At 49.2% G+C, this 57,671-nt stretch carries 53 protein-coding genes and 1 pseudogene (1 of these 54 running past the window's edge); 23 read left to right on the top strand and 31 right to left on the bottom strand.

The window, feature by feature from the left end; all coding sequences use genetic code 11:
• From TK45_RS00585 to narL, 3 genes are all read right to left on the bottom strand, one after another.
• Window positions 1–1,066, bottom strand: the 5' portion of a protein-coding gene (locus TK45_RS00585) for a thiamine pyrophosphate-binding protein (RefSeq protein WP_131256681.1). 551 nt of this gene lie to the left of the window's left edge; 1,066 of the gene's 1,617 nt are visible here — the first part of the coding sequence; its start codon is at window positions 1,064–1,066; its stop codon lies off the left edge, out of view.
• A 98-nt stretch (window positions 1,067–1,164) separates the two neighbouring features.
• Complete coding sequence (glp, locus tag TK45_RS00580) at window positions 1,165–2,400, bottom strand: gephyrin-like molybdotransferase Glp (RefSeq protein ID WP_217350791.1); 1,236 nt, start codon at window positions 2,398–2,400, stop codon at window positions 1,165–1,167.
• Between the two features lie 3 nt (window positions 2,401–2,403).
• Complete coding sequence (narL, locus tag TK45_RS00575; protein ID WP_131256680.1) at window positions 2,404–3,054, bottom strand: two-component system response regulator NarL; 651 nt, start codon at window positions 3,052–3,054, stop codon at window positions 2,404–2,406.
• Window positions 3,055–3,362: 308 nt separating this feature from the next.
• On the opposite strand from narL, the gene TK45_RS00570 reads away from it, so the two are divergent.
• Complete coding sequence (locus TK45_RS00570) at window positions 3,363–4,979, top strand: MFS transporter (protein ID WP_131256679.1); 1,617 nt, start codon at window positions 3,363–3,365, stop codon at window positions 4,977–4,979.
• Between the two features lie 66 nt (window positions 4,980–5,045).
• Here the strand turns inward: TK45_RS00570 and TK45_RS00565 are convergent, their stop codons facing one another.
• The gene (locus tag TK45_RS00565; protein WP_131256678.1) at window positions 5,046–6,827 is read right to left on the bottom strand and encodes a histidine kinase; all 1,782 of its coding nucleotides are present in this window, start codon (window positions 6,825–6,827) and stop codon (window positions 5,046–5,048) included.
• 334 nt (window positions 6,828–7,161) lie between these two features.
• On the opposite strand from TK45_RS00565, the gene TK45_RS00560 reads away from it, so the two are divergent.
• From TK45_RS00560 to TK45_RS00520, 9 genes are all read left to right on the top strand, one after another.
• The gene (locus TK45_RS00560) at window positions 7,162–10,878 is read left to right on the top strand and encodes a nitrate reductase subunit alpha (RefSeq protein ID WP_131256677.1); all 3,717 of its coding nucleotides are present in this window, start codon (window positions 7,162–7,164) and stop codon (window positions 10,876–10,878) included.
• Between the two features lie 16 nt (window positions 10,879–10,894).
• On the top strand, window positions 10,895–12,430 hold the full coding sequence (gene narH, locus TK45_RS00555; RefSeq protein WP_131256676.1) for a nitrate reductase subunit beta: 1,536 nt from the start codon (window positions 10,895–10,897) through the stop codon (window positions 12,428–12,430).
• Between the two features lie 5 nt (window positions 12,431–12,435).
• Complete coding sequence (narJ, locus tag TK45_RS00550; protein WP_131256675.1) at window positions 12,436–13,188, top strand: nitrate reductase molybdenum cofactor assembly chaperone; 753 nt, start codon at window positions 12,436–12,438, stop codon at window positions 13,186–13,188.
• A 12-nt stretch (window positions 13,189–13,200) separates the two neighbouring features.
• Window positions 13,201–13,890 (top strand): respiratory nitrate reductase subunit gamma, encoded by a 690-nt coding sequence (gene narI / locus TK45_RS00545; protein ID WP_131256674.1) that lies wholly within the window; start codon window positions 13,201–13,203, stop codon window positions 13,888–13,890.
• Between the two features lie 313 nt (window positions 13,891–14,203).
• Window positions 14,204–14,971: a peptidylprolyl isomerase gene (locus TK45_RS00540; protein WP_131256673.1), complete on the top strand. Its 768-nt coding sequence runs from the start codon at window positions 14,204–14,206 to the stop codon at window positions 14,969–14,971.
• Window positions 14,972–15,187: 216 nt separating this feature from the next.
• Window positions 15,188–16,378, top strand: a complete 1,191-nt coding sequence (locus tag TK45_RS00535) for a hypothetical protein (protein WP_131256672.1) — start codon at window positions 15,188–15,190, stop codon at window positions 16,376–16,378.
• Between the two features lie 279 nt (window positions 16,379–16,657).
• On the top strand, window positions 16,658–17,110 hold the full coding sequence (gene nrdG / locus TK45_RS00530; RefSeq protein WP_131256671.1) for an anaerobic ribonucleoside-triphosphate reductase activating protein: 453 nt from the start codon (window positions 16,658–16,660) through the stop codon (window positions 17,108–17,110).
• A 14-nt stretch (window positions 17,111–17,124) separates the two neighbouring features.
• Complete coding sequence (gene nrdD / locus TK45_RS00525) at window positions 17,125–18,945, top strand: anaerobic ribonucleoside-triphosphate reductase (protein WP_131256670.1); 1,821 nt, start codon at window positions 17,125–17,127, stop codon at window positions 18,943–18,945.
• A gap of 118 nt (window positions 18,946–19,063) precedes the next feature.
• Window positions 19,064–19,360, top strand: a complete 297-nt coding sequence (locus tag TK45_RS00520; protein ID WP_131256669.1) for a hypothetical protein — start codon at window positions 19,064–19,066, stop codon at window positions 19,358–19,360.
• A 1-nt stretch (window position 19,361) separates the two neighbouring features.
• On the opposite strand, the gene TK45_RS00515 is transcribed toward TK45_RS00520, so the two are convergent.
• Window positions 19,362–19,742 carry a SirB2 family protein gene (locus tag TK45_RS00515; RefSeq protein ID WP_131256668.1) on the bottom strand — a complete coding sequence of 127 codons (381 nt, stop codon included), beginning with the start codon at window positions 19,740–19,742 and terminating at the stop codon, window positions 19,362–19,364.
• A gap of 166 nt (window positions 19,743–19,908) precedes the next feature.
• Between TK45_RS00515 and TK45_RS00510 the strand changes: the two genes are divergently transcribed.
• Window positions 19,909–20,313, top strand: coding sequence for a ribonucleotide reductase subunit alpha (locus tag TK45_RS00510; RefSeq protein WP_131256667.1), 405 nt, complete (start codon window positions 19,909–19,911; stop codon window positions 20,311–20,313).
• Window positions 20,314–20,462: 149 nt separating this feature from the next.
• On the opposite strand, the gene TK45_RS00505 is transcribed toward TK45_RS00510, so the two are convergent.
• Both TK45_RS00505 and TK45_RS00500 read right to left on the bottom strand, forming a co-directional pair.
• Window positions 20,463–20,828, bottom strand: a complete 366-nt coding sequence (locus TK45_RS00505; RefSeq protein ID WP_131256666.1) for a hypothetical protein — start codon at window positions 20,826–20,828, stop codon at window positions 20,463–20,465.
• A gap of 239 nt (window positions 20,829–21,067) precedes the next feature.
• A complete protein-coding gene (locus TK45_RS00500) occupies window positions 21,068–21,565 on the bottom strand; it encodes an SCP2 domain-containing protein (protein WP_131256665.1) in 498 nt (165 codons plus the stop codon).
• Window positions 21,566–21,675: 110 nt separating this feature from the next.
• Between TK45_RS00500 and TK45_RS00495 the strand changes: the two genes are divergently transcribed.
• The 3 genes from TK45_RS00495 to mog are packed head-to-tail and all read left to right on the top strand — an operon-like array spanning window position 21,676 to window position 24,119.
• The gene (locus TK45_RS00495; protein WP_131256664.1) at window positions 21,676–22,668 is read left to right on the top strand and encodes a peptidase U32 family protein; all 993 of its coding nucleotides are present in this window, start codon (window positions 21,676–21,678) and stop codon (window positions 22,666–22,668) included.
• A gap of 4 nt (window positions 22,669–22,672) precedes the next feature.
• Window positions 22,673–23,545 (top strand): U32 family peptidase, encoded by an 873-nt coding sequence (locus TK45_RS00490; RefSeq protein ID WP_131256663.1) that lies wholly within the window; start codon window positions 22,673–22,675, stop codon window positions 23,543–23,545.
• A 34-nt stretch (window positions 23,546–23,579) separates the two neighbouring features.
• Window positions 23,580–24,119 (top strand): molybdopterin adenylyltransferase, encoded by a 540-nt coding sequence (gene mog / locus TK45_RS00485; RefSeq protein ID WP_131256662.1) that lies wholly within the window; start codon window positions 23,580–23,582, stop codon window positions 24,117–24,119.
• Between the two features lie 133 nt (window positions 24,120–24,252).
• Here mog and TK45_RS00480 read toward each other — a convergent pair whose 3' ends face one another.
• Both TK45_RS00480 and TK45_RS00475 read right to left on the bottom strand, forming a co-directional pair.
• Window positions 24,253–25,989, bottom strand: a complete 1,737-nt coding sequence (locus TK45_RS00480; RefSeq protein WP_131256661.1) for a bifunctional protein-serine/threonine kinase/phosphatase — start codon at window positions 25,987–25,989, stop codon at window positions 24,253–24,255.
• Between the two features lie 15 nt (window positions 25,990–26,004).
• A complete protein-coding gene (locus TK45_RS00475; protein ID WP_131256660.1) occupies window positions 26,005–27,501 on the bottom strand; it encodes an MFS transporter in 1,497 nt (498 codons plus the stop codon).
• A 301-nt stretch (window positions 27,502–27,802) separates the two neighbouring features.
• On the opposite strand from TK45_RS00475, the gene TK45_RS00470 reads away from it, so the two are divergent.
• The 3 genes from TK45_RS00470 (at window position 27,803) to TK45_RS00460 (ending at window position 30,824) form a co-directional block, all read left to right on the top strand.
• Complete coding sequence (locus TK45_RS00470; protein WP_131256659.1) at window positions 27,803–29,113, top strand: nitrate/nitrite transporter; 1,311 nt, start codon at window positions 27,803–27,805, stop codon at window positions 29,111–29,113.
• Window positions 29,114–29,124: 11 nt separating this feature from the next.
• On the top strand, window positions 29,125–30,327 hold the full coding sequence (locus TK45_RS00465) for an NnrS family protein (RefSeq protein WP_131256658.1): 1,203 nt from the start codon (window positions 29,125–29,127) through the stop codon (window positions 30,325–30,327).
• A gap of 113 nt (window positions 30,328–30,440) precedes the next feature.
• Entirely contained in the window at window positions 30,441–30,824 is a 384-nt protein-coding gene (locus tag TK45_RS00460) for a putative zinc-binding protein (RefSeq protein ID WP_131256657.1), read from the top strand.
• On the opposite strand, the gene TK45_RS00455 is transcribed toward TK45_RS00460, so the two are convergent.
• Together TK45_RS00455 and norR are read right to left on the bottom strand one after the other, a co-directional pair.
• Window positions 30,821–31,591, bottom strand: coding sequence for a molybdopterin-synthase adenylyltransferase MoeB (locus TK45_RS00455; protein ID WP_131256656.1), 771 nt, complete (start codon window positions 31,589–31,591; stop codon window positions 30,821–30,823). The genes TK45_RS00460 and TK45_RS00455 overlap by 4 nt on opposite strands.
• A gap of 10 nt (window positions 31,592–31,601) precedes the next feature.
• Complete coding sequence (gene norR, locus TK45_RS00450) at window positions 31,602–33,128, bottom strand: nitric oxide reductase transcriptional regulator NorR (RefSeq protein WP_131256655.1); 1,527 nt, start codon at window positions 33,126–33,128, stop codon at window positions 31,602–31,604.
• A gap of 170 nt (window positions 33,129–33,298) precedes the next feature.
• Between norR and ytfE the strand changes: the two genes are divergently transcribed.
• The 4 genes from ytfE (at window position 33,299) to TK45_RS00430 (ending at window position 36,283) form a co-directional block, all read left to right on the top strand.
• Window positions 33,299–34,015, top strand: coding sequence for an iron-sulfur cluster repair protein YtfE (gene ytfE / locus TK45_RS00445; RefSeq protein ID WP_131256654.1), 717 nt, complete (start codon window positions 33,299–33,301; stop codon window positions 34,013–34,015).
• Window positions 34,016–34,251: 236 nt separating this feature from the next.
• On the top strand, window positions 34,252–34,776 hold the full coding sequence (locus tag TK45_RS00440; protein WP_131256653.1) for a hypothetical protein: 525 nt from the start codon (window positions 34,252–34,254) through the stop codon (window positions 34,774–34,776).
• Window positions 34,777–35,260: 484 nt separating this feature from the next.
• Window positions 35,261–35,446, top strand: a complete 186-nt coding sequence (locus TK45_RS00435) for a hypothetical protein (RefSeq protein WP_131256652.1) — start codon at window positions 35,261–35,263, stop codon at window positions 35,444–35,446.
• Window positions 35,447–35,512: 66 nt separating this feature from the next.
• The gene (locus TK45_RS00430; protein WP_131256651.1) at window positions 35,513–36,283 is read left to right on the top strand and encodes a metallophosphoesterase; all 771 of its coding nucleotides are present in this window, start codon (window positions 35,513–35,515) and stop codon (window positions 36,281–36,283) included.
• Between the two features lie 39 nt (window positions 36,284–36,322).
• Here the strand turns inward: TK45_RS00430 and TK45_RS00425 are convergent, their stop codons facing one another.
• Both TK45_RS00425 and TK45_RS00420 read right to left on the bottom strand, forming a co-directional pair.
• The gene (locus TK45_RS00425; RefSeq protein WP_131256650.1) at window positions 36,323–36,874 is read right to left on the bottom strand and encodes a hypothetical protein; all 552 of its coding nucleotides are present in this window, start codon (window positions 36,872–36,874) and stop codon (window positions 36,323–36,325) included.
• Window positions 36,875–37,228: 354 nt separating this feature from the next.
• A complete protein-coding gene (locus tag TK45_RS00420) occupies window positions 37,229–38,755 on the bottom strand; it encodes a Fic family protein (protein ID WP_131256649.1) in 1,527 nt (508 codons plus the stop codon).
• A 478-nt stretch (window positions 38,756–39,233) separates the two neighbouring features.
• Between TK45_RS00420 and abiEi the strand changes: the two genes are divergently transcribed.
• Window positions 39,234–39,770, top strand: a complete 537-nt coding sequence (gene abiEi / locus TK45_RS00415) for a type IV toxin-antitoxin system AbiEi family antitoxin (protein WP_131256648.1) — start codon at window positions 39,234–39,236, stop codon at window positions 39,768–39,770.
• Window positions 39,760–40,680 (top strand): nucleotidyl transferase AbiEii/AbiGii toxin family protein, encoded by a 921-nt coding sequence (locus TK45_RS00410; protein ID WP_131256647.1) that lies wholly within the window; start codon window positions 39,760–39,762, stop codon window positions 40,678–40,680. Before abiEi ends, TK45_RS00410 begins: the two co-directional genes overlap by 11 nt.
• 634 nt (window positions 40,681–41,314) lie before the next feature.
• Here TK45_RS00410 and TK45_RS00405 read toward each other — a convergent pair.
• The 18 genes and pseudogenes from TK45_RS00405 to TK45_RS16175 form a co-directional block, all read right to left on the bottom strand.
• Entirely contained in the window at window positions 41,315–41,842 is a 528-nt protein-coding gene (locus TK45_RS00405) for a hypothetical protein (RefSeq protein WP_131256646.1), read from the bottom strand.
• 841 nt (window positions 41,843–42,683) lie between these two features.
• Window positions 42,684–43,556: a WYL domain-containing protein gene (locus TK45_RS00400; RefSeq protein ID WP_131256645.1), complete on the bottom strand. Its 873-nt coding sequence runs from the start codon at window positions 43,554–43,556 to the stop codon at window positions 42,684–42,686.
• A gap of 71 nt (window positions 43,557–43,627) precedes the next feature.
• Window positions 43,628–43,792 carry an HNH endonuclease gene (locus tag TK45_RS16445; RefSeq protein WP_371414241.1) on the bottom strand — a complete coding sequence of 55 codons (165 nt, stop codon included), beginning with the start codon at window positions 43,790–43,792 and terminating at the stop codon, window positions 43,628–43,630.
• A 716-nt stretch (window positions 43,793–44,508) separates the two neighbouring features.
• The gene (locus TK45_RS00385; RefSeq protein ID WP_131256642.1) at window positions 44,509–45,468 is read right to left on the bottom strand and encodes an AgmX/PglI C-terminal domain-containing protein; all 960 of its coding nucleotides are present in this window, start codon (window positions 45,466–45,468) and stop codon (window positions 44,509–44,511) included.
• Window positions 45,469–45,470: 2 nt separating this feature from the next.
• The gene (locus TK45_RS00380; RefSeq protein WP_131256641.1) at window positions 45,471–45,974 is read right to left on the bottom strand and encodes a biopolymer transporter ExbD; all 504 of its coding nucleotides are present in this window, start codon (window positions 45,972–45,974) and stop codon (window positions 45,471–45,473) included.
• Window positions 45,971–46,492 carry a biopolymer transporter ExbD gene (locus TK45_RS00375; RefSeq protein WP_131256640.1) on the bottom strand — a complete coding sequence of 174 codons (522 nt, stop codon included), beginning with the start codon at window positions 46,490–46,492 and terminating at the stop codon, window positions 45,971–45,973. Before TK45_RS00375 ends, TK45_RS00380 begins: the two co-directional genes overlap by 4 nt.
• A gap of 18 nt (window positions 46,493–46,510) precedes the next feature.
• Window positions 46,511–47,176 (bottom strand): MotA/TolQ/ExbB proton channel family protein, encoded by a 666-nt coding sequence (locus TK45_RS00370; RefSeq protein ID WP_131256639.1) that lies wholly within the window; start codon window positions 47,174–47,176, stop codon window positions 46,511–46,513.
• Between the two features lie 92 nt (window positions 47,177–47,268).
• Window positions 47,269–47,577 (bottom strand): hypothetical protein, encoded by a 309-nt coding sequence (locus tag TK45_RS00365; protein ID WP_131256638.1) that lies wholly within the window; start codon window positions 47,575–47,577, stop codon window positions 47,269–47,271.
• A gap of 1 nt (window position 47,578) precedes the next feature.
• The gene (locus TK45_RS00360; protein WP_131256637.1) at window positions 47,579–48,232 is read right to left on the bottom strand and encodes a tetratricopeptide repeat protein; all 654 of its coding nucleotides are present in this window, start codon (window positions 48,230–48,232) and stop codon (window positions 47,579–47,581) included.
• Window positions 48,219–51,071, bottom strand: a complete 2,853-nt coding sequence (locus tag TK45_RS00355) for a tetratricopeptide repeat protein (protein ID WP_131256636.1) — start codon at window positions 51,069–51,071, stop codon at window positions 48,219–48,221. Before TK45_RS00355 ends, TK45_RS00360 begins: the two co-directional genes overlap by 14 nt.
• Window positions 51,061–52,971: a lipopolysaccharide assembly protein LapB gene (locus TK45_RS00350; protein WP_254426508.1), complete on the bottom strand. Its 1,911-nt coding sequence runs from the start codon at window positions 52,969–52,971 to the stop codon at window positions 51,061–51,063. The genes TK45_RS00355 and TK45_RS00350 overlap by 11 nt, the downstream gene beginning before the upstream one ends.
• Before the next feature lie 11 nt (window positions 52,972–52,982).
• Complete coding sequence (locus tag TK45_RS00345) at window positions 52,983–53,486, bottom strand: hypothetical protein (RefSeq protein WP_131256634.1); 504 nt, start codon at window positions 53,484–53,486, stop codon at window positions 52,983–52,985.
• An 11-nt stretch (window positions 53,487–53,497) separates the two neighbouring features.
• On the bottom strand, window positions 53,498–54,658 hold the full coding sequence (locus tag TK45_RS00340) for a DUF3570 domain-containing protein (RefSeq protein ID WP_254426500.1): 1,161 nt from the start codon (window positions 54,656–54,658) through the stop codon (window positions 53,498–53,500).
• Window positions 54,645–54,875 carry a DUF4266 domain-containing protein gene (locus tag TK45_RS00335; protein ID WP_217350790.1) on the bottom strand — a complete coding sequence of 77 codons (231 nt, stop codon included), beginning with the start codon at window positions 54,873–54,875 and terminating at the stop codon, window positions 54,645–54,647. The genes TK45_RS00340 and TK45_RS00335 overlap by 14 nt, the downstream gene beginning before the upstream one ends.
• 7 nt (window positions 54,876–54,882) lie before the next feature.
• Window positions 54,883–55,365: a TlpA disulfide reductase family protein gene (locus tag TK45_RS00330; RefSeq protein WP_131256632.1), complete on the bottom strand. Its 483-nt coding sequence runs from the start codon at window positions 55,363–55,365 to the stop codon at window positions 54,883–54,885.
• A gap of 20 nt (window positions 55,366–55,385) precedes the next feature.
• Complete coding sequence (locus TK45_RS00325) at window positions 55,386–56,015, bottom strand: outer membrane beta-barrel domain-containing protein (RefSeq protein WP_131256631.1); 630 nt, start codon at window positions 56,013–56,015, stop codon at window positions 55,386–55,388.
• Window positions 55,985–56,728, bottom strand: coding sequence for an SH3 domain-containing protein (locus tag TK45_RS00320; protein ID WP_131256630.1), 744 nt, complete (start codon window positions 56,726–56,728; stop codon window positions 55,985–55,987). Before TK45_RS00320 ends, TK45_RS00325 begins: the two co-directional genes overlap by 31 nt.
• Window positions 56,729–56,736: 8 nt before the next feature.
• A pseudogene (locus TK45_RS16175) lies at window positions 56,737–57,671 on the bottom strand (hypothetical protein); the annotation flags it as partial.

Raw genomic sequence — 57,671 nt, 5'->3', positions numbered from 1 at the left:
GTTGTACCACAGCGCTGGCACTAAATTGCCTGGCCGGTACCTCTTCTTGCTGAGCAAGCGGTAATTGTCCGGCAAAAGGCGGCATATTTTGCGCATTAAGCGCGGCCAACAAGGCATTTAGCGGTAACTGATGATAGGTCACTAAATCCAGTTTCAGGTTATTTTGCTCAATTTCAATCACCTTATCTGGCGAAAATAATGCAGCATGAGCGGCAAAGTTGCTGTCAGTTTTTATCACGCCGATTTGTAAAATCAGATCCGCATCTTTTAGCAATTGCATCGGTCTGACATCAGACTTATCTAAAAAAATGCCCCGATACAAAGGGTGCTGCTGATCAAAGCTTGCCCTGCCCATTAAGGTACTACAAAACGGGATACTCATATTTTCGGCTAGTTGCTGTAGCTCTGACACCGTCTCGAATCGCCTGACATCAACCCCCGCTAGTATAACTGGCCGTTTGGCCGCTTTTAACTTGTCAGTAAGATGCGCCACTGCCAGAGCAAGCTCTAGCACCGGCACTTGCGGTGACTGGTATTGTCCTGCTAACGTCGTGCGAAAGTACACTGCATCACGCGGTATTTCAATTAACACTGGCCGGCTTTGCTCTGCTGCGGTTTTAAGTGCCAGACGAATATCTTCCCCTGCCCGCTCTGCCTTATCCAACCTCACCTGGCAGGCGGTGATTTCGCGGTAAATATCACGCTGTGAGTCAACCGTTTTTGCCTGGTGGTGAATTTGTAAGCCGCGCTGTATTTCCTGCTCACTGGGAAAACCGGCGATAACAACCAGAGGTACATGCTCAACATAAGCCTGAGCCACCGCATTCACCGCATTAAGTGCACCGGCACCATAGGTGAGTAATACCACTGCAGGCTTGTTACTTATGCGGGCGGCCGCATCAGCAGCAAATACAGCAGAGGGCTCGTGACTGAGATAATACAGGGGGAAACGATCGCGTTGCTGTAACTGCTCAAATAACGGCAATACAAAATCACCCGGTATACCAAATAACTGCTTAACGCCAAATAATTCTAACTCTGCAAGTAACGCATCGACCAATAACATAAGCACCCCGTTGTTTGCAGTGTGCTTGCATTGGTGCTCAGTTAACTTGACGCAGATCAACACAGCGCTGGCTAAAAGCCAGCGCAAAAGAGGTAGTGCTAACGGAGTAAGGCTGAAAAAGGCAGGATTGTTACGGTATCGCCACTTTGTACACCGGCATTGTCAGCGGCTAACACAATGTAGCAATTGGCGTTAGCAATAGAACTAAGCATACCTGAGCATTGCGCGCCCAACGTTTTCACTTTCAGGCCAGTATCGTCCTGCCAAAACCAGCCACGCTGAAAATCCTGCCGCCCCGACTGTTTCTTCAAATCTACCAGCGTTTGAGCTTGCAAGGTTGACGGAGCGCTTGCCGTCAATTCGCCCGCGAGCTTACGTAATACCGGTTGCACCAATTGCTCCAGCGTAACCACCGCCGCAACCGGATTCCCCGGCAAACCAAAAAAGTAACACTGTTTCAGCTTACCAAACGCAAACGGTTTACCCGGTTTTATTGCCACTTGCCAAAAATCAATCTGGCCAAGTTTATTGAGAATTTGCCGGGTATAGTCGGCATCGCCCACCGACACGCCAGCGCTGGTTATCAACACATCTGCTTCTGCCATCGCGTGCTGAAAAGCGTTTTCGAGCAGCTTTGGATCATCAGGTACTAAGCCTAAATCGATAATGTCTACATCCAGGCGTTGCAGCATGGCTTTTATAACATAGCGATTGCTGTCATAGATTTTACCCGCTGGCAACTCATCACCGGGCGCAATCAGCTCGTCACCACTGGATAACACTGCCACTTTCAGTCGTGGCTTTACCTTTACCGTGGCAAAACCAAGTGACGCTAATAAACCAATATCAGCCGGACGCAATTTGTGGCCCGCAGCAAACACCAACTGCCCGCTACAGATATCTTCGCCCGCCTTGCGTACATGCTCACCAACGTCAGGGATCAGCTGGCAGGTTATGGCTGGCAGGCTATTACGATCGGCTACCTGACTAACAAGTTCTTGCATCACAACCGTATCAAGATCTGCGGGTAACACAGCACCTGTAGTGATACGGACACAGGCCCCTGCAGGTACTTTTTCGCTAAACGCATGTCCGGCCAGCGCTGCGCCGACAATAGTTAAAGGCGCATCAGGTGACACCTCTGCGGCGCGCAGTGCATAACCATCCATGGCGGCGTTATCATAACCAGGCACATCAATGGCTGAGAAAACGGCTTCAGACAACACTCTGTCTAGTGCCTGCGCCAGTGCAACAGACTCAACGCCAGCTTTGGCATCAACCTGTTCTAACATCGTCTGAATCGCCTGCCCGGCGCTTAGCATCGGTTTTTTCATTGCTTAGCCATTCCCTTGCTGATTGACCATCCAAACGGCAGCTTCAACGCGGGAACGCAGGCCAAGCTTTTTCAGTAAATGCTTAACATGAACCTTAACAGTGCCATCAGAGATATTAAGCTCACGGGCAATCAGCTTATTGCTCAGCCCTTTGGCGATAAAGCTCAGAATTTCATATTCACGGTTGGTCAGACTGTTCAGCTCTGCCGGGCTCTTCACGGCCGGACGGCGTAACGCCGTTGCTAAAACCTGTGTAATAGCTTCACTGAGCACCATTTTGCCACTGATAGCGCGCTTAATGTACTCAAGTAACACTTCTGGATCGCTGTCTTTTAATAAGTAGCCATCGGCGCCGTTGCTGATGGCATTAACCACATCTTCATCTGCATCGGATACCGTTAGCATAATAATACGAGAGGTTACGCCCTCGTCACGCAGCCGTTTCAACGTAGCAATACCATCCATACCCTGCATATTTAAATCCAGAATAATCAGATCCGGATCTAATTCTACTGCCAGAGGGATCGCTTCAGCGCCACTGCTGGCCTCAGCAATCACTTCCAGATCATCTTCAAACGCCATCAACTGCTTTAAACCTTTTCGCAGTAGCGGGTGATCATCCACTAACATGATACTGGATTTGTGTTCTGACATTGTGCACTCCATACCGATTTCAATTCGCTTGTATTGCTATTAGCTTATATTACACAGGGCATAAGCTTGATTTAAATCATTAATTCGCAAAACACCAGATTTCCCTCAATTAGCACCATTGCAAAACTAAAATCTAAGCCATTGTTTTAACTGAAAATAAAAAGCGGAATCAACAGATATACCTCATTATGAGTACCCCAAGCTAACCTTCTGGCGTAACGAGCTAACTCCGAAGATGCATTGTGACAACCGCTTTCAGCCTGCATAGTTTCAACAGCTTAAAATGCTATTCCCAACAGGAGTAAATTATGTCCGATTTAAAAAAGTGGCAGCCTGAAGATGACAGTTTCTGGTTGCAAACCGGCAAATCGATTGCTAATCGCAACTTGTGGATCTCGATCCCCAGCTTGCTGTGTGGCTTTGCCGTTTGGATGATGTGGAGCATCATCAGTGTACAAATGCTCAATCTAGGTTTTCCCTACTCGGCATCCGAGCTGTTCACACTTGCCGCTATCGCTGGCTTAAGCGGTGCAACGCTGCGTATCCCTGCCAGCTTCTTTGTGCGCCTGTGCGGTGGCCGCTATACCATTTTCCTCACCACCAGCTTGCTGATATTGCCAGCGCTAGGTACCGGTATCGCCTTACAGGATCAGAATACGCCGTTCTGGGTGTTCCAACTGATGGCATTACTGTCAGGTATTGGCGGTGGTAACTTTGCAGCCTCGATGTCTAACATCAGTTTTTTCTTCCCGAAAAAGCAGCAAGGCCTGGCACTTGGGTTAAATGCGGGCTTGGGTAACTTTGGCGTTACCACGATGCAAATTCTCGTGCCCCTGTTTATGACATTTGGTGCGTTCACGGTATTTGGCGGTGGCGAGCCTATGGTATTGCAAAAAGCCAGCGGCACGTTAATTGGCAGTATACCGGCTGGCAGTGAAACCTGGATCCAAAATGCCGGTTTCTTATGGCTGGTGTTTTTAGTGCCGTTAGCTTTTGCTATCTGGTTTGGTATGAATAACATCAACACCGAAGAGGTCACGCCGAAGCTGCCAAGTGCAACAAAGTCGTTTGCTATTATGTTGGCGATGTACATTATCGGCTTTATCACCTCAGTTATCGGCCTGTGGCTCATATTACCGGAAGCCGCTAATGGTTCTGGTTTTAGTATTCCGAAAGAGCTTGTGTTGCTGCTGGTATTGTTCGCCACGGTGATGGCGTTAAAAGTATTACCCGGCGCGATTCGTACCAGCCTGGAGCGGCAGTACAAAATATTCAACAACAAACACACTTGGGTAATGAGTGTGCTTTACGTGATGACCTTTGGCTCTTTTATCGGTTTTGCTGCGGCCTTCCCACTATCAATCAAGGTGATCTTTGGCTACAGCCACGTACTGGTTGATGGTGTGATGACCCACACAACGCCTAACCCAAATGGCCCAAGCGCACTAACCTATGCCTGGATCGCACCTTTCATAGGAGCCTTGATCCGCCCGGTTGGTGGTTGGTTATCAGATAAATGGGGCGGTGCTTTTGTTACGCAAATTTGCTCGGTGGTGATGGTGAGCTGTGCACTGGGTGCAGCGTATTACATGCAGCTGGCCTATCAAAGCGCGACACCTGAGCAATACTTTGTGCCTTTCTTCTTAATATTCTTGGGATTATTTGCAGCCAGTGGTATTGGTAACGGCTCAACGTTCCGCACCATTGCTATTGTGTTTCCAAAAGAGCAAGCCGGTCCGGTGCTGGGCTGGACATCTGCGGTAGCAGCCTATGGCGCATTTTATATCCCTCAGGTATTTGGTGAGCAAATTAAAGCCGCCACCCCCGAGTATGCCATGGTTGGTTTTGCTGCCTTCTATGCCTTATGTTTGATTGTTAACTGGTTCTTTTACCTGCGTAAAAGCGGTGAGTTTTATAATCCATAACAATAGTAATAATAAAAAAGGGCGCTGTATGCGCCCCTTTTTATTGCCGCTATTTTATATCCGATGTTAAGCAGATTTACTTTGCAGCAAAAACTCTGGTGTAAAACTAAAATACACGCCAGTGCCGCCCGTTGTGCGCGGTTTAATGTCAATATTCCCTGCTAAATGCTTACTGCGCTCCTGCATAATGGCCAGGCCGTAGTGATTTAATTTTTCAGCCGCTTCCGGTATACCCACGCCGTTATCTTCCACCGCCAGCTCTATCTTATCTGCACTGTGTTTTAAACTGATCAGCAGCTCAGAGCCCTTGCTATGGTGCACCGCATTCTGACTGGCTTCACGAATGATCTGCAGCACATGAATTTCTTCATGCGGCGCCAGCGGAATATTAGTCAGCTGATAATCTAACCTGATTTGTAAATCAGATTGCTCTGTTAATTGTTTCACTGTGGTTTGTAACGCGCTTAGCAAGCCAGTACCGTCTACTTTTAACCGGAAAGTGGTCAGAAGTTCTCTGAGTTGGCGGTAAGCAGAATCAAGCCCTTGCTTTAACTCGTTCGACACATCGTCAATAACGGCTTTATTGTCTTTTTCAATCGCTTTGTTTAACCGTGTTACCTGGATCTTCAAATAGGATAAGGCTTGCGCTAATGAATCATGCAATTCGCGGGCAATGACGGTACGCTCCTGCATCAGCGCCAACCGCCGCACTTGTTGCTCTTCAGATTTTAAACTCAGCGCCAACGCAAGCTGATCAGCAACAGACGCCAATAGCTGTTGCTGCCAGGACGCTAATCCCGCCTTTGACACCACCCGCGCAACCAGTACGCCATACTGTTTCCGATCCCGTTTGAGTACATAGTTAAACTGACTGCTATTGCAGTCTGATTTAGTTGGCAATTCCAGACAATCGGCACAATTTTGTGTGCTGCAGGGATCATGCGCGGTGTCATCGCCTAACAACTGCATAAAGGGCTTGTCACCCTCATCGGTAAATAAACACAGCTCCAAATCGTCTAATTTCACCACTTGTTTAAGTTCAGTGATGATGCCGCTGAAGTCGCTATACTCTGGCACATGCTCACTGATCCGCTGCGCGGTGTTATATAGAAACCGCAGCGTGGTATTGGTATTTTTCAATGCTTCCGTTTGCTGCTCTACCCGCTGCTCCAGGTTGCCATACATATAGGCAATAGAATCATTCATTTTATTAAAGCTATGCGCCAGGGTACCCAACTCATCTTTATTATCCACCACCACCCGGTGGGTAAAATCGCCCATCGCCACCCGTTTTGCCCCCTGGGTCAGGGCTTCCAATGGTTGCTGCACTTTAACTTTTAACCAGTACATCACTACGGCCGATAACAATACTGTCAGCATCAGCGCCACTAACTGCAGGGTACGGAAACTACGCACCTTGGCTTCAGCATCTTGCTGAATATAGGTAACCAGTTGCTCCAGCAGCTGAATTTGTTGTTGCAATGCCTGTTCTAACAAACCGGCATCAGCCGCTGCAACTAATTGTGGTTGTAACTCTAACCAATGCTGGTTCGCCTTATCAAATTGCTCTGCTATCTCGTTGTTATGTAAAAAGCGGCTAAATACCGGGTGCCGCCAACTTTGTTCAAACTCAAGTCGGGCTTGCGCTATTTTTGCCGTATCACCCTGCTCAACCAGCCACGCCATACGATAGGTTTGCATCCTGAGCGAACCGGCAATATTCACCGCATGCGCATCATGCTCTGTCTTATCAGACAACCAATACGACCATAGCATCGTACTGACCGCCAGAATAACAATACAGGCCAAGGCAACATTTATTCGCGTAACAATAGAAAACTGACGCATAACTACTCCACTTAATAAGTATGACAAGCATACCCTTTTTTAACGCTGTTGCCCGACCGCACAAAACATCAGCGAAAAAATCGAGCTACCTCCATTTTCTCAGCGGGGTAGGCGCTTCCCGCACTAATGAACAATAAGAGGTATATAGCTGCGTATTTTCAGGCATTTCGCACTTACCCACACTACCACTTTGTGGGTATTTTCGTTTTTTATCAGCTATTTAGCGCTATGGCAGCTTTGATCCAAATCAATCATTATCCATGGGTACTTTCTATTATGTGCATACCAGAAAAGCAATAAGTCTGTTCATGCAGGACAAGACCAGGAGTAAATCATGAGTCACCTACTCGATAAGCTGCGGTTTTTCAAAGCCCGCAAAACACCGTTCGCCGATGGTCACGGTGTCACCACTAATGAAGACAGAACCTGGGAGCAAGGTTACCGTCAGCGCTGGCAACACGACAAAGTAGTCCGCTCTACCCATGGTGTGAACTGTACCGGCTCGTGCAGCTGGAAAATCTACGTGAAAGATGGATTGGTTACCTGGGAAACACAGCAAACTGATTATCCACGCACCCGGCCGGATCTGCCAAATCATGAACCCCGCGGCTGCCCACGTGGTGCCAGCTATTCCTGGTATATCTACAGCGCTAACCGCTTAAAGTATCCCAAAGTGCGCCAGCAATTAATGAAGCTGTGGCGTGAAGCCAAAGCCGCACATAAAGATCCGGTTAAAGCCTGGGAATCAATAGTTACCGATCCGGTAAAAGCAAAAAGCTATAAAGAGCGCCGCGGTTTAGGTGGCTTTATCCGCGCCAGCTGGGATGAAGTAAACGAGCTTATCGCCGCATCAAACGTCTATACCACCAAAACTTACGGTCCGGATCGGGTAACAGGCTTCTCCCCTATCCCGGCAATGTCGATGGTATCTTATGCCGCCGGTGCCCGTTACTTATCATTGATTGGTGGTAACTGCTTAAGTTTTTATGACTGGTACTGTGACTTACCGCCGGCATCACCACAAATATGGGGTGAACAAACTGACGTACCAGAGTCTGCAGACTGGTATAACTCAAATTACATCATTGTCTGGGGCTCAAACGTACCGCAAACCCGTACTCCAGATGCGCACTTCTTAACAGAAGTTCGCTATAAAGGCACAAAAACCTGTGTTATCACCTCAGATTACTCAGAAGCCTCTAAATTTGGTGACACCTGGCTGGCTCCACGTCAGGGTACTGACGCCGCACTGGCGATGGCCTTTGGCCACGTGATCTTAAAAGAATTCCACGTTGATAACCCAAGCGCGTATTTTACTGACTATGTAAAACGCACCACTGACATGCCAATGCTGGTTATGCTGGAGGAGCAAAACGGCAAACTGACTCAGGGCCGTTTCCTGCGCGCCGCCGATCTGGTTAATAACCTGGGTGAAGATAACAACCCGGATTGGAAAACCATTGCCATCAATAGCGACGGCCGTTTAACCAGCCCGAACGGAGCCATTGGTTACCGCTGGGGCCAGGCAGGCAAGTGGAACCTGGAGCAAAAAGACAAAGACGGCGACATCGATCTGCAGCTGACACTAAAAGACAGCTACGATGAACTGGCTGATGTGGCCTTCCCATACTTTGGTGGCGCACCACACGAGTACAAGTACTTTCAGCATACCGCACACGACGACGTACAGATGCGCAAGATCCCGGCGAAAAAAGTCGAGCTTGCCGATGGCAGCACCGCACTGGTTGCTACCGTGTTTGACTTGATGCTGGCGCATTACGGCGTAGATAACGGTATCAATGATGCCAACCGCGCCAAATCTTACGATGACAGTGTGCCGTACACGCCGGGTTGGCAGCAGCCTATTACCGGTGTTAACCCGGAAGATGTAATCCGTGTAGCCCGCGAGTTTGCCCGCAATGCGGATAAAACCCGTGGCCGCTCTATGGTTATCGTTGGTGCTGCGCTAAACCACTGGTACCACATGGATATGAACTACCGTGGCTTGATCAATATGTTGATGATGTGCGGCTGTATTGGTCAGAGCGGTGGTGGCTGGGCGCACTACGTTGGCCAGGAAAAACTGCGACCACAAACCGGCTGGACACCACTGGCGTTTGCCCTTGACTGGCAGCGTCCACCACGTCATATGAACGGCACCTCGTTCTTCTACAACCACTCTAGTCAGTGGCGCTATGAAAAACTCGACATGGCTGAAGTGGTCTCTCCGCTGGCCAATAAAGAGAAATGGACCGGCAGTATTGTCGACTTTAACAGCCGGGCCGAGCGTATGGGCTGGCTGCCATCAGCACCACAGCTGGGCACAAACCCGCTGCACTTGGCAGCACAGGCTAAAGCGGCAGGCCTGGATGTAAAAGACTACGTGGTGCAGCAGCTAAAAGATCGCAACATTAAGTTTGCCTGCGAGCAGCCGGAAGATCCGAAAAACTTCCCACGCAATATGTTCGTCTGGCGCTCTAACCTGCTGGGCTCAAGCGGTAAAGGTCATGAATATATGCTGCGCCATTTCCTGGGTACCAAGCATGGTTTATTAGGTAAAGATCTGGGCGAGTTTGGCGGTAAGAAACCAGAGGACGTGGAATGGACCGATACACCAGCTGAAGGCAAAGTAGACTTGTGGGTGACATTGGATTTCCGTATGTCTACCACCTGTTTGTATTCAGATATCGTGCTGCCTACCGCAACCTGGTATGAAAAAGACGACATGAATACCTCAGACATGCACCCGTTTATTCACCCGTTAACCGCGGCTATCGACCCGGTATGGGAAGCGCGCAGCGACTGGGAAATCTTTAAAGGTATCGCCAAAGCGTTCTCAAAAGCCGCCGTTGGCCATCTGGGTGTAGAAACCGATGTGGTAACCACGCCAATGCATCACGACACCCCTGCCGAACTGGCGCAGCCTTATGGTGTTAAAGCGTGGTGGAAAGGCGAATGTGATGCTATTCCGGGCGTTACCATGCCACACATCAACATTGTTGAGCGTGACTACCCCAATACTTATGCCCGCTTCACGTCAATTGGCCCCTTACTGGAGAAAATTGGTAACGGTGGTAAAGGCATCAGCTGGGATACCAAAGAGGAAGTTAACTTCCTGAAGAAACTAAACCGCGTTCACACCGAGGAAGGTGCGAATAAAGGCATGGCGAAAATCGACAGCGCCATCGATGCCGCAGAGATGATTCTATCTTTGGCACCAGAAACTAACGGCCATGTGGCAGTTAAAGCCTGGGATGCCCTGAGTAAAATAACCGGTCGCGACCATACCCATCTGGCACGGCCAAAAGAAGAGGAAAAAATCCGCTTTAACGACATCGTGGCGCAACCGCGCAAAATTATCAGTTCGCCAACCTGGTCAGGGCTGGAAGATGAACACGTGTCCTACAACGCCGGTTATACCAACGTACACGAGCTGATCCCATGGCGCACCATTACCGGCCGTCAGCAGTTCTATCAGGATCATGAGTGGATGCGCGATTTTGGTGAGCAGCAATGTAGCTACAAACCACCCATTAACCTGAAAACCGTACAGCCGGTGCTGAACAAAAAGCCTAATGGCAACAAAGAGGTGGTACTGAACTGGATCACGCCACACCAGAAATGGGGTATCCACAGTACTTACTCAGACAACCTGCTGATGCTGACACTGTCACGCGGTGGCCCAATTGTCTGGCTCAGTGAAACCGATGCCGCTGCCGCCGGTATTGAAGATAACGACTGGATTGAAATCTTCAACGTGAACGGTGCCATTGCCGCCCGAGCAGTAGTATCGCAGCGGGTACCTGAAGGTATGAGCATGATGTACCACGCTCAGGAGCGTATCGTGAACGTGCCTGGCAGTGAGCAAACCGGCACCCGCGGTGGTATTCACAACTCGGTAACCCGGGCTGTGATGAAGCCCACCCATATGATTGGTGGCTATGCCCAACAGGCATATGGTTTTAACTACTACGGTACCGTCGGCTGTAACCGCGATGAATTTGTTGTGGTACGCAAAATGAACAAAGTCGACTGGCTGGATACGGAATAAGGTTGGAGTAAGCGAAATGAAAGTAAGAGCCCAAATAGGCATGGTGCTGAATTTAGACAAGTGCATTGGCTGTCACACTTGCTCCATCACTTGTAAAAATGTCTGGACCTCACGCGAAGGCGTGGAATACGCCTGGTTTAACAACGTTGAAACCAAACCAGGTATCGGTTTTCCCAAAGAGTGGGAAAACCAGCAAAAATGGAACGGCGGCTGGGTTCGCAATAAAAGCGGCAAGCTGGAACTGAAGATCGGCGGTAAACGTCGCATTCTGGCTAATATTTTTGCCAACCCGGACTTACCGGAAATTGACGATTATTACGAGCCGTTCGATTTTGATTACCAGCACCTGCATACCGCAGGTGACAGTAAGCATCAACCGGTTGCCCGTCCGCGTTCGTTAATCAGCGGTCAGCGCATGGAGAAAATTGAATGGGGCCCGAACTGGGAAGAAATTCTCGGTACCGAATTTGCCAAACGGAAAAAAGACAAAAACTTTGATGACCTGGTGCAAAAGGACATTTACGGTCAGTTTGAAAAGACCTTCATGATGTATTTGCCACGCTTGTGCGAACACTGCCTTAACCCGGCGTGTGTTGCTTCATGCCCAAGCGGTGCCATTTACAAACGGGAAGAAGACGGCATTGTGCTTATCGATCAGGACAAATGCCGCGGCTGGCGTATGTGTGTGTCAGCCTGTCCGTACAAAAAAATCTATTACAACTGGAAAACCGGCAAATCAGAGAAATGTACTTTCTGCTTCCCGCGCATTGAAGCCGGGCAACCGACGGTATGTTCAGAAACCTGCGTTGGCCGTATTCGTTATTTAGGTGTGCTGTTGTACGACGCGGACAAAATCGCCATTGCCGCCAACACGCCAAACGAAAAAGATTTGTATCAGGCACAGCTGGATATTTTCCTCGATCCGAATGACCCTGTGGTGATTGCCGCCGCCCGTGCTGAAGGTATCGGTGAAAACTGGATTAAAGCCGCACAGCGCTCACCGGTGTACATGATGGCAATGGATTGGAAGGTAGCACTGCCACTGCACCCGGAATACCGCACCCTGCCTATGGTGTGGTACGTACCACCACTGTCACCTATTCAAAGTGCAGTCCAGGCCGGCCATGTTGGTATGAACGGTGAAATTCCGGATCTGAAATCACTGCGTATTCCGCTGCGTTATCTGGCGAATATGCTGACCGCCGGTGATGAAGCGCCGGTCGTCAGAGCCTTAGAGCGCATGATCGCGATGCGCGCCTTTAAACGCTCACAGCAGGTGGATGGTGTTGAAGATGCCGATGTGCTGAAACAAGTCGGCTTAACACCGGTACAGGTTGAAGAAATGTACCGCTATATGGCGCTGGCTAACTATGAAGATCGCTTCGTCATTCCAACCAGCCACCGTGCCTATGCAGAAAATGCCTACGATCTGAAATCAAGCTGTGGTTTCAGCTTTGGTAATGGCTGTGGCGATGGCAATAACAGCGTAAACCTGTTTGGTACTAAAGCCAAAGGCGTGCGTCAGGTTATTCCGGTGGACGTTCAGGAGTAAAAATTATGCCTATATTACAACTTTTATCTTTGCTGCTGGATTACCCGAAACAGCCGCTGCTTGAAGCAAAAGACGAGCTATTAACGATAGTGGCGCAAGCCACTATCGACGACTCGCTCAAACAAGCGATTAGCGCTTTCATAACCGAGCGTACTGGTGGTGAATTAATGGATTGGCAGTCAGACTATGACGGCTTATTTGAACGCGGCCGCTCACTATCACTGTTGATTTTTGAGCATATCCACGGTGAATCGCGCGATCGTGGTCAGGCCATGGTCAACCTGCTGGCGCAATACCGCGAAGCCGGTCTGGACATTGGTGTTAAAGAGCTGCCCGACTACCTGCCGCTGTACCTAGAGTTTTTATCCACCCAGGGCGAACACAATGCGAAGTTGGGGCTGGAAGAAATTGCCCCCGTGTTAGCGGTACTGCAATGCCGCCTGGAACAGCGCAGCAGCAATTACGCGGGTCTGTTTAGTACCTTACTGGCACTGTCTGAGGCAAACATCGATTTGTCAGATATTAAACAACAGATTAAATCGGAGAAACGCGACGATACGCCCAAGGCTTTGGACAAAGTATGGGAAGAGGAAATGGTCAGCTTTATCGGCAATGAGCAAACCAACCCGGCCTGTGGTACCGGTAATAAACCATCTGAAGGCCAACGTCGTGATCAGTATATTCCGCTTAGCACCGAGCTGTTAAGCAGCAGCGCAGCGGAAAGCACCTTATACCAAGCCGCCGAAACGCGCGCATAAAGGAGTTTTAACATGGCACAGTTAAATATGTTTGCCTTTGGCATTTACCCCTACATTGCCATCGCCATTATGGTTATTGGCAGCTGGATCCGCTATGACAGAGAACAATACACCTGGAAAAGCAGTTCAAGTCAGCTATTGGAGAAAAAACAACTGCGACTGGGCAGTATTCCATTTCACATTGGTATACTGGGTATCTTCCTGGGCCACTTTTTTGGTTTGTTAATGCCAAAAGAAATCTGGCACCTGTTTGGTATCACCGCAGAAATGAAACAGATGATCGCCGTTGGTGCTGGCGGCTTATTTGGCCTGATTTGCTTCTTTGGCTTAACTGTGCTGATCAAACGTCGTTTGGGCAATGCACGCATCCGAGCCACCAGCAACACCATGGATATCGTGATTTTATTCCTGTTGTACGCTCAGCTTATCCTTGGTTTGCTGAGTATCTTTGTATCGCTGGGCCATATGGATGGTACTGAGATGCTTAAACTGATGGCCTGGGCGCAAAATACCGTAACCTTTAACAGCGTGGCAGCGGCAGAAGCGATTAGCGGCGTACACTGGATTTTTAAAATGCACGTGTTTCTGGGCATGACGTTGTTTGTGGTATTCCCGTTCAGCCGTCTGGTACATATGTTAAGCGTACCGGTGCAATACATGCGCCGCCAGCACCAAATAGTACGCCAGCGCTTTGTACGTTAAACGACGAGGAAATAACAGATATAGCAAGCGAAAGGTTGGGGCCGCGGCAGGTCGGCACAGAGTGTCTGAGTGAGCGCGCAAGCAGCGAGCGAGTTGCTGTGACGACCTGACGGGGTTCCCAACCTGAAGCCAGCAGATACACTTTCTGGCTCCGGGAGGCTTTAAGCCGGTGTTGCACACAAAGACGCCGTAAATCCTTCCCTGGAGGCTCCTCTTTGGCATCCATGCCAAAGACGCTTTGTTTAGCAACAACGGCTCGCCTCCCTCAGTGGAACGGAGGCGAGCTAACAGGCTCCGATTACAGAGGTTTAAAATGATACAAGTCAATAACTCCAGTATCAGCGAAGCGGCAATTATGGCCGAAATGCAATACCACCCGGCGGGTACCAAGCGCACGGCCATGTTAAAGGCCGCCGAATCGCTGATTATCGGCGAACTGCTGCGGCAACGGGCGCGTGAGCTTGGTTTGGTGGTAAAAAGTGAAGCCAATACGGCCAGCGACGATAATTTTCTCGACGCGCTAATTCAGGCAGAAGTCGTTATTCCGCAAGCCAGCAAGCAAGAGTGCGAACAGTATTACACGCTAAACCCGCAGCGCTTTGCCAGTTCGCCACTGCTTGAAGTCAGCCATATTCTATTAGCGGCCGCACCAGAGGATGATCAGCAGCGCGTAGAAGCCAAAACGCTGGCGCAGCAGCTTATCGAAAAACTGCAGCAAGGCGAGATACTGGCAGAACTCGCCCGGAATTATTCAGCCTGCCCTTCTAAAGAAACCGCGGGTAGCCTTGGCCAAATTAGTCGCGGCCAAACGGTACCTGAGTTTGAGCGGCAAATTTTCAGCGCCGAACCAGGCCTGCTGCCGCAACCTGTAGAAAGTCGCTATGGCTACCATATCGTACATATTGCGCGCAAAGTACCAGGTAAGTTATTACCTTTTACTGCTGTTGAGCAAAAAATCGCTGAGTACCTGAATGAAAAAGTACGCCGCAAAGCGGTGGCTCAGTATATTCATCGTTTAATTGTCGCATCCGACATTTCCGGCTATGACTTTAACCTGTCCGACTCGCCGTTAATGCAATAACCCTCATTGTTGTAAACGTTGGCACGTCAGTGCGGTTAGCCACTTTGCTGGTTAACCGCACTGACTTTTGCTGTTTAAGCGCCGCTGTTTCACGCTAATACCCATACGGATACCACCCTACCAACTTATAGGTAACACTTTAATTTAATTATATAAATTTCAATTTAGCGCTAAGATCGCACTGCATTTAAGCTGAAATAAGCAAAGGAAAACCTCATGAAAGCTTTCTCTGTAGTTATGCTGGCTGCTGTACCTTTCTGTTTTACTTCATCGGTGCTTGCTAACGACGTAAGTACCGCCTTACAACAAAGCAAAGTATCGGCCAATTTCCGCTACCGTCTGGAGCACGTTGAACAGGATAACGCACTGGATGATGCCATTGCCTCAACGCTACGCAGCAGGCTTACAGTTACCACAGGTAAAGCTTATGGTTTTAGCGCTCTGGTGCAACTGGATAATGTCAGCCTGCTGGCCAACGACAATTACAACAGCACCTACAATGGTAAAACCGGTTACAGCGTGGTGGCCGACCCTAAAGGCACCGATATTAACCAGGCCTTACTTAGCTATCAGACTGAACAGGGCACCAGCTTCAGCGCCGGGCGTCAGCTGGTCAATCATGGCAACCAGCGCTTCTTAGGTGGTGTAGGCTGGCGGCAGAATGAGCAAACATTAGACGGTTACCGCCTGCAACACAGTTTTGCTGAAAAGGTTAATCTAGAGCTGGGCCACTACTACAACGTTAACCGTATTTTTGGCCCTAAAGGCGCAGCAGCGGATCAGCACGGCAATTTCAATACCCTGAGTGCACAGTGGCAAGCCAATGCAGAACACAAATTTATGGTCTTTGGCTACGACTTTGAATTTGACAACTGGGCCGCGCGTAGCAGCCGTACTCTGGGGCTGGACTATCAGGGTAAAGTTGCTGCACTACCCCAACTAAGCTGGCATTTAGCCGTGGCACAGCAAGATGATGCACACAATGCGACACAAGACTTTAGCCATAACTACCACCGTATTAGCCTGAACTGGGCGTTTAGCGGCGTGACGCTGCAGGTCGGCCAGGAACGTCTGGCAGGTGATGGTCAAAGTGCGTTTCAGACGCCACTGGCGACGTTACACGCCTTCTCTGGCTTTGCCGACATGTTCTTAAATACGCCAAACGGCGGTTTGCGCGATAACTGGCTAAAGCTGAATACCAAATTCAAAGATGTTGGTTTGATGCTGAGTTATCACCAGTTTGACAGTGACACCAGTAGCGTCAGCTACGGTGACGAATGGAACACCGTGGCCAGCTATAACCTCAATGCTCAGCTATCAGGCATGCTGAAACTGGCACGCTACAATGCTGATACCTTAGGTGTAGACACCACTAAGGTCTGGCTGATGCTGAGCTATCAATTGTAACCTTTCCTGGAAAATCCACGTTAGCCACTTTGTGTTGGCACCTCTGCACCGCCCCTGGTTTTCAGTGGGCGGTTTTTTATTTCTACATTGCCACATGCCGTTACTATGGCTTTACCTCTGAAGGGGTAACAGCTTCAGCATTGATGCACTCTGGCGCCCGGCACAGGATTATCACCGGATAAAACTTGATCCAGATCAAAGCCTGCCCTCCCCTCTGATTTAAGCTAAAACACAATATGTAGACGTAATAAGCAAAATCAACACTACATAAGGGATTTTATGCTGAAATTCACCGACGAGCAAATTGCCTTTCAGGAGGTGCCAAACGAGGTGTCGCTGGCCTTTACTATTGCCGGCTGCCCGCTCGGGTGTAAAGGCTGTCACAGCAGTTATAGCTGGCACAGTGAACAAGGCACCCGCTTAAGCCCGGATTATTTATTGCACCGTTTGGCCAGCTATGACGGCCTTATCAGCTGTGTACTGTTTTTAGGGGGTGAATGGCAACCTCAGGCGTTGTTGCCATTGCTACAGCTTTGCACAAGCCGAGGCTTAACTACCTGCCTGTATACCGGGCTGGACGACGTTGATGCTGAGCTTAAAGCCGAGCTGACTTACCTGAAAACCGGCCGCTGGCAAGCTGAACTGGGCGGTTTAACCAGCCGGCACACTAATCAAAGATTCTATGACTTACGCACAGGCCAATGCCTGAACCACTTATTTATCGAACAATAACAGAGGGATACCCTATGCAAGCGTTAAACTTTCATCAGCTGCAACAAAAACTCAGTTTTATTGATCGCTACCTGCATGCAGGCAACGCCGCTGACGGCTCGAAGCTCGATGCCAATGCTAACGTGACGCAAAAAAACATTGCGACGCTGGAAGCTGAACTGATGAAAGATCAGTTTATTCAGGTAAACCGCGCGTTAGTCAGCAATAAAATCAGCGAACTGTTTGGTGCTGAACTGGCGGCTGAATACCTGCGCCAAATTACCGATCACGAAATATACGTGCACGATGAAACCAGCTTAAAGCCCTACTGTGTCTCCGTTACCATGTACCCCTTTTTGCGTGATGGTTTAACCAGGCTCGGCGGTGAGTCACGCGCACCGAAGCATTTAGAATCCTTCTGTGGTTGCTTTGTTAACTTTGTCTTTGCCGTTTCAAGCCAGTTTGCCGGCGCAGTAGCCACGGTAGAGTTTTTAACCTATTTCGACTATTTTGCCCGCAAAGACTACGGCGATAACTACTTGCAAACCCACCGCAAGCAAATAGAAAACCACCTGCAGCATGTGGTGTATGCATTAAATCAGCCGGCCGCAGCGCGCGGCTATCAAAGCGTGTTCTGGAATATTTCAATCTACGATCAGCATTACTTCGACAGCATGTTTGGCAACTTCGTGTTTCCTGATTTCATCAAACCACAGTGGCAGTCGGTGTCTGCGCTGCAGCATTTTTTCTTAAACTGGTTTAACCAAGAGCGCGAGAAAACCGTACTTACCTTTCCGGTGGTTACCGTCGCTACGCTAACCGAGCAAGGTAAATGCAAAGATGAGGCGTTCGCCAGCGATATAGCCGGGCAAATGGCACAGGGCAATGCGTTTTTTATCTACCAGTCAGACAGTGCCGACTCATTAGCCAGCTGCTGTCGGCTGCGCAGCGAAATCAGTGACAATACCTTTTCCTACTCGTTAGGGGCAGGTGGTGTGGCAACTGGCTCAATCAATGTTATTACCATTAACATGAACCGGCTGGTGCAGGATGGCCGGGACCTGGCCGCTCAAGTAAGCAAAATCCATAAATATCAGGTGGCCTATCGTAAGCTAATGGAAGAGTACCAGGCGGCAGGCCTGCTTACCGTGTATGACGCAGGTTTTATCAGTCTGGATAAACAATTTCTAACCATTGGCATTAATGGCATGGTTGAAGCGGCTGAATCGCAGGGCTTAGTTGCCGGTAATAACGCGCCCTACATACAGTTTGTGCAGCAACAGTTAAAAACCATTTTTGACGCCAACAAAGCCGCTAAAGCAAAGTACGGCTATATGTTTAATACCGAATTTGTACCAGCAGAAAACCTGGGCGTTAAAAATGCCAAATGGGATCGTGAAGACGGCTATCAGGTGCCTCGCGATTGCTACAATTCATATTTCTACGTCGTTGAAGACGAGCACAGCAACACGCTGGATAAGTTTCAGCTGCATGGCAAAACCCTGCTGGAATACTTAGATGGTGGCTCGGCATTGCATTTGAATCTGGAAGAAAAGCTCGACAAGGCCGGTTATCTGAAGCTGCTTAACATTGCCGCCACGACAGGCTGCAACTACTTTTGTGTCAACGTTAAAATTACTATCTGCAACCAGTGTGAAACCATAGATAAGCGCACGCTTTGCGCCTGCCCGTCTTGCGGCAGTGAAGATATTGATTACGGCACCCGGGTAATTGGCTATTTAAAGCGCGTATCAGCGTTTAGCAGCGGCCGCCGCCTCGAGCATGGTTTGCGCCACTACCACCGTGAGCAACCGCTCCACAAAGCGCAAAGCAGTACGGCGCGCAAAGTAAGCTAGCGCAGCCGTGTAAATATTACGCGGTTAAAACATACCGGCTGCGATACCTATTCAGGGGCATAGCCCCCGAAGTGGTGCAGCCGGTAAACTTGTCTCTTAGCCGTTAAAAGGGTGATAGATGAGTAAAAAGCCGGATTTGAAAACCGCTATGCTGCAGTTAATTAGCGACGTGAAGCAGCAAATGCCGCTTTACGAGCCGTCAACTTTCGTTTGTGGCACGAATACCGATTGCATTGGTTGTCCGAAAAAAATGCTGGAGATGGTCGACTCTGAACTGAGCTTTTGGGAGCATGCGATTAAACAGGGGCGCACGCCTAAATTTGACGAGTTACGTCGGTTTGGCAAGTTATGTCAAAGTGTGCGTCGCATGCTGATACGCAATAAACTGATGCCTGACACTAACAGCAATATATAAACTAGCTAAACAAAAGCGGTTTGTTTATTGCCAGGTAGAGTATACCAGCGAGTTGCAACAACGCCAGCACCGCCCAAACTAGCCGACGCTTTACCGGCAAGGCTAATTTAAACGCTTTGCTTCCGGCCAGAATATAGCCCATTAACAACAGGATTTTTGTCCCCAGCCAGGAATGTGCAAGGGGCTGCCAAGGGCCTATTACCAGCAGCGTTAAAGCCAATGTCAGTAACACGCTATCGTTAATATGCGGCAAGTACCGTGCAGGGCTATGGCGCCAGCCAACTTTACCCAAACTGTCGAGTAACAGCCGGCTAATAAACAAGGTCACACTCACGTAAGCGCAAAACATGTGCAGTATTTTGACGTTTAAATAGTATTCCATCTGCTTACCTCAGGGTAAAAAACACCACAATACTAGGTACAATCCACCCAATTGCTAAGCAGGCAATGGTGGATACCCCTTGCGGGTTAGTTTCTACCCACCAAGGTTAATGTTTTCGAACGTTCAGCTTTGTTAGACTGACGAAAATTGTCTGCAGGCCTTAAGTATGAACATTGAAAGCTACACCGACCTGATTAAGGCTGCGGCTATGCAAGACGAGCCGCAGCGCTTGCTGTTTGTGTTTGCCAAAGCTGAGTTGCCAAACGGTTATACCGAAACACAAAAGCAGCATTTTGACCAAGGCATGGGCGGCGCTTTAGCACCGGTGCTATGTGTGGATAAACTGCCGGATGAGGTCAGCGATTTTGTCAGTTTGGTAGAGGAATCTAAAGCCACCGGTATCGACTGGGACATCGCCTTTGTCTCAACACTAGGTGGTCGTGGTGGCTTTGCCCCTAATAGCGACGAAGCCACGCAGCCGCTTAAAATGATGATGGAGAAAATCCAGGGTGGCATGATTGCCGATTTTCTCACCTTTAATAAAACCGGTGAGCTGGTGGCTTTATTTTAAAGCCATCGGCAAAAATCAGCTATTCAATCAGTGCATCGTGACGGGAAATGTCTGCCTTTAGCGAAAGCGGGCATTAACGCAAAGCTTTGGGGCGGCTGAAGCGCAGCGTAAGCCGTCCCAGCCACAATAGTGGCGACAATAGCGCCTTGTTAGCACTCAGCACGTTTGATTTCTCTTAAAGCCATAATACGCTCAGATTTTAAAGCCTTGTACTCAGGCCGCAATCCTTCGACTAATTCCCAACGCGACAACATGTCATCGAACTCTTCGATAGTTTTCTCTGCCATAAACACGGCAAAAGATTTAACCTCGAAGCTCAAGCCCTCGCTAGAGCAATCTGAACAGAACGGATAATAATGAGATATAGATCCGGATTCAAAACGTTCTAGACATAGAGGGCAGATAGTCTCTTCCACAATCGGGTTTTCTACTGGAACAGGTTCAGGAGGTACATAAGTTCGAAGGAACTCCTGAAAGGACTGCCCAAGCTGATTTTTCTTTTTCGAAATGGCCACATATGAGTGCTAACGCTTATTCGACGGGTCGACCCGTACTTGTAAATTTAATGTTTTGCAGATTACTGAGAATTTATAAAAAAACACAATGAGTTGGTGGATGTGCCGGTTTTGTAGCGGTAAAAAGTACGGGGTTACCCGCCTAACAAGGAACACCAGACACCGACGCATAAACTGTACTTTCACACCGTTATTTTTACGAAGCGCTTGCTTCCTTTGCTTAAAGCATTGCACTGAGTTTACTGCATTGCATCTTGCGCCATATTCTGCTGTGCCAACCAATTAAGGCCATGCGACAGCAATGCGGGTAAGCGCTCTGGCCCAATTCGATCTAACAGGTTTTTACATTCCAGCCCAAGTTCGGTATCACCCAGCAGCTGCAGGCGGCGGCGAAAGAATAACGTGTCCGGGTCGACCTGCTGACAAATCATGGCAACAAAATCGGCCATATTGGCCTGGATCAGCAGCTCCTGGCTTGCACTGCTTAGTGACACTTGTAATGCCTTGCCGTTAAGCTGGATACCAAATTGCAGATTAACGTCCTTTACCGATACCACCACGGTTTTGTGCCGTAAAAACGCCAGTTCACCAGCAGCCAGTTCGGTTAAAAAAAACCGATTTAATGCCAGCTGCAGCAGCTGCTGCTGCACCAGGTTGGGAGCACAGCGTGTTACCTGAGCCAATACACCGGGCAAAGCCACTACCACTTTATTGGTAACTCTTTTAATATCAAACATATACATGCATCCACTTTCACTAAACTTCTATAATAGGACCACAGTAGAACGCCGTTTGCTATTCCCTGTCGGAGGTAGCTGACGACATAACCCGATAACTGAAGGTACCTATGGAGCTACTTTGTCCTGCGGGCAGCATGCCGGCACTAAAAGCCGCCATCGAACATGGTGCTGACGCGGTATACATTGGCCTGAAAGACGATACCAATGCCCGCCATTTTGCCGGGCTGAATTTTGATGAAGCGACATTAAAAGACGCTGCGCGCTATGTACATCAACATGGCAAAAAACTGCATGTCGCCATTAACACCTTTGCGCATCCGGCTAACTTTCAGCGCTGGCAATATGCGGTAGATAGTGCCGTTCAAGCCGGTGCCGATGTGCTGATCCTGGCAGATATTGCGGTATTGGCCTACGCCGCAGAACGTTATCCCAAGGTAGAACTGCATTTATCCGTGCAGGCTTCAGCCACTAACGCCGCCGCCATTGATTTTTACCGCCAGTTTGGCATTAAACGGGTGGTCTTGCCGCGGGTGTTATCTATGCAGCAAGTGAGGGCGTTGGCACGCAGCTGTGATATTAATCTTGAAGTATTTGCCTTTGGCAGCTTATGTATTATGGCCGAAGGCCGCTGCTACTTAAGCTCCTATATGACCGGGCAGTCGCCGAACACGGCAGGTGCTTGCTCCCCTGCCGCCTTTGTAGAGTGGCAGGATAACCAGGGCATACTGGAATCGCGCTTAAACGGCATATTAATAGACCGCTTTGCTCCCGATGAAACCGCGGGTTACCCGACACTATGCAAAGGGCGTTTTAAGGTTGATGACGAGCTGTACCACGCACTGGAAGAGCCAACCAGCCTTAATACGCTGGATTTACTGCCGCAGCTGCATGCTGAAGGTATTTGTTCGCTGAAAATTGAAGGCCGCCAGCGCAGCCCGGCCTATGTTGCCCAGATCACCAAGGTGTGGCGCGCGGCAATAGATGCGGTGTTAGCAACGCCGGCGCAATTTGCGGTAAAACCGCAGTGGCAACACACATTGTCTGGTTTGGCTGAAGGTAGCCAAACCACCCTGGGTGCTTATCATCGGAAATGGAAATAACAGCATGCAATTTTCGCTAGGCCCGGTGCAATATTTCTGGCCAAAACCTCAAATGATGCAATTTTACCGCGACGCCGCCGACAGTAACGTCGACATTGTTTACTTAGGCGAAACAGTATGCAGCAAGCGGCGCGAGCTAAAATTTGACGATTATTTTACCCTGGCGCAGATGCTACGCGAGTCGGGTAAACAGGTGTGTTTATCATCCATGGTGCTGTACGAAGCCCCAAGTGAGCTGCGCGAGCTGCGTAAATACGTCGACAATGGCGAATTTTTAGTCGAAGCAAACGATGTCGGTGCTATTAGCATGTTGCAAGAGCGTAGCCTGCCATTTGTTGCCGGTGCCGCGATAAACTGCTACAACCAGCACACACTGCGCCGCCTGCAAAGTATGGGGATGACGCGCTGGGTAATGCCGGTTGAATTATCGGCCAGTTGGCTCGATGAGCTATTAGCGCAAAGCATCGTCGCCGATATTCGTGACTGTTTTACCACTGAAGTACTTGGCTTTGGCCATTTGCCGCTGGCCTGGAGTGGCCGCTGCTTTACCGCCCGCTCGGAAAACCGCAGCAAAGACCAGTGTGAGCTGTGTTGCATTAATTATCCGCACGGCCGCCAGGTTAAAAGCCAGGATGGCACCGACGTTTTTGTCATTAATGGTATTCAAACGCAGTCGGGCTACCGCTACAACCTGATTAACCAGCTTGGCAATATGGGCACAAATGTTGATATCGTACGGTTAAGCCCGCAAGCTGAAGGCACCTTTGACTGGTTGGCTAAGTTTCAGGCTAACATTAACGGTCAAGCGCCGCAGCCACTTGGTTCGACCGACAGTAATGGCTACTGGCTGAATTTAGCCGGTATGGCTACGGGTTGAGCGGTAACAACCTCAGTACACTACAGGAACAACTATGACCAAGCAAACCGCCAAAATCGGCATCGTTACGGTCAGCGACCGCGCCAGCGCCGGGATTTATGAAGACTTATCCGGTCAGGCCATTATTGATACGCTAAAAGCGTATTTAACCAGTGATTGGCACCCTGAGTACCGCTTGATCCCCGATGAGCAGCCGCTGATCGAACAAACGTTGCGCGAATTGGCCGATGACACTGGCTGCTGCCTTATCGTCACCACAGGCGGCACCGGACCAGCCAAACGGGATGTTACGCCTGAGGCTACCGAAGCAGTATGCGATCGCATGATGCCGGGCTTTGGTGAGTTGATGCGCGCAGAGTCACTAAAATATGTGCCAACCGCCATTTTATCGCGCCAGACCGCTGGCTTACGTGGCAGCAGCCTTATCATTAACCTGCCGGGCAAACCCAAGGCCATACGCGAATGTTTAGATGCGGTATTTCCGGCCGTACCTTACTGTATCGATTTAATGAACGGGCCTTATCTTGAGTGTAATGATGCGGTGATTAAAGCCTTTAGGCCGAAAAGCGGATAATGAGCACCTGTAAATGGCTGCAACCGGTTTGCTCACGACAACACGCCGTAAACCCATCCCTGGGGGCTCGTTTCCGCCCGTCCTGGGCTTCAACGGTTGTCTTAGAGCAAGCCGGTCTTCGCTGAAAGGCATGTTATCGCCTGAGTAAAAATAACCACACCACCAACAACAAGGTAATAAACCAAAAGCCGGATAATAACTGCCAGAATAGCAAGGGGTTGGTTTTATGCTCTAGCTTAACCTCTTCATGCAAAAACGCCGGGTTAGGCTGCTGCAAATCTGTCAGGAACTGCTGCAGACTGTTGTAACGCATTGATAAATCTAAGCTGACGCCTTTTTGTAGCGCCCGATCAAACCAGGTTGGGATCACCGCATTAAACTGGCTGGCACTACGATAACGCAACTTATCGTAATCTGCTGCAGTGCGACACTCCTCTACCGCATTGCCATAAGGCAAATGGCCGCCACTGAATAACTCATAGGCAATAGTGGCTAAGGCATAAATGTCACCTTGTACCCCGGAATTGTGCCCCAGCAGATAATGCGGATCAGAGTAAGCCGCGGTGCCCAATGCCGTTTCATGCTGCAGCGGGCTGTAAATTTCAGCCAGACCGGCAACATAAACCGAGCCAAAATCAACAATTTTCAGGCTGCCATCCGCCAGATAAACGATATTACCCGGCTTCAGATCCTGATGGATCGCGCCCATACGGTGAAACGCCTTAAGGCCGTCGGCAATTTGCTTTACCAGTTTAATCGCCAGTGCCGGTTTTATTGGTTTAGGCTGATTGCCAAACCAGGTTTCCAGGCTTTGGCCAGGCAGATATTCCATCAGATAATACAAAAACGTGCGCGGCCGGTGCTGACGAATCACCTTTACCACGTAATGCGAGTCGATTCGCAGCCCTATCCACTCCTCGCGGATAAAGCGATCAATGTATAGCGCATCGTCATCATAATTTAGCGACGGACACTTCAATACCCGTTGCTCGCCTGTATCTTCATCTTCTACCAGATATAAGTGGCTGCGGCTGCTGGCAAATAGCTCTGACAGCACTTTATAACCATCAAGTTTCATCCCGGCGCTTAATGCCGGGGGAAAGGGTAATCGCGTCAGATGCTGGTTTAAATCATCCAGGCTCTGCTCGGGTAGCTGCGTTACCTCTATCAGTATCAGGCTGATATTATCGTCGCAACCATTGTTCAGCGCTTGCTGTTTTAGACGCAGTGTAATGTCATCAAGCGGATCCGGGCCTGACAACTCGTGTTGGATCAGCACATCATTAACAAAATCTGAAATACCATCAGAGCATAATAAAAACCGATCGCCGACACCTAAACTCAGACTGCTTTGCTGCAGTTCAACCCGGGCATCCATCCCGAGCGCCCGCCCCAGAAATTGCCGTTGTTCGGATAATACCGTCGTGTGGTCTTGTGTCAGTTGTGACAGCACACCATCACGCCAATGATACAAGCGGCTATCGCCGATATGGGCAAAATGTGCCGTTTGAGATTTTAAAATCAGCGCCGTGAACGTGGTGAGATAGCCTTTTTGGTCGTGCACAAACTGATGGCTTAACTCGTATAATTCGTTGTTTATTGTTGCCAGTACCTGTGCTGCACTGTAAGCCACAGACCAGGTATCCGGCGTTTGCAGATACTCATGACAAAAGCGTGTTACCGCGCGCTGGCTGGCTTGCTGGCCGGCTTCAGCCGTACTGACCCCATCAGCCAGAGCAAAACAGGCGCCCTTATACGTAAGCAGGTGGGCGTCATCTGGCACGGCTGAGGCCACGGCATCCTCATTAACGGCTTTGCCGCCAACATCGGATAAACGGCTAAAGCTTAGTGCCAGTTTTACATCGCCCACGCTACTTATCCTTGGTTAACCAACACTGATACGGTGTACTGTGCCATCTTCACCGACTTCGGTAATATGGCCTTTAGGGTCATCTAAAAACATAACCGCTACCAGGCCCACCAACGCAGACGCTGCAATAACATAGAAAAACATGCTGTAACTGACATAGCTTAGTACGGTTAAGTACACTACAGCACCAACGTTACCATAAGCGCCAGCCATACCGGCAATTTGACCGGTCATACTACGTTTAATCAATGGCACTATGGCAAACACGGCACCTTCACCAGCCTGAACAAAGAAGCTACATGCCATAGTGGCTAATACCGCAACCGGGATCCACCAGTGGCTGTCCATCATACCCATTAAGAAATAACCTGCCGCCAGACCACCAATTAGAATAACCATACTTTTGCGACGGCCAAATTTGTCAGAAAACCAGCCACCCATTGGCCGTGATACCAGGTTCATAAAGGCAAAACCGGACGCCAGCAAGCCCGCTTTTACCGCACTTAACCCTTCAAAGGTTTCCAGGAAGTACAGTGGCAGCATTGACACCACCGCCAGCTCAGAGCCGAAAGTGGCAAAATAGGCAATGTTCAAAATACCCACCTGTTTAAAGCTGTATTTGTCAGCTTCTGGTACGCCTGCACGCAAATGTTCGGCGTTGATATGCCAGGTTTGCTGAGTTTGCACGATAAATAACAGCAACAACACCGCCCACAGCACATACATCAAGTCGGTAGAAAACAAATTAACGCCAGCAGGCGATAAGCGCCAGGCCAGCATACCCAATGCCAGATGCATAGGTATGTTCATCGCTATCAGGCCCCAAAGTGCGCCCCAGCTTGTCACTACCATAGCACCGGTTTTTTTCGGTTTAAAATACACAGAGCCTTTTGGTGTATTGCGGGCAAATTTATAGAACACTAAGGCATAGAAAGCACTGAATACGCCTACGCTACCAATCGCATAGCGCCAGCCATCTTCACCACCAAATGCCAAGGCTAGTGTAGGTAAGGTCATCGCCGCGGCCGCAGAGCCAAAGTTACCCCAGCCACCATAGATCCCCTCAGCTGTACCTACCTGATGATGCGGAAACCACTCGCCGACCAGACGAATACCGACCACAAAACCGGCGCCCACGAAACCAAGCAGAAAACGGAACATCGCCAGCGCCGAATAGGTATCTGCAAAGGCAAAGCCGATACACAGCAAAGCAGAAATAAACAGTAGCAGCGAATACATAATACGCGGCCCGTAACGGTCCACCATCATGCCAACAACGATGCGGGCCGGAATGGTGATGGCCACGTTTAGTATCAGCAACGCTTTAACCTGCGCATCAGTTAACGCCAGCGCCTGCTTAATATGAATAAGCAAGGGGGCATGCGCGAACCACATAACAAAGGTTAAAAAGAAGGCGAACCAGGTAAGGTGCAACATTTTTATTTTTTGTTCAGCAAAGTTCAGCAGGTTTAACCCACTGCCGCTTTGTTGTGCAAAAGCTGGGCTAGCCATAACATCCTCCAACGGATTATCAATAAACTCGGCCTAGTGTAGAGAGCTGCAAGACGAAAATCATTGATGTAAGACAAAGTTATAAAGTCACTTTTTCTATGGAAATCAGAGCGATACCAAATAGGTGGTAGCTATAAAACATGCGCTCGCCCGCACCATTTGCGCATCTTGTACTCCTTTTTGGGTATGCCAGATAAAACACACGTAGTGATAAGCGCGTCGGAGGTACGCCCTCTTTTCTGCCTGTTGCTGATTAACTGACGTTACACTAGAGACAGTTAGCATTTACGGATATGGTGTGATGGCCAATTCAGACCCAACTTCACTGACACAAGCGACATTACCTGCGGCCAACCGAGCCTTGTTGCTTGCAACCCTGGCGTTTGCGGCTTGCTTTTCGGTCTGGACCTTATACGCTGTTATGGGTATCACACTGCAAGTTCAGCTGAATTTGACTGCCACCGAATACGGCGTATTACTGGCCGCGCCGATTTTTACCGGTGCGATACTGCGACTGCCGCTTGGCATCTTGGCAGACAAGATCAGTGCCCGGCTCTTATGGTTAGTGCAAATGCTGGCTGTGGTGCCTGCACTGTTATTGTTGCCACTGGCTAACAGCTACAGCAGCTATTTGTTATTGGGTTTATGGTTCGGTATCAGTGGCGTTTCTTTTAGTCTGGGCGTGCGTTATGTCAGCCAGTGGTTTGCTTCCAGTAGTCAGGGACGGGCTTTGGGCCTGTTCGGCGTGGGTAACGCCGGTGTTGCCATTACCTTTGTCTTAGTGCCGTTAGCCATTGAATACGTGGGCTGGCACTGGGTTGGGCCGATATACGGCACAGGGCTACTTCTGATCACCGTGTTATTCGCCTTGCTGGCGCCAAAAGAGCCAACCCAAGATACTGCGGCACGCCCCGCCCTTAGCCTACGCCAATTATCAACCGATGCCCGTATTTGGCGCTTTTCGTTGTACTACTATTTTGTTTTTGGCAGTTTTCTCGCGTTGCTGCTGTGGCTACCACAATATTATATGCAGGCGTACCGCATGGACGTACAACAAGCGATGGCATTTACCCTGTTTTTTGCCGCAACCTCATCGATGGTGCGGGCTTTAGGTGGCTGGTTTGCCGATCGCTATGGTGGCCGTGCGGTTAACTGGAGCGTGTTCTGGGTCTGTATTGTCTGTCTGTTCTTTTTAAGTTATCCGCCCACCACGCTGGTGATCCATGGTCTGGAAAAAGATGTGCAGCTGGAGATCGCCATGAACGTATGGTGGTTCACCTTACTGATCTTCATCATAGGTGTCGCCCAGGGTTTTGGCCGGGCCAGTGTGTATAAAGTGCTCCATGATTATTACCCACATCATATGGGTAGTGCCGGTGGCTTCGTCGCTGCAATAGGCGCTTTAGGCGGCTGCACCCTGCCCATTATGTTTGGCGTCGCGCAAGATGTGCTGGGTATTGTTACCGGCTGTTTTATGATTTTGTACGGTGTGTTGGCACTTTGCATGATCACTATGTTTTTCGCCAATCAGGCCGCGCAATACCAACAAAAACTCATCGCGGCGCAAGCCAATAACTTTTTGCTGACTGACGATGACAGCACAGACGAGTAGAAGGAAATAGCATGCAAATAACCGATTTGGCAACGGAGCAAAAGTTGCTGCCGTTATTACGTCAGGCCTTTCGCCCGATGTTTTTATTCGGCGCAGCATTCAGTGCCATTGCGATGTTGCTATGGCTGTTGGCATTATCCGGCCACCTGCAATTAACGCCTTTTGCCAACGTGCTGTTTTGGCATAGCCACGAAATGCTATTTGGCTTTGTCTGCGCTATTATCATTGGCTTTCTGCTGACCGCGGTGCAAAACTGGACCGGGCTGCGGGCGCCTCATGGTAAGACGCTGCTGTTGATCAGCATGTTATGGCTCGCGGGGCGATTAGTGCTGTTGTTTGGTCAGACGTTGCCGCTGTATCTGGTTGCGGCAATCGATCTGAGCTTTTTACCAGTCTGCGCTTTTTTACTTGCCTTACCATTACTGCGGGTGGGACAAACACGTAATCTGTTTTTTGTACCGGTATTACTGCTTCTGACTGCTTGTAACCTGCTTATGTACATCGGTGTAGCATCGCAGCGCTACGAGCTGGTGCAGATGGGCAGCCAAAATGCAGTGTGGTTAATAACCCTACTGATGGCGATTGTCGGTGGCCGGGTGATGCCAATGTTTACCGCTAACGGCACACAAACGAAGAAGGTTGACGCCATAGTCTGGCTGGATCGCGCAGCTCTGGGCTCGCTCTGGCTTATATTTGTGCTGCATTTTTTTGCTCTGGCTGCGCAGCTGCCGCCATTGCTGATGAGCAGTTTATTTGGCTTTAGCGCCTTGCTTACCGCCCTGCGCTGCCTGCGTTGGAAGATTTGGCTCACCGTTAAAGTGCCGCTGCTGTGGTCACTGCATTTAGCCTACTGGTGTATACCGCTAGGCCTGGCACTATACAGCGCCCGCTACGCCGGAGTTAATATTAGCAACAGCATAGCGCTGCATGCTTTAACCGCTGGCGCTATGGGCAGCATGATTTTAAGCATGATGGCCCGGGTGTCACTGGGACACAGTGGCCGGGTTTTGCAGCCTCATGTGGTGATGTCATTGGCCTTTGTCCTCGTTCTGGCCTCAGCACTGTGTCGCACGCTGTTACTATGGCTGTTTCCTGCCGATACCATGCTATGGCTATGGTTAGCCGCCTCGGGTTGGGTGCTGGCTTACTTGCTGTATGTGCTGGTGTATTTCCCTGTTTTAACAACCCCCAGAGCGGACGGTAGACCCGGCTAACACTATTACCCATGAAAGGGTAATAGTGTTAGCCAGTCTTTGATTTATATCAAGCCGCACGGTAGTCAGACTTTTACACTGAGCTGAGTAATAACCAAGACAAGGCCGATAACATGACTACCGAACGCAACGAAAAGCCGCTAATTTATGCCTGCTCGGGCTGTTCCAACGTAGCCCAGCTGGCGAATGATCTGGCAGTAGTGCTTGATCGGGAAGGCTTAGCAGAAATGTCATGTATTGCTGGCGTCGGCGGAGACGTAAAACCACTGGTTAATGTTGCGCAGTCGGGCAGGCAAATTCTGGCAGTAGATGGCTGCCCGCTCAATTGTGTCAGGCACTGTCTGGCGAAAATAAACGTGACACCTACCTGGCACCTTGAGCTGACATCGTTAGGCTTTAAAAAGCGCAACCATCAAAATTGTGATTTGGTCGATACCTATAAACTGGTGCAAATGGTACACAGCGATATTTTAAAACCTGAAACAAGTCGCTGCTAAGCCTGTTGGCATACCGGACAAGCATCATTCTTAGTCAGATTAAACTGGCGCCACTGTCCCGTTAAGGCGTCAAATAATTGCAGTTTGCCAAATAATGCTGAGCCCACGCCGGCGAGAATTTTTACTGCTTCCAATGCCTGCATACTGCCAATCACGCCTACCACAGGACTTAAGATACCGGCCTCCATACAGGTTAGTTGCTGCTCACCAAACAACTGGCTCAAACACTGATAACAAGCATCATCACCCTGCATACTAAAACTGGCAACCTGTCCTTCAAAGCGAATAGCCGCACCGGATACCAGCGGCACTCTGGCTTGCACGCAAGCGGCATTTATCGCATTGCGACTTACCAGATTGTCAGTGCAGTCGAGCACCAACGAATACTCAGGTACTAATATGGCTAACTGTTCAGCCGTTAACCGCTGTTGCAGCACATTAATATCAATTTCGGAGTTTAACTGGCGCAAACTGACAGCAGCTTGCTGCGCCTTGCTTTGGCCGATATCAGCCTCGCGAAACAATATTTGCCGCTGTAAATTACTGCGGTCAATGCTATCGTCATCGACCAATGTCAGACTACCGACGCCACTTGCCACCAGATATGGCGCTGCGGCACAACCAAGCCCGCCAACCCCGATCAGCAAAACCTTACTCGCTAGCAAGGTTTCCTGACCGCGAAAGTCCATGGCCGGTAACATCAACTGGCGACTGTAGCGCAGCGCCTGCTGCGTATTTAGGTGCTGTGTATCAAGTTGTTTTGTCATAGAACCGACCTTATTTTAAACCCAGCCGCTGCGCTAACTTGTGCAGGTTACTAGGGTCAAGCTGTAACTGGCGGGCCGCATCTGACCAACTGCCGTTATGCCGTTGTAATGCCTGTTTAATCAGCTGCCGCTGTAACTGATTTACCGCAGGTTTTAATCCAATGATGTTATGTTCATTGCCCGTCTGTGGCTGATTGTCGGCAGCCGGCACTGCCACCGGGTCAATATCCAGCAACTCTGCTTCCAGGGTAACAATATCACTGCGCTTTGCCCCCTGACTTAATGCTTTAATTGCTGATCGACTGATCACATGCTCCAGTTCACGCACATTACCCGGCCAACTATAATTTTGCAGCGCCAGCTCTGCTGCCAATGATAAACGTAGTGCTCTTACACCAAGGCGTGTGCGGTTTAACTCCAGAAAATGCCCAACCAACAAAGGAATGTCATCACGGCGCTCGCGCAGCGGAGGAATAGGTAACGGATATACCGACAGCCGATGGTATAAATCGGCGCGAAACTCACCATTTTTTACCTGCTGTTTTAAATCACGATTGGTTGCTGCAACCAGCCGTACATTTACCTGACGGGTTTTATCTGCGCCCAGGCGCTGGATCTCACCATTTTGCAAAACCCGCAGCAATTTTGCCTGCACCGATAAGGGCAGCTCACCCACTTCATCTAAAAATAGCGTACCACCGTCAGCCGCCTCAAAGCGGCCAGCGCGTTCGCTTTGCGCGCCCGAAAATGCCCCCTTGTTATGGCCGAACAGTTCACTTTCCGCTAGGCTTTCCGGCAATGCAGCACAGTTAATATAGATCATGGGTTTAACCGCCCGGCCCGAGCAGCGATGCAAATGACGGGCAAACAGCTCTTTACCGACACCGGTCTCACCTAATAGCAGCACAGGTAAGTCAGCACTGGCAACAACGGCCAGCTCCTGCAGAATTTGCTTTAGTGCTTTGCTTTGACCTATTAGCTCGTAAGCCTGATTAGCGGTACTTTCAGGCATGTGGGCAGCTGCCTGATGATTAAGCTTTAATGCCCGGTTGGCTTGCTCAAGCTCGGTCATACGCACCGCAGCTTCAACCAACAGACTGTATCGCTGTAACTCATATACCGCCGCGGCAGAAAAACTCCCCGCAACCAGAGCATCTAAGGTTAATACTCCCCAACAACGCCCTTCGGTGTAGAGCGCAATTCCCATGCAGTCATGCACTGGCAGCGCTTTACCGGGCTGCTCACAGAGCAAACCATCGTAAGGGTCGGGTAACTCAGATGCCGGTTCGAACCTGACAGGGTTGCGGCTGGCTAAAATCGCAGCTAAGCGCGGATGCTGTGATACCACAAAACGCCGCCCCTGCGCCTCTTTTACCAAGCCATGCAGCGCAACGGGCTTTAACACATCCTGCTCTAACTTTAACAGTGCCACGGCGCCACAACTAAAATGACTGTGCAAAGTGCTGACCAGTCGTTGTAAGCGCACTGCTGCTGGCAATTCTGTGACTAAGTCCGCCACTAAACTTTCTTGTAGCATGGTGTTAATGACCCTGATGGGTATTTTTTACCCGAGTTTTGTTGGGTTTAATCTACCATAGGCCTTAATAAAGCTATATAAATCAAAGGTGGTAGTTTTGGCCTGACTCTTGCGATACGTGGTTAGTCGCCCTTAGGCGTCCCATTAACCCATGCATAACGGAGTACTCTATGTCAGCTATCACACCAACCTCATTGTTGACGCAACCACTGGGCCAGTTAGCGACGACTATTGCCGGCGCTACCGGCGTATTTCATCAGTATAAGTTGGATTTTTGTTGTGGCGGCAAACAGAGCCTAGCTGATGCCCTGGCTAAAAAAGGGCAGGATGCGACACCGGTTTTAGTAGCACTGCAACAATTGCAACATCAGGATGCTGAATTACCTGAGTGGCGAAGCCAACCGGTAAAAGCACTAATTGAACACATATTAGAGCGTTTTCATCAGCGTCATCGCAGGCAGTTGCCGGAACTTATCCGCTTGGCTCGTCGCGTAGAGCATGTTCACGCCAATGACTTAAATTGCCCAACAGGTTTAACGCAACATCTCGAAGAGATGTATCAGGAACTGGAAAGTCACATGCTGAAAGAAGAACAAATCCTCTTTCCAATGCTGGCAGGTGGCATTTACCCTGCCGGACCAATCAGCGTGATGGAAGAAGAGCACCTGCAACATGGCGATGCACTAGCGATATTGGATGAGCTGACTAATAACATCACGCTGCCACAGGATGCTTGCAACACATGGACTGCATTGTATCTTGGCTTAAAGGAACTAAAAGAAGATTTAATGCAGCACATACTGTTGGAGAATGAAATATTGTTTGTACAACCAAAAACGATAGCAAAAGACGATGACCGCCAAATGTGCTGTGGCAGTTGTCAATAACATCACCTAATAAACTTGCAGCGTTCTACAGGACTTCAAACCTTGTCATTTTTGGGGTCTTGTAGTCGCTATTTAACGTTATTACTAATGGCTGATAATTCGAAGTGCGCCACACACAACATCAAACATGTTAGCTGAAAGAGCACTTCCTTAACTAAGTCAACGTTTAGATCGTGCAATTTGTAGTGGTCAACTATTCCCGGAAAACCTGTTAGGTTGTTTTTCTGCATTGGCGGGTGCTGGATCCCCACGGCGAGATGGCTGGCCGCCTGCGTCATCTTTCCCCTAAGGTGATTGATGCCGAAACAACCGGCTTGCCCTTTCCCCTGCTACGCCACTTGCGCGGCGAAGCGGCCGACATCAAGGTGAAAAGCCTGTCCAATGATTTACAGGCGTCATCGCTTGTAATGGGCGTACATCAAATAGAAGCCCTGAATCAAGTGCTGGAGGTCGCCATGGCCTCAGGTATCGACGATAACCTGGCCTTAAAGCAGTTTTTAACTGACCATCTGGACTCCAAGCTACGTAACCATATTGCCGACTTTTTGCTATTGCTGCGCTCCAATAAACAGGTGGAGCAAAATCAACCTGGGCTCTACATACATGACCTCAGCGCCTTTGACGAACTGCGCATTAGTCGTGCCCTGTATGCCATGTGTATATTGCGCTACAGCAAAAACAGTCAATTTAAAGATGCGAGCCAAGCGGTGATGCTGGTATTTGATGAAGCGGAACTGCTGCTGGAGGGGCGCAGCAACTAAAGCCTTAAGCGCTTTTTGCAGGAAGCCCGAAAACTGAATATGGGCGGGATCTTTGTGGCCCAGCAAAAGCCTGCTCACACCTGGTTTACGAATAACCTCAATCACAGTTTTGAGCTGACACTTCCAATCAGCCAATCGGCTGCCAGATGGCTGGATATGCAATCTATTCGGCAGGCGAGTTTCTCGACTATTAAGCCAAGGCAAAATTGGTGGCAGAAGTTAATGGGGTGAAGTTCCACCTGCTTGTGACCCCCTTCCTGTTCCATTGGGATACTTCGAAAAATCATTCTTTTTGATTCGGCAGCTCTTAGAGAGTGTGTGAGGCAATACTTGCAGCCGTTCGTCACCTACCTCTGAGTGAACGTTCTACTGATGGAGGCAGGCGATGGCGACGGATATTTACCGTTTTAGCGGCAGTGGTTTTAAGCCTTTTAAAAAGCTGATGGATAAGGTGCTGTGACTGAGCAGTTATTTTCAGCCACCGGTGCGTCATTTTACCGACGAGAACGGCGACTGTGTCTTTGAAATGGATGTATTTCACCTGGTGACGGCGGATCAGATGGTTAAGGTACTGAGCAAGCACGACAAGTCTTTGCGCTTAAAGCGTCTGGCCAGGCAGCATTACCGTTTTGAGTTTGAACAGCCCAGGGACGAAAGCCAAACTGACTAAGCGGAAACTTGTTATCAGCGTTATAAATATCAGCAATTTAATCACGAGCAGGAAGGCTTCACGAAGATGAGACTGTTGTTATTATCCGATTTGCATCTGGAGTTTTTATCAAAGCCGCAAAAGCTGTATGCCGCTATTTCGCCCAATATGGCGGATGCAGTGGTATTGGCCGGTGATATCGCCTGTGGCACCGGCGCAGAGGACGTTATCCGGTACTTGGTTGGCGTGGGCTATCGGGTGATCTATGTGCTGGGTAATCATGAGTTTTATGGCCATGATCCCGAACAGTTAATTGCACAGTGGCGTGAAATCAGCGAGCGAACGCCAGGCCTGTATTTCCTACACAACGATGCCGTAACCCTTGATGGGATCACTTTTTGGGGTACGGTACTTTGGAGCCATCTCAATACTCAGCGTCAAACTGAGGCAGTGGACAGGTTACTGCGGCAGAATTTAAAACGGGTGGCAGATTTTCGGCATATCAAAGTCTGGTCGCCTAAAATGATGCAGCAACATTACTATCAGGCGCTTGATTACCTGACTCGATTTTTACACCAGCCAACAACCGGGCGCATCGTGGTGATCAGCCATTTTTTACCCAGCTATAGGTGCATTGATACGGCGTTTGCAGCCAGCCCGTTAAATCCCTATTTCGCCTCGCCCCTGGACAAGCTGATAGAACAAACCCAACCCGCCCTTTGGTTACACGGCCATACCCATAGCAGTGTCAGGCTCAGCATCGGCCAAACCCGCATCATGGCCAACCCAAGGGGTTACCCCCACCTTGCCCATGAACTCAACCCGCAGATTAGCTGGGACCAGGTGATATGGCTATAACAGGCGGATCAACACCTGCCAGACAGGGGCAGATGCCCCTTAGCGGCGAAACAGCGTTTTAACAGCCAGAGAGGCCAGTATTGCAGCTCCCATTAATGCGGCTGCAGAAGGTTCTGGGACCTGGTTAACTTGAATTTGTTCAATATTGTAAAAAGGCATTGAATAAATTTCATTAATTCGATTATTTTGATCACCAATTATCCAAGGAGTTGAATTTTGAGAAAAGTCTCCAATTTTGTAATTATTTTTAAATAACTCTTTTAATCTCATCTCAAAAGTTACATTCTGAAGATCTTGATTCACGGGCGCACTAAATACACCATAAGTCCCGCTTTTAGAAAAATCCCAAGAATCACCTTGAGAAGTATAAAAATTAAAAAATTCTGACAAAGAAGAATCTTGAAAATCAAAACCTGCTAAATCAATTGGAATTGATGAATCAATGTTTAAAACAATCGAATCTTTTACTCCTTCTCCAGAATCATCATAAGAACAGATAGAGATTTGACCTCCATTTGAACCTGTATAAATTTGTTCATTGTCTGCCTTATAGCAGTTCATGGTATCGTCTGTTACGGTGATCAACGCCATGCTGTGTCCCTTCTGTTTATTCTTTATCTGGTTTTGGGTATGCCATCGGCAAACCTGAATGCACGAAAAAATTTTCCGGCAAAATTTGCGCCAAGGGGCTTAAATACCAGTCAACACTGGGCTGTGCCAAAGTTTGCCCGTAACCGGCTGCTAGATTTGAAAAATAAACTGACGCTTGTTTTGCACTGAATCCTTTGAGCCGGTGCTGTCTGCAGGCATTAAGCTCTGCCTGCTGTATTCCCTCTTAACTTTGCTCCTCAGGTAACCTAAGCGTAGCCTCATCCAGCTTACCGTCGAAATAGCGTTGCAGCGCCTGGTGAAATTCACTCTCCGGGAGGCTGGTCTTGCCCAAAACTAACAGCCGTTTTTTTTAAGAAGCGAAACTAAAAACGTTGTAAATGGCACAATGTCTTGTCTAACACTGGCTGCTTCCAAGGCTTGCATATATTCATCCCGTCGTTCGACGGGCACGACTGTCCAAGGGTAACCTCCGGAGGCCATCATTAGATTCATGATGAATCTTCCCATTCGGCCATTACCATCAAAGTAAGGGTGGATGTAAACAAAAATGAAGTGCCCCAGTACCACTCTGACTGCTGCATTTTTCTCTTCTGCAAGCAAGTCGAATAGTGTCGGCATCATGTCGCGAACAGCATCTCTGCGTGGTGGAGTATGCATAGACTGGCGAATATAAACAGGCCCTGACCGGTAACCGGCCAAGTCAGATTGTTTAATAATACCAGCCGCAACACTTGGGCCAAATAAGGCGAGGTACCAATCGCTGTGCGTCTGTTCCAAAACATCGCCAGGGTTGTTACCTTCTAGTACTGCTAACACGGCTTTTTTAACTTTCTGAAACGCATCCCAGTAGCCTCTGGCCGCCATGGCATCTAAGTGTTTTCTACTTTCCTCTGAGCCTTCAGCTTGCCAGTTTCCAGAACGAACCAGTTCAATCAATTCGCGAGTTACCCGATAACCTTCGATGGATAGTGAGTGGTAGGCGTCTGTAACATATTTGTCTTCGACTTCGGCCATGTAGGTTTCTATATCGACGGTTTGGTTTGAGGCTAAAGGAAAGTGCGAAATAACATCTTCACGCATTTGTGCCCACATCAACCGGATGCGATTAACATGAGGCGAGATATCACGACGACCAAAGCTAATCTGGACTTTCTCGGCAAATGGGTCTTCTTCTTGTACTTTCAAATCGGCCGCTTGCATGCCCTTTAAAATATTGTCAGCAATCAGGTCCCGGCCAATATTTCTAAAAGCCCCCACCAATCGGCCAGCAATCACACTATGGTTACCTGCGAGTAAAACGGACAATACATCGGATGCATCTGTCACCATCAATAAGGCTGTACGCATTTGGATAGACGCATTTTGAAACTGATTCGCCGAAGAATAGACAAGTGCTGCAGCTAAGCTGTAAACGTTGAGCCCTTCCAGGTATTCAATGTGCTCTGCGGCTGGCATATTCAACCTGACATCAAAAATCGAGGTGTTGTGCAGAAAGGCAGTGGGCTTATTATTACCTTTGGGCGAGCGCACTAACAATTGCTGAGGCACGGTTCTATCACCGATATGCAGACTGAGTGATTGCTCAGGCGAGAGACACCAGGATTTATCGAACCGTTCAGACAAGTAAGCGCCGCAAAAGTCCCAGAAAGAGGTATACCAAGATGTACTGTCGCCCGATTTTTCATCTGGCATCGCCGGTATGTACCAGCCCCGGATGACTTCGCGAATAAACCCATGCTTCAATAGCCGCTCTCTATGCACTCTGCTGAGTTGCTTTGACTGGATAGCAACAACCCCAGACACTTGAAGCTGTTGTAACTGCTCAAGCGAATCTGCTAGTTTTCGTGATATGTCATTCATATTCGCTCCAGTTATTACTCGTGATACCTACAACTTATCAATGTTAACCTCTAAGTTTTAGCGTTATACCATTTATAGGTTTTAATGTCATGCAACTTGTAGGTTTTAATGACTTGCTTTTTTTAGGCTTTGATGCTCATTAGGTTGAAAAAGCATACAAGAAACAGATTTTTTCGGCTTTAAGCCTTCCCATAGCAGCACAGATTTACAACCGGCGAGCCATTAAGAAATAGCGATGTAAATCGACCTAACTGAATAGCCAGGAATACACCAAGCACCGGCCAGTCGTTTTTGATAGGGATCGTCATGTCCTTCTTGTGACACCATTAAACATTAACCCTCAAACCCAAACCACCGCCATTCAAGTCAACACTTTTGACATCTTTAAATGTCATTTTTGCAAACCTTGATTTTCTCAGTGATTAAGTACACAATTTTGACACACAAAGATGTCAATATAGTTCACTTAATTACCAAGATGAGAAAAACAGACGCCGTTAAAGCTTTTGCTGAATACGACAAACGTGGTCGTTACGTGTTCAACAACGCCGATCTCGCTAAAATCTTCCATGAGGATAATGAGCGAGCTTTACGTGCAGGAATCAAACGCTTGCTGGATGACCAATTGCTGGTGCGGGTTATTAACGGCATTTATGTGAATGAGTTATCACAGAGCAAAGGCAGCAATACCTTAGAGCAAATTGCTAAAACCATTCGCCGCGGCGAGTACAACTACGTGAGTCTCGAGTCTGCATTATCCGAATACGGTGTTATTTCGCAAATTCCCGTTGACCGTCTAACCGTGATGACGACTGGCCGTTCTGCTGAATACAAAACACCTTATGGCACCATTGAATTTACACATACAAAACGCTCCCCCACAGACATTCTGGAAGGCACTCTGCTGGTCGATAGGCCACTTAGATTAGCCACCAAGCAGGTCGCTTACCGGGATTTGAAACGCGTTGGCCGCAATACGCATCTGGTTGATGAGGAGGCATTACATGAAGATTGATCAACAAAAATTTTCCTTACTTGTTAATCAGGCCATGCAAAATAGTGACGTTTCGCATATGCGGGCCGTCATTGAGAAAGAATTATTGCACTACGACATTTTATTTGCGCTGGATAAGGGTGGCTTGCTGGACAACCTGGTCATCCAGGGCGGTACGTCTTTACGCCTGTGTTATGGCGGTAACCGTTTCAGTGAAGATTTGGATTTCGCCGGTGGCAAGGACTTTTCTTCCGCAGATCTGGCTGACATGAAATCATGCATCGAGAAGTACATAGGCTCTCGCTATGGGCTCGAAGTTAACGTTAAAGAGCCCAAAGAGTTACGAGAAGACCCAAGATATGCGGAGTTAAGCGTTGATAAATGGCAAATCGCCGTAATCACTTCACCACAACGTAAAGACCTGCCAAAACAAAAAATCAAACTCGAAGTCGCTAATGTACCTGCTTATACGAGAGAGCCATTACCACTGCAGGCAAATTATGATTTTTTGCCGGATGGGTACAGTGACACACTGGTACTCACAGAGACCTTAGATGAAGTAATGGCAGATAAAGTCATTTCATTACCTGCAACAACACGCTATGTGCGTTATCGGGATATCTGGGATTTAGCCTGGTTACAACAGCAAGGTGCTAAGTTAAGGATGGATTTAGTACGCCACAAGATTGATGATTATCAAATCACAGAGTATGAACACTTGCTTGCGAAGCTGATTGAGAGCCTACCATCGATTATCTCCAGCGCAGAGTTTACGGCAGAGATGAAACGCTTTTTACCTACCGATGTATTTGACAGAACGCTGGCACAAACCAAGTTCCAAACATACCTGTCCAACACCTTACTCAAATTATTCACCTCCGTTGGAAGCCAATTGAAAGGAGGCAAAAACCAACACGAATTTAAAATGTAAAACACGTTTCGGAAAATCACATAGGGTCGGTAACAGCGCACTACTTGATTGCGCCAGACTGATTGAATCGAATTGACTCCAAGACTTAATCCCCTACTCCATCGACTCAAAAAATTCACACGTAAACATCTACCCATTCACAAAAGGGTGGTCAAAATGGAAAATATTTCAGCCGTGCCCACGGTGCCCAAAACAGCCACATCAAAAAAGAGACTCTTGGATCAGAGAAGGATCTGGGAGTTTGCAATCGGCTGAAAGTCAGCTATGGTAAGGGAATGAGACCGACGCCTGAGATTTTGAAAAATTTCAAATCTGGCTCAAATGCCTTGACATGGTGGGGGTCGGTAGTTCGAGTCTACTCGGACGCACCAATTTCCTTATATAAATCAATATCTTACTCAACGATCTGGTGCCCATTACGGTGGGGGTCAAACGATCTGCTGTCTCGGTGCCCAAATGGTGCCCAACGCCTTTTTTCGCACTTGCCGATTTCGGCCAAAAATTGACCCCCAGCCAAATGGGCACATAATGTTATTGTAAGAAAATTTCAATTTTTTGGGCGATTGGATCATTGGCGGGATTTAATTCGATTTTGGGCGCTTTTTTTGGTAAAAAAAAATGTGCAATCTTTATCCTATCTTTTTAATTTCATCATAACTCCCTCGGGTAAATCCACTCTGGAATATATTAAAAATCGTTCTCCAGCAATCCAATCTTTCAAAGAATGCGCGTAAATAACAGAACAATCACTGGCATCATCTGATAGGACATGAGTTTTCCTCAGGTCCAAACTAAATCGTAAACTATCACCACGATTAATTACGTGAAGGTCTGAATTCTCGAGATCCCAATCTATATAACTCCCCACATACTTTGACTTCCCCACCTTGCATTCTATTTCTATGTATCTTCCTGAAACATCATAACCAATTGGGATCAATCTTTTATCAAAAGCCACATTTCTAAAGTTATTAACGAACTCGTACTCAATTATCGAAGAATTTTTTGGAAAGCTTGCTTTTAAAACTATCTCATTATTGCAATAGTCATCTAATACGCAATTTGAATCCTCATCAGAACATGAAGCCATCGAAAAAATTAAAGTAAAGATAAAAATATTTTTAATATTCAATGAATGATACTCAAATTGCGACATATTCATTTAAATAATAATTCTGAATCAATACGTCTTGCTAATCTTGTGGAGTCAAATCCTGCTCCCTGACTTTTATCCCTTGTCTCTTCTTACGTATAAAGCCAGCCACCTTAATGAATCTATATCATTTATCAAAGGTGTAGTGGTCAAGTAATTTTGGCCACTGCTTCTAACTCATGGTCATACATTTTTAGATTGGCAGCTTTAAAATACCAGCTACAGGAACTTGATTACCTGGCCTCCAATAACCTTGAATGGTAAACTTATTATCTGAATTTGCATTCACCAATTCTTTTGCTCTAATCGCTATATCATCCAAGCTAATTTGAAATGCTTATTACGTTAGATTTGATACACCTTACAGGCTTGATTCGATCTGGTTCGCAAAGTTCCGCTGATACTGAATAACTCCCAGTCTCAAGCCTGTACAGACTGGAAAGACCCTCAATATCGAAAAACTTACCAACGAGTCCGCTACTTACCACATCCACTTGATACTTTCTGCCACAACGCTCACGAAGCAATGAAGTCAATTCATATTCCTCATCATTTTTATTTACAATAAGTAAAAGAGAGCGCCCCAAAATCTGACAAACACATATTAGGTTTAACTCTTTCACTGTCCCAACCTTCATTCAACAACACATAAATGAACTTTTCATCTTTGATGAGCTTTAACTCCAACGTGGCGAATGCACTATTTGAAATTAACAATAAAAAAACAAACTGAGTTATTATCCTCATTAGCTTTCAACCTATCGTTTCCTGTGGTCTCTAATACTTTTGCGCTAATCATTCATAATGATATCTATCAGGGTTGTAGCCGGTTTGCAGCCTGTGCAGCTAGTCACACTGCATATCCCGGCGCAATTGCCAGGTTCTCTGCGCCGTATAGGGTCTGGCGGTTTTCCAGATAAAGTTGATATTCGCCCCCGCGCAGGCTGGCCTCTTCGGTGCAGTCCACATTCCAGCGGCGTAATAAGTAGCCCGCCATGGCCGCGCGCACGTTGAGTTTTAGCGCGCCGTTTTCCATGCCGTAATCCATTTCAATGGCGGTGGGCTGCGCCACATTATGCGGGTGAGGCACCAGATGTAGCGGCATCATACGTACCCATTGGTGGTCTTCTATTTTCTGCTCTCCGGGCTGACTGCCCTGATCAGTGACCGTCACTTTGGAAATACGGGTTAACACAAAGTCTCTGAATGACTGGGACTTACGGTCAAAGGCGCGTACGTGCCAGCGCAAGCCGTTATCCACAATACTATGGGGGACGATTTCCCGTGCCGCTGAACCACTGCTGAGCGAGGTATAAATAATACTGGCGGCCTTGTTGTTGAGAATCGCCTGCACCAGACGCGCGACGATAAAAATATCCGGCACATTCAGTTGGCTGGGAGCCTCTACAGGAAAGTGAATATCTCCAACGGCATCAAATCCATCTGAAATGTCATGGGCCAATTTGGTCAGGGTTTTGCGCGAATCATGTTCAAATAAGGGCACGAACTTTGTCGATTGCAGATAGGCTTTGCGCGCTGGGTCATAGAGTAGATTCTGCGGGGCTAACTCTTTATACATGGCAAAATCGCGGGAGCCGGCCGATAAGCCAACCTGAAATTTATTGAGTAGGTCTGTACGGGTAAGGTGACCGCGAAACAATAAACAAAAATCTATGTAAGCAAGGCGCTGGCGCTGGGCGAAGGCAATATCATTCAAATCCATGATGCACTCAATATTATTGTATTTTTAGTAGCCTAAAGTGGTTTATTTTAAACCGGGTGTCAATGATGTTGTTATCGCCAATCTGATTCGCTGTGGTGTAATTTGCCGATATTGCAGATTTCACACAGAATCTGCAGGTTGTTGATATCCAAAGCTAACTCCGGAAATTTCGCACGGGGCTTGACGTGGTCTACTTGCAATACCGCCCCTTGTGCGGGGTCTGCTGTACAGCACAAACATTGATTGCCATGGCGTTCAAAAGTTTGCTGGCATCTAGTCTGACAAGACTGATATAAAAAACCATGAAATTGATGTGAGCGTGAATTCTTAAGCTGGAGAAAGTACGTCAGAAAAAGTAACCGGCGCAAAGCCGGTTACCTGAAATAATGTGTTTTAACTAGTGTGATGGGCGTCTGACCTTACCGGATTTGGGTTCATCATCCGGCATAAATTCCTCTATGGCTGCTTTATAACCACAGCGCTGACAACTGCCAGTTTGACGGGCGTTTTGGTCGCGGGCTGTACGTTGAATTTTGGTGCTTTCACACTCAGGGCATTGCAATTGGTTGGCTTTCATAACGTGCACTAATTGAACAAGTTAAAAATAAATTTGCGGATATATCCTGCTATTACAATCGTTTAGCGTCAAGACCCTAAGCCCTTTATTCATGCCGTTTTGGCGATAATTTTTTCACAATATGGCAGATTTCGCGCGCTTTTACCCTTCAACGGGATGCACGCTAATTATTTTAAGCCGGGCAAGCGCAGTTGCGGCAACCGCTGCCATTGTTCCCTGTGGCGCATTTTTACGAAAGTTTTACGACCTGATTGCGCGACTCTCAATGGTGCGTGGTAAATAGGTAACGTGCTGAAGTAATTAATTATTTTACCTCTCCTTTCGTACTGTCACGGCTATTTGGTCAGCCTGGCTGTTGTGGTGGAGAGCCACCACTTACTGAGGTAGGAAGTTAAAGGTGTATTCCAAGACCGTGCTGTCGACCGCATCAGCGCCAAATTCGATCATTCGGATCCGACTGAGCAGCTTAGCTTCCAGCTCTTCCTGCTTTAGTTCGCTGGATAACAGTTCGACACTGGATAAGCGCCCATCTGGCTCGATGACCAGTCTGACCTGAACTTTGCCCTGTAAACTGGGATCTTCTCGCAGCGCACGGCGGTAAATCGCATATATCCGGCTCTTGTTAGCATCCAGAACCTGGCGGATAGACTCGATGCTACGACCACCGCGCACACCATCATCGGTTGTTTGTTGTTGCTGAGCCAAGGAGGGTAAACCCGCTTCCGCCGACACGAACTCGGTGGTTTTGCGTCCGGCCAACTCACCCGCCGCACCCACATCCGTTGATAATGCTGCTGTGTTAATGCCATTGCTGGCTGTCGCACTAACTTTGCCGACAAAATTTCGCTGCGTCTGGCTTGCCTGCCCTGCCCCCTGATGTAACTCAGTTTGCGCCTGATTATTCACCTGATTCTTATTGCGCAACGCCGCCAGCGCATCGGCATGAGCCAGTACACCTGTTTGCTTCGCTTTGGCTTTCGCCTGCTCAGCCAACTCTGCTTGGGTTGGCGCGGGTTTAACCGCGACGGGCTTAGGTTTTTCCGGTTGCACTTTAGGCTCGATGGGTTTCTTTACCTCAGGCTCTGGTTCAATCTTTGGCTCCGGCTTTGGTGGTTCAAGCGGTTTGGGCGGAGGTAATTTGGCCTGCAAAATTTTGGTTAACTGCGGTGGAATACGCTCCTGTTCCAGTCGCGGACGTTCAGGTAATTCAACCCAATAGACCCAGACAGCCAGCAAACAGGTCAGCCCCAACGCTACCCAACTGATGCGGGTAAATCGTTGGTTCTCCTGCGCACTGGCTGACCAGGGGAGCTGACTAACGACTGCACTGGCCATAATCAGCCCTCACCCTGCTGTTGTTGTTCAACCGCCAGTGCAACATCCACATAGCCTGCCTGCGCACAGGTCTGCATAATTTTTTTCAGCAGAGCATAAGGAATACTTTGATCGGCCATAACAGTGATCGCTTTGACTGGTACTTCTGCGTCAGTTTGAACCGTTTGGCGGCTCGCCTGGTACTGCAACTCCTGCAACAGTGCAGGCACAATTTCCTGCCCGTCGTCCATCACTTGCTGGACAGTCGCCAATTTGCGCCCCTGCAAAATAATGTCCTGTTGATTAATGGATAACAGCAAGGTTTCACGCGCGGCGGTGTCAGCCACTGACTTTGGCAGTGTAAGTCGTTTATCGGTTTGCAATACCTGCACATCGCTGGCGTTCATCATCAGGAAAAAGACCAGAATAGTGAATATGTCCATCAACGACACCAGGCTCAATCTGGATACCTGAGACATACGCTTGTGATTGCGCTGCATGCGCTTAGCGCGGACGCTCATTTTCATGGCTGAGGCTCTCTCTGCGCGGGCGCATCACCCAGTGAAATATTCGGGAAAAGTTCGGCCTGTACTACAGAGGCGGCTACTACCTCAGGGTAGGCACGGCTGGTATCCATCAAGTTTACGATGCTTTGATAATCGATTGATGGGCTAAGTAATAAGGTGATATCACGTTTTTCCACCTGCTTGTCTTGCAGCGTGACTTTCACTTGCTTGAGTAACTCCCGCAATCCCGCGTAATCGTAATGTTCGTCCAGTTTTGGCAAGGATTTGAGTAAATAGCCCTGCGGGAAAAACACCTCGATACCGCTATCGGTCACCACCAACTCCAGATTGTCGTTCTGCAATTGCTCGGTTGATGCCTGTGCCAATGCGCTAAGCTCAGGTAACCGCAGTTCCAGCACTGTAATACGGGAAAAGACCATCATCATCAGCAACACAGGCACCAACACTATCATCAGGTTCATAAATGATGTGATATCGAGCTCGGCCTCTTGCCTGATTTTTGTCTTACGTCCCAACATAGCCGTGAGTCCAGTGCGTTATTGGTCGGATACGCGTGAGCGGGTCGATACCTGACGCGCCTTGGTGAGTAAGTTTAAAAACTTCACCCCGGCCATTTCCATGCTATCGAGAATTTCAGTGGTTTTGGTTTGTAAAATGGCATGACAGGCCAACAGTGGGATCGCAGAGATCAAGCCAAAAGCTGTGGTATTCATCGCCACTGAAATGGACTGAGACAACAGCGAGGCTTTTTCCGCCGGATCGGCATTGGCTACAGCCGAGAAGGCTGCGATCAAACCAATAATAGTGCCGAGCAAGCCCATCAAGGTTGCGATATTTGCCAGCGTTGCGAGATAAGGGGTGCGTTTTTCAAGCCTCGATGAGGCCTCCATCAGGCCCTCTTCCATGGCATATTCAATATCTTCACGGCGTTCACTGGCACCCATGCGCTCTATGCCTGCAGTCAGGATTCGGCTGATCGGCGCGTTGCGATAAACGTCGAGCCCTAACACCTGTTCAAACTGTTGCTTTAGCAGCAACGGTTCAATTTGTGCGAACGCTTTTTTATTGGTGAGCCTGGCGTGACTGAGGAACAGCCAGCGTTCCAGTGCGACCGCCAGTCCCAGCGCCAGCACCAGCGCGATAGGCAGCATAAAACTGCCACCTTCCTGAAAAAAGCGCAGTATTTCGTCCAACAATTGCATAACAATACCCTACATAAGTCATGTGGTTCTGAAACCGAGCATACTGCGTTTTCACGCCCGATAGGTTATTTGCGTTTACTGTTTGTATCGAGTTACATACCCTTGCCGCGTAATTTAGCGTTGAAATTAACTTCTCGCATAAACTGTCGGCGATTAAGTGGTTGCAGCTTTTGAATATCACTTTTCAATGTCGGATCGATAAACGGGGATTTGGCGGTTGGCGGCTGCCACGCCACGATTGACAAGACTGTGGGCTGTTGCTGATCCCCGCGAATGGTAGTTTCGAGCTTTATCGGTTCTGCCGCATCACGATTTTTTTCCTGCGTACTGGTCTCTTGCGCCAACACCAGCGCCGGCCAACATGTCAGCCAATACAGCATAGTAAGCAACGTCGGTTTCATGTTATTGCCCCTCATTTTGCAACTGCCGTTGAATATCCGTTATCCAACCGGCCAGATTCTGCTCTGCCTGGGGTACCAGTTGCTGATAACGCAGGTAATCCGCCAGCGCGCCGGATTTATCGCCTAAGTACAAATCTTTCAGAATAGCCCGGTTGAGTATTGCTGCTGCAAAGTCAGCATAGCTGGCAAGGGCCGCGTCATAATGTTGCAGCGCTTCGCGAAAACGGCCCTGATGTCGCAACAGCTGCGCCAGACGGTTACGGGCGTAGTAATTGTGGGTATTGGCGTTGATCGCGGCCAAATAGGCTTGTTCCGCAGCAGCATGTTCGCGCGCCGTCATCGCCAGATCGCCCAGCTGTAACCAGGCCATAGACAAATTGGGGTAATCGGCTACCAAGGTCTGCAATTCTCGTTCAGCCGCCGCGCTGTCGCCGTTACTTTTCAGCTTAAGCGCCTTTGTATAGCGGGTTTTAACCTGATCTGGCCACACCTGCTGCGAGGCCCGAAATGCATCATTGACATTGGTTTCGGCAATGGCCGTCTCGCTGACAGCGGGAACTGAGCTGGAGGGCGGCACTGAAGGTTCAATTGGCTGAGTAGCACACCCGGCCAGAAGCAAAGCCAACAATAGGACGACGACATTAATACAACGCATTGTCTATCTCCTGAATAATTTCATTTTTATCGTAACGCCCCGGTAGCAACTGTTTTAACGCGCTAAAACTGTTGCTAATCGCCTCGTTGTAAAGTCCCTGCCAACAGCGTTGCACGTTGACTTCGTGCAATTTTATCGCCTCGTCTTCAAACGGTAACGCCTGCTCTTCGAGCAAAAACTCGTATTCTTCCAGTTCCAGCTGGCTCAGATTGGTCGGTCTCTGGGAAGTCATTAAGTCCGCGCCCATTTGCGCATACAACGCGGCCATTTGTCCGGTCGCCAGAGTGGAAAATTGTTCAACATGGTAGCTGTCCGTCTGCTGCCACTTGCTCTGCGCAAGCTCAAACGCGCGTGTTTTCTTTGTAAGCGCTTTGTCCAGCGGCAAGGTTAGTGCGATTTGACGAAAGGCATAGCTGGCATCCTCGGCAAACTGGGTGGCACTCATGGCAGCCAACCAACGGGATCGCTCTGTAGCCTTTACGCCAGCCTGACCATGGGCCTGAATTAATTTATTCAGCCAGTAGCGGCGCTTAGCTGGCTCGTTAGAAGCCAGATAAAATTCGCTCATCCTGAACATGGCTTCGATCGCTTCGTCGAATGGCTGTGGGAATTTATGTGCATAGGTGCGGGTCAGGCTTAATGCCTTGTCGCTATCACCGTCTTTGGCAAAGTATTCCGCCGCCACCCACAGTGCCTGACGTCCTTGCTCATTGTCCTGATTCGCCAACCACACCTGTTCCAATTCAAGTGCAGCCGCACGCCACAGCCCGGCTTCCTGATAGGCGTAAATAATTTGCTCATCGATACCCTTGGCCAACGCATGGCTGGTAAAGCGTTGGCGAAAATCCGTTAACAGCGCGGCAGCCTGCGTCCACTGTTGCTGGCTAAGCTGCAGCTGCGCGGCATCGAACTGGGCCGTCACACGAATTTGCGATTGTGGTGCCAATCCAACAACCCTCAGAAAATGCTCAATCGCCTCATTGATACGCCCGGCCTGACGCGCCGTTTCACCCTGTCGATAGATGCTGGCAGCCAAACGCTCGTCAATCTGTGCAAAACGAGCGTCGTTGGGTGGCAGGCGTTCACATAAGCGCAGATAATCCTGCTCAGCCAACACATATTGCTGCAACTCGAACTGACTATTAGCACGAATTTGATGCAGACTGAGCCAACGCTCGGTTGGTAAGGATTTAACCAGCAAGAGCAAGTCGGTGGCACGCTGAATAGCTGCACTGTATTGCTGCTGCTGATACAGCTGCTGGGTTAGCTCGTACAGTACATCCGGAACCCGCGGATCATTGGCAAAATGCTGAATAAACGCCATCTGACTGTCCAGCCATTGCTGTTGCCAGGCAGACAGCTGTTGCCCTGTGGCGCTACGTTGCTGGCTGGCAGCCTGTTGCTGATAAATAAGCAAGGCCGCATAACCAGCTTCGGCGCTACGCGGATTCAGCGTCAGTTGATAGGCATAGGACTCAAACGCGGTGATCGCCTCCTGCCATTTGCCTCCTTCCAATAGGGCTTCGGCCATCAAAAAGGCATTTTCCTCTACCAGCTCAGTTTGAGGAAATGTCTGCACATATTCCTGGTACCACTGCGCAGCCTGCAAAAACAACTCGACCGCCTTTGGTTGGCTATTATCCTGAGGCGTTGCTTGAGCCGCCGGTATTGCTCTTGCCTGGCTGTGATAATGGCGCGCCAGCTGGTCGAGGTATTGTTGCAAATAGGGTGAAATGATCTGTTTAGAGCTAAGATCCAGTGTTGCCCAGTATGGACCGTTGATGCCGTACTGACCGACAAATGCCTGCTTGGCCGGTAACACCAGCGAAGGAAAATCCCCGAGCAAATAGGTATCGATTTGACGCACGAAAAACAATGGCGCTTGTGAATGGGAAGGATGCTCCGCTACAAAACCAGCGAACACGCTGGCCGCCTCGGCATAACGTTGTTCATTGAGGTACAACTGACCTAAACGCTGATACAGCAGCACATCATGTTGTGCGGGTGCGGCGCGAAAGTACGCGCGCAAGGATTCCGGCCCCTGTTGATAGGAAAACAGTAGCGCCATAATACGTAAACTGTCTTCGACAATACGTTGATCACCAGAGGATAAGGCAGCCAATTGGGCGCTTACATCCAGTTCACCCTGTACCAGCGTGTCGGGCAAACGCTGACGTAACAGATCGTTAAAACTGTCCAAAGCCGCCGGATAATTCTCCTGTTTAAACTGCGCCCAACCCAGCATATAGGCGGCGATCAGGTAATAATTGGAGTTGTCACCTTGTGCCAATACCTGTTGATAAGCCGTGGCCGCTGCCGGGTACTGCCCGCGCGCGTATAAATACTCTCCGCGGCGAAAATGCACTTCGGCCAGATACGCCGAGGTAGGAAATTCATCCACCAATTGCTGCAACGTGGTGAAGCTGTTGTCGGCCTCGCCGCGCAGTTCATAGGCTTTGGCCAATTGATACAGCGACTCCGCAGAATGCTGGTTCTGCGGGTGCTGAGTGAGTAGCTGATGATAACCTGCAATGGCATTATCTAATGCCTGAGTAAGCTGCGGCGCCTGGGCTATCTGTTCTTCAGCCAACATCATTTCTAAATCCGCCAGGCGCACGCTGATATTTTGACGTAATTGCGGGTCGTCCATGTCCTGTAACAGACGTTGATAATTATCGCGCAGACTTGGCAGGGTAATCTGCTCCAGCGGTGCGTGATCCAACGCATTTAATTCAGTGCGTAGCGCAGCCAGACGTGGTTTTTGCACGACCTCTGCCGGAGGACTACCGGCACAGCCAGTTAACAGGCTCAGGAGCAACAACAGCGGCTTAACCTTCATCGCGCGCTCCCTCAGGCTTGATCGCCTGCTGCTTGCGCAATGTCTCGTCTTGCAAACGCACGATCGCTATCTGTGCCTGTCGACGATAACGCTGCAACTGTTGCTCGGTTTCGATCAGCAACACATCCGCCGCTTGTTGCATGCGTGCCAGCAATTTGTCCTGCAAACGCTGTTGGGTCTGTTGTGCCAACAGTAATCCAGAGCGCAGCCCTGTGATACGAGCACGCTGTGCATCGAAGTGAGCACGACGGTCCATAGCCTGATAAATACTGCCAAGCCGGGTTTGCCCGGACGCCAGTAAGCTGTCCAGTGCCTGCAAATTACGCTTTCCCGCCCACAGGTTGGACGCATAATCCACCTCAGCCTGCCATAACAAAATACCGTGCAACCGCCGGATCCGAGCCCGATAACTATCGGCGTCTGGCATTTGCTGTTCGATGGCACTCAGGCGCGTATCGGCTTTGCCAATTCGTTGCAACAGCGCCTGTCCGTCATCATTTAACAGGGCCAGTGCATCTTGTTGGTGCTCGACCGTATCGAGCTGTGTCTGCAGCCCATCCCGTTGTTGCTGCAATGTCGGTAGCGTCTGCAACAGATTGTTGTGTGCCAACGCCTCACCGCGTTGCTGCGCGCTTTGCTGGCGTTCATCGATCAGTTGTTCGAACATAGTAAGTTGCTGTAACGCATACAGAACCCGTTGATCCGCCTGCTGTAGATCCGCCAGTTGCGCCACCTGCTGGCTAAACAGATCATCGGTCAGCAGGGGCATCAGCACCGGACTCAGGACATCTTCTGGCGTAGATTGGCCCTGTTGCCAGGTTTGCACGTAAGGTTGGAAAAAATCGCTTTGATACAGCTGCACACGCTCTGCCTGCAAGCGGTTGATCCATTCTGAGTACTGGCGACTAGCCTGATTCAGCGCGGTCAACGCCTGTCGTGGGGCATTTAACTTCTCATAGGCATAGGCAACTGCCAGCGGTGCTTCGTAACTTTCATGTTGATAAACCGGTTGCTGCGCCAACAGTTGCCAAATAGACAATGCCAGCTGAAACTCGCCGCGTTCTGCCGCGGCCCAGCCCCATGCCAGCATCGCCGCCTGAGTGTCGACACTGTCCTGACGAACCTGTTGATAGGCATTGATGGCGTCCTGGTGACGACCAAGCGACTGCAATAAATACCCTAAAGTTAACCATTGACGATCTTTGAGAGACGCCTGCTCTTCTGTATTGATCTGTTGCTCATCTGCACTAAACCAACCACCGCTGACCCAGTCTCCGACCCGCGAGAAAAATCCTGCATCCTCTGAGTTTGGTCGCACTTTCAACATAGACTGCAATCTGGCAACGGCATTTTGCGTTTCGCCGCGGTCGGCTTCCATCATCGCTAGGTTATAATTTAGATATTCACGGCTCAGCGCATTGACTGGGAAACGTCGGATATCAATCAGGGTGCCGCCCTGTATTTGCAGACTGGCAACCAAATACCAGTATTTGTCTTGCTGTTCTGCGTTCAACCCGGCTACCTGATTTTCCGCCACATTAGTCAGCGCGGTGCGAGCCGCCTCCAAATCTCCAAGCTGCTCGTACAGGTTGGCCAACTGAATATATACGGCAGCCTGCAGGGTTGGTTTGTCCAGGTGATCCAGTTGTTGCTTGAAAATGGCTTCTGCCTGGGAGTACAGCCCAAACTGCATACTCAGGCGGCCACGTAACAATGCAGGCTGTGCCGCTGAAGGATCAAGTTGTTGCCGATGTGCAGCGATTTCCAGCTGGGTCAATGCCTCAAAGTGATTACCCTGAAAATACTCATACAGGACTTCACCCCAACCAGGAGGCTGATCGGCCGCTCGACCACCCGAGCTTTGCGCTATTGCCAATAGCAGAATGACAACCAACCGCATGTTCACAGGGTTTACAGCTCCTCAAACAGGAATTCAGGTTGTTGCTTGCTGGCATCATCACGGATATGAATCTGCAGCGCTTTCGGGTCGTCCTGCTTGGTAAAGCTGGTGCTCACCGCACGCTTATATTCGCGCTGGTGTGGGCCGATGCCGACGAAATACGCTGTCAGTTTATGTTCGCCGCGGGCCAGATTTCCAAGATACAACTTTTGCACGCCGCCACGTACCAGGGCATTCGCCTGACGCTGAGTATACAAATGGCTGGCCACCAGCTTATCATCCAGATGCAGCTCGACCGCATCGATACGAAAATACTGACCGGCATCCATGTCCAGATACACGGCGACCTGAGTACTGGCAGGAAAGAGTAAATCCTCTTCAAGCAAATAAAGATCACGATTCAGGCTGATAACCTGTTTTTTCAGATCTTCAATTTGTGTGTTTAGCGCACTGCTTTCCTGGGCCTGCACGCCAAGGGTGAATAGCAACATCAAAGAGAGACAGAACTGTTTCATCGAGCCTCCGTCTAAAACCATAATGAAAAATATAAGCGCAGCACGTCTGCATCGAATTGGTACAGGGGTTCCTGTCCCGGCAATACGTCAGTCACTCTCACGTCGCGGAAATTGTCATAATCGAATTTCAGCCGATCATATTCGAGATTCAGACTGGCCTTACTGAGCCAATTATCGCTGCCAAACTGATATAACCAGCTGGCCGAAAAACCGACACTGACATTGCGATAACTGGCCAGTTCTTTATCTCTGGCCATAAAGTCAAACTCCGCACTGCGATTAAACAAATCACTGTAAAAATCTGCCTGATCCTGGCGGTAAAAACGACTACGCACTTCCAGCAGCCAATGGTCACCAAAAGTGTGCACATAGCCAAGCCGAGCGGTATTGGCACGTATCCCCCAGGTATCTGTAAAATATCGCCCCTCGAAAAACACCGATGCACGCCACGGAAGGTAATAATTGGCATTCATCGCTAAAGCATTGCTGGTACGCGAGCGCGGATAGCGTTCGGTTTCAAAGCGATAACCCAGCGCTGCATTGGCATCGAGGAAACGCACTGCTCGGTAAGGATTGTTGAGATAGCCCTGATCTGAAATATTTTCGAGATTCAGGCCAACGATAAGATTTTTGCTGACCACCTGGGTCAGACCCACGCTGAAGTTATGCCGCGTCGCCTGTTCGGCGAAACCTGCATCGCCGGTGCGGCGCACATCATCCTGCCCATAGGAATATCCCATGCTCAGGGTTGTTAAATCACCAAAGAAATCCTGGGTAATGCCCAAGTGCATGGTTTTGGCGTCAAAATCATTTTCACTGCTGCTGGTCACGCTGACGCTCATCAGGGTTTTATTGCGCAGGTAATCCATCCCAAGCGAATACTCGGTGCGCTCTTCCGCATAGGGACTGGCGGTGGCTTCGACATCAATTGATGCACCAGAGATACTGTCGATGTAGTAATTGGCGAACAGCGACACACTGTTGCCCACATTGGTGCGTAGCAGGATACTCGGTCCATCGATGCTAACCCCGCCACCTTCGTATCTGTGATACATGGCATCAGCCCGTTCTTCCGGCAGGACCGCCGCATTCGCTTTCATTGCGCCGCACAGAAGCCCCGCCAACAACAGCCGGCAGATCACGCTGCGAGTGGCTGAATTAATTGCAGCCACAACCGCCTCCGGCACCGCCTTCCGCCCCACGTGCACCCTCACGAGCCTGATAGACGTGGTGGATATAGTTTGCCGCAATCGGATTGCGATTCAGGCTCATAACAGGGTCGGCCAGGTTGTTACGTTCATAGGGTTTAACCCAGGGTTCGATACTGGCGCAGCCGACCAACTGAGCCAAGCCCAGCATAAAAGCGACACGAATCCAGACTTTGCGCATCAGCATACTATTCCCTCAACAATAACTTGATCGCTTTACGATATTTCTGTTCATCGCCATCCTTATAGCCGGGATGCAACAAACGCTGATTGCCATCCCGATCGACAAAAATCGTGGTGGGCATGGCTGCCACTTGATACAGACGGCTGACGTCGCTGTTCGGATCCAACAACACCGGGAAACTGACATCGATTTCATCCAGTAACTTACGGGCCTTGGCCGAGTCTTCATCGATATTCACTGCCAGAATAGTTACTCCCAGATCGCCAAACTCCTTATGCATTTGTTCGAATACCGGCAATTCTTTGCGACAGGGTGCACACCAGCTGGCCCAAAAGTTGATTAACACCACATTGCCGCGCAGTTCGGCCAGGCGCAGATTGTTACCGTCAATGGTTTTCAGGGTGAAATCTGCGGCGGGCTCGGCTGCCACCAACTGCATGGGGAGCCAACAAATGGCCAACAGGGTAAATAACATTCGTTTAAACATGGTCTGCACCTACCTTTACATCAAAAAAATAAGGTCGCACTCAGGGCGAATTCGAAATTATGCGTGAGCTTTTTGTCGCCAATAAGTTCACTGTTAAACAAGTGATCTTTGGCATGAACATGCACGGCAAAATAGTCAGTGAGCAACCAGCGATACCCCACCCCCATACTCAGGGTGAAGTGTTCGTCACCGGCAAAATCTGTACTGCCGGCCCCCAGGGTAAAATAGGTAGCCGTGTTAAATACCAGTTCATCGGTTAAAAACATCTCGCCGTTGAGGTTGTAGCCCAGCGATAAATCGTAATAACGGTACTTGCGTTCCGAATCCGTTAAGAACGGTGCGCCACCGCTTAACAATTCAAAACTGGTTTGTCCGGCGGTGGCCTGAGCGTAGTTGGCCTCGATAAAAAAGTCTTCACTCAGATGGTAGGCAGCACGTAAGCCTAGCAAGCCAGAACTTGAGAAGTCCTCAATACCTATCACCCCGCCATAGATACCCAACTCGAAATCTTCGTTGTCGATCCGCGCTTCTTTACTTGAGCGACGTTCAACCTCGGGCTCAAGCAAATCTTCCAGGCTGTCCTGTGCAAGCGATGGCTGACTGATACCAGCTAACAACATCAGAAGAATACAACGACGCCAACTTTCCATTTTTGCAGCTCCTCATTTGATTCTCTGTCGGTCAGCGCCAACAAATGTGAATATTCCAATTCCAGTACAAATTTACGCGCCAGGTAGTAACGCATGCCTAATCCCACCCCGACCACATCAGTATCCCGTTGTTCGGCCCCTTCCTGCACCAAATTGGCTCGCGGGGTCGTGCGTAATCGTCCTGCATACAGGCCCCAATGGGGCTGAATACGCCAGTCTCCCCAGGCACTGTGGTGCAAGCCCAGCAGCAATAGCTGATTTTCGGAAAAGTCGCCGAGAGCCTGGCTGTAACTGAGATCACTCCAGATATTTTCATTCCACACCCAGGTGCCACTGAACGACCAGGCCGGCGATTTTTCAAGCACACCGGCACTGACAGACACTTCGAACTGGCGTTGGCGGTAGGCATCGAAGCTGCCATTTTCGAAGGTTAGTGCCTGACCTTTTTCATCGCGGGTCATGGCGATCCCTTCATTGCTGATCCAGCCATGAATGCCATCACTGGTTTCAACCCGAAACCAGTTAGTGCGCCTGGCCAGCACGATAAGACGTTCGCCACGTTTACTGATATGAAACACCGGATACGCGCGCGCCGGACCGCTGCGTAATTCGATGAATTCGGCGTCCACCGTCACGCTTAGATCGCTGTCCTGTGCCCAGCCTGACAGGCTAAACAGCCAAAGGCACAGTATCCAGCCACGCGTTATTCTCATATCAGTCCTTAATTAAGTGGGGCGTCAAACGGGTTGTTGTAATATTGCGCACCTATATCAAGCCATTCAGCCAGTAACTTCAGTTCGGCCGCCGTTAACCAGTGTGCATGCACGCCACCATCGGCAAATACAGTAAAAAACCGTCCACTGCTCAAGGCACCATTGGCCGACATACTGGCATTCACTGTCACGTTTTCGAACACCGGAATTGGCTCACCTGCGCCATCGAGGATCAACTCACCGTCCTCGTCGGTTTCAAACACCTGATTGCCATTGGCGTCCAGTGCGGGGACGAGACGATCCTGTATCGCGCCATCTTCCAATACTTGCTCATTATCAATAAATAACAATTCACGGTAGCTCATTAGCATGTCGGCGTCTTCATTGGAGGGCACATTACGCAGATCCAATTGCGCATCTGGGACCTTCAATGAGTCGTCGGCTGCGAACATACTGTGGCAGGACGAACACGTGCGTTCTTCAACCACACTATTGTCTGCGGCCAGTAACTGTCTGGTTTGATCGAATATTGGCTGAATATGTTGCGGATAGTTGGTCACAATACGGCAGTTTACCTGCCACTGCAGCGCGCAATTCTGGCTGATTGGAATGGCGCCCTGCAAATCGGCGTAACGGTAGGCAAACGCTGTGTCGGGAGTCCGTAGCGCTGGATCGCTCCAGATATCGCTAAACTCGATGTCCGGCTTTGGATAAGATAAGCCGTTAATCCGCGTGGCGACCTCTGCCATGGTTTCGCCGGCATCGGCAAATAGGGCCGGATTGGTGTTTAGAAATGCCTGACCGGTAGTGACTGCACCTGCGTTAATCGACATAGCCTCGGCCTCAGGACGTCCATGGGCTACCGTGCTTTGCGGCGTGTGACAGCCATTGCACTGCATTTGCTCACCGGCGCGCAAATGCAACCAGTTTTCATGGCGGGCAC

This window comes from Bowmanella sp. JS7-9 (assembly GCF_004329715.1).
Classification (GTDB): Bacteria; Pseudomonadota; Gammaproteobacteria; order Enterobacterales; family Alteromonadaceae; genus Pseudobowmanella; species Pseudobowmanella zhangzhouensis.
The sequence above is the reverse complement of the archived record's forward strand: the minus strand, read 5'-3'. Positions and strand labels throughout refer to the sequence as shown.

Excerpts from the sequence above, each read along its gene's own strand:
- glp (WP_217350791.1), bottom strand. The coding sequence starts at position 2,400 with ATGAAAAAACCGATGCTAAGCGCCGGGCAGGCGATTCAGACGATGTTA.
- narL (WP_131256680.1), bottom strand. The coding sequence starts at position 3,054 with ATGTCAGAACACAAATCCAGTATCATGTTAGTGGATGATCACCCGCTA.
- TK45_RS00570 (WP_131256679.1), top strand. The coding sequence starts at position 3,363 with ATGTCCGATTTAAAAAAGTGGCAGCCTGAAGATGACAGTTTCTGGTTG.
- TK45_RS00565 (WP_131256678.1), bottom strand. The coding sequence starts at position 6,827 with ATGCGTCAGTTTTCTATTGTTACGCGAATAAATGTTGCCTTGGCCTGT.
- TK45_RS00560 (WP_131256677.1), top strand. The coding sequence starts at position 7,162 with ATGAGTCACCTACTCGATAAGCTGCGGTTTTTCAAAGCCCGCAAAACA.
- narH (WP_131256676.1), top strand. The coding sequence starts at position 10,895 with ATGAAAGTAAGAGCCCAAATAGGCATGGTGCTGAATTTAGACAAGTGC.
- narJ (WP_131256675.1), top strand. The coding sequence starts at position 12,436 with ATGCCTATATTACAACTTTTATCTTTGCTGCTGGATTACCCGAAACAG.
- narI (WP_131256674.1), top strand. The coding sequence starts at position 13,201 with ATGGCACAGTTAAATATGTTTGCCTTTGGCATTTACCCCTACATTGCC.
- TK45_RS00540 (WP_131256673.1), top strand. The coding sequence starts at position 14,204 with ATGATACAAGTCAATAACTCCAGTATCAGCGAAGCGGCAATTATGGCC.
- TK45_RS00535 (WP_131256672.1), top strand. The coding sequence starts at position 15,188 with ATGAAAGCTTTCTCTGTAGTTATGCTGGCTGCTGTACCTTTCTGTTTT.
- nrdG (WP_131256671.1), top strand. The coding sequence starts at position 16,658 with ATGCTGAAATTCACCGACGAGCAAATTGCCTTTCAGGAGGTGCCAAAC.
- nrdD (WP_131256670.1), top strand. The coding sequence starts at position 17,125 with ATGCAAGCGTTAAACTTTCATCAGCTGCAACAAAAACTCAGTTTTATT.
- TK45_RS00520 (WP_131256669.1), top strand. The coding sequence starts at position 19,064 with ATGAGTAAAAAGCCGGATTTGAAAACCGCTATGCTGCAGTTAATTAGC.
- TK45_RS00515 (WP_131256668.1), bottom strand. The coding sequence starts at position 19,742 with ATGGAATACTATTTAAACGTCAAAATACTGCACATGTTTTGCGCTTAC.
- TK45_RS00510 (WP_131256667.1), top strand. The coding sequence starts at position 19,909 with ATGAACATTGAAAGCTACACCGACCTGATTAAGGCTGCGGCTATGCAA.
- TK45_RS00500 (WP_131256665.1), bottom strand. The coding sequence starts at position 21,565 with ATGTTTGATATTAAAAGAGTTACCAATAAAGTGGTAGTGGCTTTGCCC.
- TK45_RS00495 (WP_131256664.1), top strand. The coding sequence starts at position 21,676 with ATGGAGCTACTTTGTCCTGCGGGCAGCATGCCGGCACTAAAAGCCGCC.
- TK45_RS00490 (WP_131256663.1), top strand. The coding sequence starts at position 22,673 with ATGCAATTTTCGCTAGGCCCGGTGCAATATTTCTGGCCAAAACCTCAA.
- mog (WP_131256662.1), top strand. The coding sequence starts at position 23,580 with ATGACCAAGCAAACCGCCAAAATCGGCATCGTTACGGTCAGCGACCGC.
- TK45_RS00475 (WP_131256660.1), bottom strand. The coding sequence starts at position 27,501 with ATGGCTAGCCCAGCTTTTGCACAACAAAGCGGCAGTGGGTTAAACCTG.
- TK45_RS00470 (WP_131256659.1), top strand. The coding sequence starts at position 27,803 with ATGGCCAATTCAGACCCAACTTCACTGACACAAGCGACATTACCTGCG.
- TK45_RS00465 (WP_131256658.1), top strand. The coding sequence starts at position 29,125 with ATGCAAATAACCGATTTGGCAACGGAGCAAAAGTTGCTGCCGTTATTA.
- TK45_RS00460 (WP_131256657.1), top strand. The coding sequence starts at position 30,441 with ATGACTACCGAACGCAACGAAAAGCCGCTAATTTATGCCTGCTCGGGC.
- TK45_RS00455 (WP_131256656.1), bottom strand. The coding sequence starts at position 31,591 with ATGACAAAACAACTTGATACACAGCACCTAAATACGCAGCAGGCGCTG.
- norR (WP_131256655.1), bottom strand. The coding sequence starts at position 33,128 with ATGCTACAAGAAAGTTTAGTGGCGGACTTAGTCACAGAATTGCCAGCA.
- ytfE (WP_131256654.1), top strand. The coding sequence starts at position 33,299 with ATGTCAGCTATCACACCAACCTCATTGTTGACGCAACCACTGGGCCAG.
- TK45_RS00430 (WP_131256651.1), top strand. The coding sequence starts at position 35,513 with ATGAGACTGTTGTTATTATCCGATTTGCATCTGGAGTTTTTATCAAAG.
- TK45_RS00425 (WP_131256650.1), bottom strand. The coding sequence starts at position 36,874 with ATGGCGTTGATCACCGTAACAGACGATACCATGAACTGCTATAAGGCA.
- TK45_RS00420 (WP_131256649.1), bottom strand. The coding sequence starts at position 38,755 with ATGAATGACATATCACGAAAACTAGCAGATTCGCTTGAGCAGTTACAA.
- abiEi (WP_131256648.1), top strand. The coding sequence starts at position 39,234 with ATGAGAAAAACAGACGCCGTTAAAGCTTTTGCTGAATACGACAAACGT.
- TK45_RS00410 (WP_131256647.1), top strand. The coding sequence starts at position 39,760 with ATGAAGATTGATCAACAAAAATTTTCCTTACTTGTTAATCAGGCCATG.
- TK45_RS00405 (WP_131256646.1), bottom strand. The coding sequence starts at position 41,842 with ATGAATATGTCGCAATTTGAGTATCATTCATTGAATATTAAAAATATT.
- TK45_RS00400 (WP_131256645.1), bottom strand. The coding sequence starts at position 43,556 with ATGGATTTGAATGATATTGCCTTCGCCCAGCGCCAGCGCCTTGCTTAC.
- TK45_RS00385 (WP_131256642.1), bottom strand. The coding sequence starts at position 45,468 with ATGGCCAGTGCAGTCGTTAGTCAGCTCCCCTGGTCAGCCAGTGCGCAG.
- TK45_RS00380 (WP_131256641.1), bottom strand. The coding sequence starts at position 45,974 with ATGAAAATGAGCGTCCGCGCTAAGCGCATGCAGCGCAATCACAAGCGT.
- TK45_RS00375 (WP_131256640.1), bottom strand. The coding sequence starts at position 46,492 with ATGTTGGGACGTAAGACAAAAATCAGGCAAGAGGCCGAGCTCGATATC.
- TK45_RS00370 (WP_131256639.1), bottom strand. The coding sequence starts at position 47,176 with ATGCAATTGTTGGACGAAATACTGCGCTTTTTTCAGGAAGGTGGCAGT.
- TK45_RS00365 (WP_131256638.1), bottom strand. The coding sequence starts at position 47,577 with ATGAAACCGACGTTGCTTACTATGCTGTATTGGCTGACATGTTGGCCG.
- TK45_RS00360 (WP_131256637.1), bottom strand. The coding sequence starts at position 48,232 with ATGCGTTGTATTAATGTCGTCGTCCTATTGTTGGCTTTGCTTCTGGCC.
- TK45_RS00355 (WP_131256636.1), bottom strand. The coding sequence starts at position 51,071 with ATGAAGGTTAAGCCGCTGTTGTTGCTCCTGAGCCTGTTAACTGGCTGT.
- TK45_RS00350 (WP_254426508.1), bottom strand. The coding sequence starts at position 52,971 with ATGCGGTTGGTTGTCATTCTGCTATTGGCAATAGCGCAAAGCTCGGGT.
- TK45_RS00345 (WP_131256634.1), bottom strand. The coding sequence starts at position 53,486 with ATGAAACAGTTCTGTCTCTCTTTGATGTTGCTATTCACCCTTGGCGTG.
- TK45_RS00335 (WP_217350790.1), bottom strand. The coding sequence starts at position 54,875 with ATGCGCAAAGTCTGGATTCGTGTCGCTTTTATGCTGGGCTTGGCTCAG.
- TK45_RS00330 (WP_131256632.1), bottom strand. The coding sequence starts at position 55,365 with ATGTTTAAACGAATGTTATTTACCCTGTTGGCCATTTGTTGGCTCCCC.
- TK45_RS00325 (WP_131256631.1), bottom strand. The coding sequence starts at position 56,015 with ATGGAAAGTTGGCGTCGTTGTATTCTTCTGATGTTGTTAGCTGGTATC.
- TK45_RS00320 (WP_131256630.1), bottom strand. The coding sequence starts at position 56,728 with ATGAGAATAACGCGTGGCTGGATACTGTGCCTTTGGCTGTTTAGCCTG.